The organism is Bradyrhizobium sp., assembly GCF_036735945.1.
Taxonomy (GTDB): domain Bacteria; phylum Pseudomonadota; class Alphaproteobacteria; order Rhizobiales; family Xanthobacteraceae; genus Bradyrhizobium.
Map to the genome: position 1 here is coordinate 1 of NZ_DAINNI010000037.1, position 41189 is coordinate 41189.

The following is a 41189-nucleotide window of genomic DNA, read 5'->3' on the forward strand; positions in this document are numbered from 1 at the left end:
AAGAACTGGAAGGTGCCGACGCGGATATGGCTCGACGCGACGCGGGTGAGGACGGCGCCCGGCAGCATGGTCTCGCGCTGAACGCGCTCGCCTGACGTCACCGCGGCGAGCGAGCGGGTGGTCGGGATACCAAGCGCGAACATCGCCTCGCTGACGATGTATTCGCGCAGCACCGGCCCGAGGGCGGCACGGCCGTCGCCGCGGCGCGAGAACGGGGTCGGGCCGCTTCCCTTGAGCTGGATGTCGCGGCGGACGCCGTCCGTGTCGATGACCTCGCCAAGCAGGATGGCCCGGCCGTCGCCGAGCTGCGGCACGAACTGGCCGAACTGGTGGCCGGCATAGGCCATGGCGATCGGATCGGCGCCTTCAGGGAGCCGCTTGCCGGCGAGGATTTCCGCGCCCTCCGGGCTTTCCAGCAGGTCGGGATCAAGCCCGAGATGGACGGCGAGCGCCCGGTTCAGCTTGATCAGCCGGGGGCTGGCGACGGGCGTCGGCGCCACGCGGGCGAAAAAGCTCGCCGGCAGGGCCGAATAGGTGTTCTGGAACGGGAAATGGACGGTCATGGACTCAAGATAGGCCCGCCCCCGGAATAGGCAAACGGTTCGGCCACGGGACGCGGAAATCTCGCTTCCGGGGCACAAAACAGGCCCCGCCATTGGTTGCCGCCCCGTTCCGTGTCGGGTAAACCCTCCCGCAATTCGGGCGGGCTCTGGCCCCCGATTCTGTCCTCCGATATCTGGTTTTAAAGAATATGCATCGCTACCGGTCACATACATGCGGCGCGCTCCGTGCGAGCGACATCGGGCAGACCGCCCGCCTTTCCGGCTGGTGCCATCGCATCCGCGACCATGGCGGCGTGCTGTTCATCGATCTGCGCGACCATTACGGCATCACCCAATGTGTGGCCGACCCGGACTCGCCGGCGTTCAAGGAAGTTGAAAAGTTCCGCTCGGAATGGGTGGTGCGGATCGACGGCAAGGTGCGCCGGCGCCCCGAGGGCACCGACAATCCGGAACTGCCGACCGGTGCGGTCGAAGTTTACGTCAACGAGATCGAGGTGCTGGGACCGGCCGGCGAACTGCCGCTGCCGGTATTCGGCGAGCAGGAATATCCCGAGGACATCCGCCTCAAGTACCGCTTCCTCGACTTGCGCCGCGAGAAGCTGCATCAGAACATCATGACTCGCGGCGCGATCGTGGATTCGATGCGCAAGCGGATGAAGGAGCAGGGCTTCTTCGAGTTCCAAACCCCCATCCTGACGGCGTCGTCGCCGGAGGGCGCGCGGGACTTCCTGGTGCCGTCACGCATCCATCCCGGCAAGTTCTACGCGCTGCCGCAGGCGCCGCAGCAGTACAAGCAGCTCCTGATGATGTCGGGATTCGACCGCTACTTCCAGATCGCGCCGTGCTTCCGAGACGAGGACCCGCGTGCCGACCGCCTGCCGGGCGAGTTCTACCAGCTCGACGTCGAAATGAGCTTTGTCGAGCAGGACGACGTGTTCGCGGCGATGGAGCCGGTCGTGACCGGCGTGTTCGAGGAATTTGCCAAGGGCAAGCCGGTCACAAAAGGCTGGCGGCGGATTCCGTTTGCGGAAGCCTTGAAGAAGTACGGCAGCGACAAGCCCGACCTGCGCAACCCGATCGAGATGCAGGACGTCTCCGAACACTTCCGCGGCTCCGGCTTCAAGGTGTTCGCGCGGATGCTGGAAGATCCGAAGAACCAGGTCTGGGCGATCCCGGGCAAGGGCGGTGGCTCCCGCGCGTTCTGCGACCGCATGAACTCCTGGGCGCAGGGCGAAGGCCAGCCCGGCCTCGGCTACATCATGTGGCGCGAGGGCGGCGAGGGCGCGGGTCCGCTCGCCAACAACATCGGTGCTGACAGGACCGCGGCGATCCGCGGCCAGCTCGGCATGAAGGAAGGCGACGCCGCCTTCTTCGTTGCCGGCGACCCCGACAAGTTCTGGAAGTTCTCAGGTCTCGCGCGCGCGAAAGTCGGCGAGGAGTTGAACCTGGTCGACAAGGACCGGTTCGAGCTCGCCTGGATCGTCGATTTCCCGATGTACGAGTATGACGAGACCGAGAAGAAGATCGACTTCTCGCATAACCCGTTCTCGATGCCGCAGGGCGGCCTCGAAGCGCTGCAGACCAAGGACCCGCTGACCATCAAGGCGTTCCAGTACGACATCGTCTGCAACGGCTACGAGATCGCGTCAGGCGGCATTCGCAACCACAAGCCGGAAGCGATGGTGAAGGCGTTCGAGATCGCGGGCTATGGCGAGCAGGACGTCGTCGAGCGTTTCGGCGGCATGTATCGCGCGTTCCAGTACGGCGCCCCGCCGCATGGCGGCATGGCGGCCGGCGTCGACCGCATCGTGATGCTGCTCTGCGGCACCACGAATTTGCGCGAGATCTCGCTGTTCCCGATGAACCAGCAGGCGGTGGATCTTTTGATGGGTGCGCCGTCGGAGGTTGCGATCAAGCAGTTGCGCGAACTTCACATCCGGCTCAACCTGCCGGAAAAGGGGTAACTCATAGCCTCGTCGAAGCCTCGATCCGGAATTGTGCGAGAGCGGCCAGCGGATCGGTCTTCAACATCTGAAAGAGCTGCATCGCCGATACCTTGCCGCGCGGCGTGAGCGTGATGGCGAGCGTTTGCCCGGGGCTCTCGACGAAGCGTGCGAGCGTCTGCACGGCGGCTACGGCGTCGGGATTGGTGGCGGCCACGTCCTCGCTACTCGCCGTGATGCTGTCGACGATCGCCTTGCGCGCTGCTTCCCGGCTGACATTCCGGGAGCGGGCGTATTGCAGAACCCCGAGATCGACGCTGCCTATATCTCGCACCGAAAGATAGATCGCGCCCGCCTCGATCTGCGCCGCCGCGCCGATGGCCTGGGCGACGCTGGCTGAAAAAATCTGCCTTGGCACGTTGTCGAGCGCGATCCGCGCGGACGCCTGAAACAGGCTGCCGACATTCAATTTTGGCGCGTCGACGACGAAGCTGCGCGTCGCATCGGTCCATTCCGCGCCGATATCGCCATCCGCCGAAAGCGGATCGATGCCCGCGGCCACAAGCTGCCGCATGGATGGATCGGCAGCGTCGACCGGCGTCGTCATCTTCGCGGTCACGCGTACCTTGCTCGGGATCGACCCGACGAAGTTGCCCCAGTTCACATCGAAATTGTGGAGATCGACGAACTTGCCGGTGTTCTTGAACGGCGCCGTGACGCCCTTGACCTCGACGCCCTGGATCAGGGGAAACAGCATTGCGATCAATTCGGGCGCAGGCGGCTGCGCCGGATTGGTGAACTGGGCCGACACCCGCATGAAGTTGGCGATATCGAGCGATTTGAGCGCGAAGCGTTCGAGCTTGAAGGGGCCTCTTGGCGTATTCGCGTCGATCCCTTCGACAGCAAACTCGCCGACCTTGCCGTCGTCCAGATTGAACCTGATCGCGGCGAGCTTGAACGGGCCTTGCGGTGTGTCGGCCGAAAGCCCGCGCCACTCCGCGGTTCCAATCCGCATGCCCTCGTAGATCGAGGCTGCCTTTTCGACCAGTTCGCGCGCCTGTGCCGGCGAAGGCTGGCCGGTTCCGGCCGCCTGCAGCGTCGCCAATAGCGCCGGAAGCTGCAGCCCCGACGGGCGCAGCGCGACGTCGTCGATCGTCATCGCGTCGATGCGCATGCGAATGCCTTGCGCTGACGTGACGGTGTAGGGGCCGGCGGTTGTCTTGCCGTAGGCCCGGATATAGCGGTCGTCGTTGCTCTTTTGCGGATCCAGGATGGTCGCGATCGCGCCGGTGTCGAGATCGCGCGAGGCGAGATTGGCGATCTCGCCGGTCATCTTGTCGGGTTTGCCGGCGTGTTGCGTGTTGACCGTGAAGTTGGCCCGCTCGACCTGCATGGTGGCGATCTTGCCGCCCTTGATGTCCTGTATTGTGGCGCCCGAATAGGCGAACTCTCCCGACACGGCGGGACCGAAATTCATCGTCCCTGTAATGGTCGGGGCGGAGATCGAGGTCGCCGTCACAGCGGCGAACTGCTGCAACAGGGAGCGATAGGCGTCGATGGGGGACGCCGAGGCCGGCGGGTATTGCAGGCTCGCCGGGCCGGCATAATCCTTTGTCACCAGCCGCGGGATCTTGAAGGCCAGTTTGCCGTCCGCCTGACCCGCAACGCTGCCGTCGATCTCAAGGTCCGATGCTTCGATGGTATCGGCGGAGAAGCGGCCGGCATCCGGCTGGCCCAGTCCGGAAACGACGACGCTCGCGATCTTGACGCGGATCGGCGGCTGCGTTGCCGATTCAGTGGCGACATCGTCGAGCCGGATCGTACGGCTCTTCGCTTCGAAGGAAACCTTGCCGTGGCTGGCCTTGCCGCCGGCCGCCCTGATCTGCTCGAACGCCGCGTCGACCTCACGTGCGACCCGGTGCTGCGTATAGAGCTCGAAGCCGAAGTAGCCGCCCACCGCGATCACGACCGCGGCGACCAGGCCCAGCAGTATTCTTACCATTGGTTGTGCTCCGGGCGCCGACATCGCAGGAGGCAAAATTGCCATATGCCGGTCAAGGGACGGGGGTAGGGAGGAAATTATGCTACCGTCTTTGCTGCTTTGCGTCGATGCCTGTTGATCAGAAGGTTGGCGGTTGTTGCATCGAAGCCGTTGCCCGTGCTTCACATCCGGCTCAATCTGCCGCAAGACTAACGGTTCAAATGAAGACCGGCCCCGGCACGCAATCGGGGTCGTAGAAGCCCGTGGGGGGAGTGCATGTCGTCCTATTCTGAAGATCTACGCTCCGCGGCGCTTGCGTATCACCGCCTGCCGCGCCCGGGAAAACTCGAGATCCAGGCGACCAAGCCGCTGGCCAACCAGCGCGACCTCGCGTTGGCCTATTCGCCGGGCGTCGCGGCGGCCTGCACCGAAATCGCCAACAATCCGGCCGAAGCGGCGTCGCTGACGTCGCGGGCCAACCTCGTCGCCGTCGTCTCCAACGGTACCGCGGTGCTGGGGCTCGGCAATATCGGCCCGCTGGCCTCCAAGCCGGTCATGGAAGGCAAGGCGGTGCTGTTCAAGAAATTCGCCGGGATCGACGTGTTCGACATCGAAATCGCCGCCGACACCATCGAGCGCGTGGTCGAGACGGTGGCTGCCCTGGAGCCGACTTTCGGCGGCATCAACCTCGAGGACATCAAGGGGCCGGAATGCTTCGAGATTGAGGCGCAGCTCAAGGAGCGGATGAAGATCCCGGTGTTCCACGACGACCAGCATGGCACGGCCATCATCGTCGGCGCCGCGATCACCAATGCGCTGCTGCTCAACGGCAAGAAGCTGCCCGACGTCAAGATCGTCTGCTCCGGCGCAGGAGCCGCCGCGATCGCGTGCCTGAACCTGCTGGTCTCGCTCGGCGCGCAGCGCAAGAACATCTGGGTCTGCGACATCGACGGCGTCGTGCATGAGGGCCGCAACACGCTGATGGACCGCTGGAAGGCGGTCTATGCCCAGAAGACCAATGCCCGCGTGCTGGCTGACGTGATCGGCGGCGCCGATATCTTCCTGGGGCTGTCCGCGCCCAACGTGCTGAAGCCCGAGATGGTCCAGTCGATGGCCGACAAGCCGCTGGTGATGGCGCTGGCCAATCCGAACCCGGAAATCATGCCGGACGAGGCGCGCAAGGCGCGTCCCGACGCGATGATCTGCACCGGACGTTCCGACTTCCCGAACCAGGTCAACAACGTCCTGTGCTTCCCGTTCATCTTTCGCGGCGCCCTCGATGTCGGCGCCACCGGGATCAACGAGGAGATGAAACATGCCGCGGTCGATGCGATCGCCCAGCTCGCGCGCGACCCGCCGTCGGACGCGGTGGCGCAGGGTTTTGACAGCGGCGAGACGCAAGGCTTCGGCCCCGGTTCGCTGATCCCGAGCCCGTTCGACCCGCGGCTCATCCTGCGTATCGCGCCGGCGGTGGCGAAGGCCGCGATGGAGTCAGGCGTGGCAACGCGCCCGATCAGGAATTTCGAGGAATATACCGCGCTGCTCGAGCGCTTCGCGTTCCGATCCGGCCTGACCATGAAGCCGGTATTCGCCAAGGCCAAGGCCCAGCCGGTGCGCGTGATCTACGCCGAGGGTGAGGACCAGCGGGTGCTGCGCGCGACGCAGGTCGTGCTGGAAGAGAAGCTGGCGCGGCCGATCCTGGTTGGCCGTCCCTCGGTGGTCGAAGCCCGGATCAAGCGGTTCGGCCTCTCGATCAAGGCCGGGCAGGATTTCGACCTCGTCAATCCCGAGGACGATCCGCGCTACCGCTCCTATGTGCAGACCTATATCGACGTGGCGGGCCGGCGCGGCGTCACGCCCGAAGCCGCGCGCACGGTGGTTCGCACCAACAACACCGTGATCGCCGCCCTTGCGGTGGTCCGCGGCGAGGCTGACGCGATGCTCTGCGGCGTCGAAGGCCGCTACATGAGCCATCTGCGCCATGTCCGCGAGATCATCGGCTTCCTGCCGGGGGTGAGCGATTTCGCGGCGCTGGCGATGATGATCACCAGCAAGGGTTCCTATTTCATCGCCGACACTCAGGTGCGGCCGAACCCGAGCGCCGAGGAGCTCGCGGAAGTGGCCTCGCTCGCGGCCAACCATGTGCAGCGCTTCAACATGAAGCCGCGCGTCGCGTTCGTGTCACATTCCGACTTCGGCAGCTACGATACCGACTCCTCGCGCAAGATGCGCCGCGCCACCGCGCTGTTGAAGGAAAAGCATCCGGAGATCGAGGCCGACGGCGAGATGCAGGGCGATACCGCGCTCTCGGCCGCGGCGCGAAAACTCGTGCTGCCGCATTCGAAGCTGGAAGGCGACGCCAACATCCTGATCATGCCTAACCTCGACACCGCCAACGTCGCCTACCAGATGATCAAGACGCTGGCGGACGCGCTGCCGGTGGGGCCGATCCTGATCGGGCCGTCCCGCCCGGCGCATATCCTTACCCCGGGCGTCACCGCGCGCGGCGTCCTCAACATGACGGCGGTCGCCGCCGTCGAAGCCCAGGAGCGTGCCGGCCGGCAACAGCCGACCCTGTTCGGGTAGATCCCGAACCCGGGCCGGTATCCGGCCTTTGTTCTGACGTGTTTCCTCATGGACCAATACGTAACACGTGCGGCACACGCATGGTTCGAATGCGCCGTGATCAACAAAGCGCCTTGGTTCTGCTTCTATCGGAAGGTCTGGTTGCGACGCGCGCAGGCTCCTGCGTGGACCGTTTCGATTTGAGCGTTTGAAAAGCGGAGGCGGAACGCCCATAATCGTCTCGCGCCGCCTGCTAGTTTTGCATGCCATCCAGTGAGGCCGATCCCATGCCAGCGTTAGTTACCTTCGGGCGAGTCCTGTTCGCCGTGCTCTTCATGTACACGGGAGCGACCAAGCTGTTCGCGATACAGCCGACGGCGGACTTCATCGCGTCGAAGGTGACCATCCCCGCAATGCTCGCGCCCTATACCTCGCAGATCGAAACCATGGCGGGCATGCCGATGCCGCAGATATTGGCGATCGCCGTCGGCGGCTTTGAAATCCTTGCGGGCCTGATGATCGCGGTCAATATCGGCGCGCGCTTCTTTGCGATCCTTTTGATCTTCTTCGTGATCGGCGCAACGTTCTATTTCCATGATTTCTGGAATCAGCCGGCGCCCGAGAACGCCAGGGTGCTGATCGAGGCCCTGAAGAACCTCTCGATCATCGGCGCGCTGTTCATGATCGCAGGCTACGGCAGGGGACCGCGGCCGAATGAGGCGGCCTACGGAGACATCTGAGTAGCTTGACGCGTCAGGCGTTGCGCCGCCACGGCGTGACGCTGACCTCATGGGCCTTATCGAGCATCTGCGGCTCGCCGGCGCGCAAGCCGTGTGCGGCGAGGATGTCCTGCGGCGAACGCAAGGGCACGCCGGGGAAGCAGGGCTCGCCGCCGGGTACGCGGACATGCGGCGCCAGCGACAGCCAGAACGTGTCGTAGCGGTCCATGAACATGCCGAACACGCCGGGCCCGCCGATCACGGCGACGGTGCCGGCCGCGACGCCGGCATGTTCGCAGGCGGCTTCGAACGAGGCGCCTGCCGGATTCCACAAAATGGCTTTCGGATTGCATGGATCGGACGCGAGCGCGGCGATCTTTCGCGTCAGGATGACGCGCTTGCGGCGCGGCGAGTTCGGCTGGTCCTCGTAGGAATTACGGCCGTGCAGGATCAGATCGGCGCGGTCGAGGGCGGCGGTGAAGAACGCCTTGTCGCCCTCGAACTTCAAGTCGTCCGGCATCACGTTGCGCGCATCGGCCAGCATGCCGTCCGCGGAGACGATGACATAACCTTCGATACGCAGCGCCGGCACGGTAGGTGTCGCGGAGGCGTTATTCCGAGATCGTCTGGACGACGCTGGAGACCGGGCGCGAACTCACGGTCGGCAGCTTCAGATCCTTGACGACTTCCTCGTCATATTGCGCGATGGTCTGGACCGGCGCCTTGGCGCGCATCGCGACCACCTTGTAGCCGCCGGCCTTCAGCTTCTTCAGGAGCTCGGGCAGGGCTTCGGCGGTGTGCCTCTGGAAGTCATGCATCAAGATGATGCCCTTGCCGTTCTTCTCGACCTTGCGCATCACGGTGTCGATGATGGTCTGGGCCTTGCTGGCCTTGAAGTCGAAGGAGTCGAGATCGCAGGAGAAGATCGCGATGTTGCGGGTGCCGAGATAGGTCACCATCTCGGGCGGGTGCTGCAGCGCCGGGAAGCGGAAGAACGGCGCCGGTGCCTTGCCGAGCGCCCACTTCACCGCGCTGAATCCCTTTTCGATTTCCTCCTTGCGCTGATCTTCATTCAGCTTCTTGTTGACGAGGGCTGCATGCGACCAGGTGTGCGATCCGATGGTATGGCCGGCCGCCATCACCTGCCGGAGGATTTCGGGATGGTAGGTGGCGTGCTTGCCGATCGGAAAGAAGATGCCGGTGGTGCATTCTTCCGCGAGCGTCTTCAGGACGGACGGCGTGTTCACCGGCCACGGGCCGTCGTCGAAGGTCAGCACGACCTCCTTGTCACGCAGGAAGTCGAGCTCCTTGAAATGCTCGAAGCCGAAGCCGGGACCGCCCGTGGTGTCGATCTCGACGGTACGTCCGATACCGAGCGCGTTCGGATTGTTGCAGGGCGGACGGGTCGAGACGGGGGCCGGTGGCGGGGCGGGGACGGGGGCTGGCGCTGCCGCGGCCTGCGGCTGCGCGGTGGCGCCCTTGGTGGGTAGCGCCTGCGACCACGCCGCGCTCGATGCCAACAGCGAAACCGCGCCTGCAAAGATCATCCCTGCCGCTACACGCATCTTGTTTTCCTTAAGTTGAATCCCGCACCCGGTCGCGCCACCGCCATCTTCCGGCCTGCCACCATTCCCCGAAGCAGATAATAGCCTAGCCGCGGCAGGCGCGCCAACGCAACGGCTGCGGTTACGCCCAATCGTAATGTTGCCGTAAGGGGTTAATTCAGGACGCCGCCAGCGCCCGCGCGATGGCGGTTTTCACCCGTGTATCCACGGGTTCGACGGATTCCGGGAAGACTTCGGCGATCTGGCCGTCGCGGCCGATCAGGTATTTGTGGAAGTTCCAGCGCGGAACATCCTTTGGCCGCGCCTCCGCCGCCCATCTGTAGAACGGATGCGCGTTCGGACCCCTGACGACGGCCTTCGCGGCGATCGGGAAGGTGACGTGGTGATTCTCTGTGGTCGCGGTGATCTCGCTTACGCCGCCCGGTTCCTGGCCGCCGAAATCGTTGGAGGGGACGCCGACGATCATCAGGCCGCGGCCGCTGAACTCGGTCCACAATTCCTGCAGTCCGCCATATTGCGGCGTGAACCCGCATAGCGAGGCGGTATTGACGATCATGATCGGGCGGCCGGCAAATTCGGAAAGCCTGATGTCGCCGCCGGCCAGCGCCGGAAACGAAAACGCATAGGCCGTGATCCGGCTCATGCCGGCCTGCGCCAGCGATTGCCGGCTTGAACTGACGGCTGCGACCGCGGCCAGCGCCGTCGATATCAGGCTCCTGCGGTCGATCATGAAAGCCTCGCGCCCTGCTGTTCTCCAGCGCGAAGCATAGCGCAAGCTGCGTGCCGCCGCCCCTCAACAAGCCGTTATGGCGCCTGCCGCAGCGGGACGATGAAGTCGGTGCCTTCGCCGGTCTCGCCGCCCTGGCTGACGCCGAGGTCGGAGACGATGATCGAGCCGCCGGTGGACAGCACCTCGGCGATGCGTGCCATCGCTTCGGGCGCGACGCCGATGCGATCCAGCGCCTCGGCTGGACTGTTCGACGCCGGCCTGGCTTCGGCAGCGTCCATCTTGCGGCGGCCTGCCGTGCGGCCGTTCTCCGCGGCTCGGGCGGCGGTGCGCGCCGTGACCGGCAACGACACCACCGACCAGCGCAGCATATTGGGATCGGTCTTGTCGGTTTCGGCGGTGAAGACGTGGGTGCCGAGCGGCCGGTCGCTCGGCGCGATCGTGACAGGCACCTCGAACTGCGGCCTGAAGCTCTCGCGAACGTACAACTTGGAGTCCTTGCGGCTCACGAACACCGCGATCTGACCGGCGCGCCTCGGTTCGGCCTTGGCAGCCTTTTCGGCGCCGGGCACGCGCGCGGTGTCCTTCTTCACATCAGCCGGCGGGGTGGCTACGGCGTTGACGGGCTCGGCAGGCTTTTCCGCAGGCTTCGAATCCGTGGCCTCGGTTTCCGACGGCTTGGCCTCGTCGACATTGGTCGGCTCTGGAGCGGCGATCGCGGCGGTGGGCGTCTCGCCGTTCAATCCTTCGGCCTTTGTGTCCGACGTCGCTTCGGCCTTTGCATCGCCGGCATCGGTCGACTTGACCTCGGCAGAAGGCGCCGCGTCGGACATGGTCACGGCGTCCTTTTGCAGCGCGCTGCTGGCATCGGCGGTGTGGGTCCGTTCACGCAGCGGGGTGTGTCCGACGCTCGGCCGAAGATCGAGGCCGGCATCGGCCTTCACCGGGCCGGCATTGGCGGGCATTGCTGCACCCGCATCCGCGCCCTTGTCGCCTTTCACCGCAGGCGCGTCATTTGCCGGATCGTCGGCAAGGAGAGGCTGCGGCGCGACCTTTTGCGCCATCAGCAACGGATGCGAGAAACTGGCTGGCGTGATCTGGCCGGGCGTGATGATGACCCGCGCGCCCATCCGGGTCCAGTTCCACATCTTCACCGCAAACGCCGTCGGCATGCGGATGCAGCCGTGCGACGCCGGATAGCCAGGCAGAACGCCGGCATGCAGCGCGATCCCCGACCAGGTGATGCGCTGCATGTAAGGCATCGGCGCGCCGCTATAGATATTGGAGCGGTGCATCTTGTTTTTCTGGATGACGCTGAACACGCCCATCGGGGTCGAATGCCCCTTCATGCCCGTCGATACCGGGCTTTCGGCGAACAGTCCGTTGGCGTCGTAGACGCGGACTTTCTGCTGCTCGATCGAGACCGCGATGATCAGCGGCCCGCGAGGTTTGGCACTGGTTTCCTTGATGGCCTTCTCGGCCTTGGCGGAGGAACGGCGCGCTTTCGGCTTGCGCGGCTGGAGCGGCTGTGACGGCCGGTAATAGCTGGGATCGGAATCCTGCCAGTAGAACATGGCGGCGGCGTCCGCCTGGGCGGCGGCGGCAACCGAGCCGGCTGCCGTCAACATCGCAATCTGCCAAAACCGTCGCTTCGAAATGGTCGCGCCCGCACCCAACGCACTAAAAAGCCGACACCCGTTCACGCGCATTGTCCTCAAATCCGGATACTCGAATCCACCGTCCTGCCAACTCGTTTGTTGTCGCAAGGGGGAAAAGCGTTCACCAGCGTAGGCCTTATAATATCAGCGCTTTTCGTCCCAAACGTAGCAAAAAAGCCTCACATTTCGTTAAACCGCCACGGCCGGACGGCCCTCGGCTATCTCACGGTCACGTCAGCACGACGGCCTTCCCGTGTGACATTCCGGCACTACATAGGCGGCGTGCCCTTCATCGGAGATATCAATGACATCCAAGGCCATCGTTAAGTGTGACAAGAAGTGGAGAATGTTGGCCTTGGTGGTGCTGGCGTTGACGGCGTGGCAAGCCGGCCCGGCACAGGCCGCGGATGAGCCCGACCTGATTTTTCGCCGCTCCACGGTCTTCAAATGGCTGAGCCCCAACGACAAGCTCGCGACCTACGCGGTCGACGATCCCGAGATCGAGGGTGTGGCCTGTCACTTCACGGTTCCGGAGAAGGGCGGCTTCAAGGGCTGGCTCGGCGTTGCCGAGGAAGTCTCCGACATTTCGCTGGCCTGCCGCCAGATCGGCCCGATCAAGTTCAAGCACAAGCTGGAGCAGGGCGACGACATGTTCCGCCAGCGCCGCTCGCTGTTCTTCAAGAAGATGCAGATCGTCCGCGGCTGCGACGCCAAGCGCAACGTGCTGGTCTACATGGTCTATTCGGACAGGCTGATCGAGGGCTCGCCCAAGAACTCGACGTCCTCGGTGCCGATCATGCCCTGGGGGGCAGCCGACTCCGCGATTCAGAAATGCGGTGAATTCATCCAGTAGGCCCGATGCCATCACAGATAAGGGATCGGGTCCGGGGGACGAGGGCACCAGGCTCACCTTTTGCCCCGATTGGGATTTTGGCTGGCCTCCGGGCCGCGACCGTCCTTGTGGTCGCGGCAGCCGACCAGATGCACGAATTGCTGCGGCGCCGAGACATTGCCGCGAAATTCGCCGCCTTGCTGCGACATCGCGCCGCTCACGCTTGCGGGCTGCGCCGGGCGTCTTCCTTGATGCCCGGTCTTCATGAAAGGATCGATCCGCGGTTCGGAGCGGTCACTTGCAGACAACTCTTCGACCGCCGGCTGGCCTGCTTTGCGGGTCGCCGTTGCACTGCCAACATCGATGTTGCCATGACCCACGACGGCTGTCCCTTGTTGATGAAGGGGTTGAACGCACGAGCGCGCGCAAAGTTGCGCAGGCGTTTGAAAGAGTCGCTGGCGCGTGGCCTCGGTTCAGCCTGACCGACCGCAACGCGGGGCCGTTCTGGTCCGTTGGACGAGGGTGAGCCGGCTCGGACCGGCAGCCCCTGGTTTCAGGGCAAGGATTTGAAGCGCCGGAGCCGAGCCTGAATTCATTGAGTTTTTTCCGGGATTGTTTCGTCCGGCGGGTGCCGACGAAACAATTCTCCTGGCGACGAAACCATTTTCCGCTTTTGGCGCAGATACCCGGAAACAGCCGATGGTTATCAGAGGACAACGAGACGGCAGGCGATGCCGACCCGATAACCGGAGACATCCATATGCGGACCTGCAGCTTCATCCTCGCCTTCGCCTTCGTCATGGCTGGGCCCTCGATGGCTGGTTCTGCGGAAAAGGGCCTGCCCGGGGTCGGTACTTTCGCCTATCATGGTTCGCCGGTTGCGATGGCGGCGCGTCAGCCGATGGTGTTGGCCGCCAAGTAACAGTGACGTCGCGGATGCTTTGCATGCTGGTACGTATCTGTTCTGCCGTAATCCTCTCGTGCCTGCTTTTCAGCGGCGCGGCGCAGGCTCAGGCGCAGTTTCAGGCGCCGCAGACCACCTTCCGCTCCCTGTTCAAGGTCCCCGATCCGCGCGGCGAGTTCGTTAGGCTATGCGCGCCACATATGGTCGGCCGCTGGGCGCATCCCGAAAGCGTGTGCAGTTGCCTGCACGACTACGCCGCCGCGACCGTCGAAGACGCCGACCTGCGCGAGGCGCTTTTGCGCGGCATCAGCGAGACCGGCGTGCCGACGATCGAGACCGCCTGGGTGCCGGCGTCCAAGCGGGCCGAGATCGGCCCGACCTTCACCAAGATCGCCAAGTCGACGCTGCAGTGCATGTTCGAACCGGCGACGAACGAGTAACGCCGGCGATAGCCGGCCGAATTCCCGCAGGCTCGACACGGCGGCAACGGCCATTGTAAGCAATGCCCGGTCGACGATCTCTCGTGAGCCAGCCGATGCCGCCGGGACGTTTCCTGCTCTCATGCGCGATGCTCGTTGTGCAGGGCCTGCCGGCCGCCGCTGCGCCCGACGAGGACCTGCTGGGCAAGGCGGCCGGCTATCCCATCGGCACGCGCGCCAACTGGTACTACGATGAGAGCGTCCGCGTCGGCTCGTTCAGCCATGTCGACCAGCTTCTTCCGCATTACACATTGGCGAAATCGACTGCGCCGCTGCGGCTTCCCGTTCACGCCGCGCAAGGCGACGCCCTATTTCGGCTATGGCTACCAGTTCTGGCTGTTCCCGGGCGAGAAGCGGCGGTTCGCGCTGCTCGGCGTCTACGGACAGTCGATCTTCGTCGATCCCGAACTGAAGCTGGTGATGGTGATTACCGCCGCGGCGAAGAACGCCAGCGTCGGCAAGGAGCCGTTCGCGCGCGAGCGCGATGCGTTGTGGCGCGGCGTCGTCGGCAAATACGGAAGCTGGTCGGGAAGGTCCCGCTGGCGAAACCCCTGGCACAAAGGAGTAGTCATGCGATCTCTGCTCATCGGCCTGATCGGCCTGGTCTCGCTGGCCGTATCTCCGGCGCTCGCCGCCGACGCGGCGACGCAGGAAGCCAACAAGAAGGTGGTGCTCGAATTCTACGATGCGGCGCTCAACCGGAAGGATTTCGACGCCGCCGCCAAATATTTCGGACCGCATTACATCCAGCACAATCCGACCGCGCCCGACGGCATCGAGGGCTTCAAGGGTTTCCTCGGCTTCCTGCGCGAAAAGTTTCCGGACTCCCGAAGCGAGATCAAGCGGGCCTTCGCCGATGGCGACTACGTGATCCTCCATGTCCACAGCGTGCGCGAAAAGGGCACGCGCGGCCGCGCCATCGTCGACATCTTCAGGCTGGAGAATGGCAAGATCGTCGAGCACTGGGACGTGGTGCAGGATATCCCGGAGAAGGCCGCCAACACCAACGGCATGTTCTAGGGCAAGAACTCGCCGCTAGCGCTTCTTTGTTCCCAGCCGCGGGATGCATTTGCGGGTGCGGACGATTCCGTTCGTCGTCATCTGGGAGCCCTGAACTTCCTTGATCTGGCCCGCCGGGCACGATCCGTCATCGACCATCACGCGCTGGCCGAGCCTGAGGTCGACGATGTCCTGCTCGCGCGAGAACGTTTGCGCCAGTGCCGAAGTTGAACAGAGGAACACGCCGGCGATCAAGGTGCCGGCGAGGACGTAGGAGAAGATGTGTTGGCCGGGCATCCGGATTTCCGCTACGAAATTGATGTGGGAGGCGACCTTAGTGACGCGCCCGCGATTCTGGTAGGGCGCCGGCTGTAGCAGTCAACTCGCCACTGTCAGCCGTTTGACCCTGGTTCCACGCGTATTCGGCTTGCGACTGGCCTGCAAGGCGGCGAGCGATGACTTCGCCAGCCGCTCGGCCGATGCGATCAGCTGCGGCAGCGGATGGCCGGCAAAGCCGAGAACGAAGCCCGGCAGCGGGCGCGCGCGATAAAAGGTTTCCGCGAGTAGCCAGCCGCCGACGCCGGCCTCGGCCTTCGCCTGCGCGGCAACGCGCGGATCAGTGGCTGGATCGAACCGCGCGACCAGATGCAGGCCCTGCGAAGGGACCGGCACCGACAGTTCTCCATTCGACGCCGTCGACAGCGTCGATGCCAGCCCGTCGCGCGCTTCGCGGTACAGCCCGCGCACCCGCCGCAGGTTGGCCGCGAACGCGCCGGAGTTCAGCATGTCGGCAACAGCGCCTTCGTGCAGCGTGCCGGGAAAGCGATCGAGCGCGGCGCGCGCGGCCGTCACCGGTCCGACCAGCCGCTCGGGCAGCGCGCAATAGCCGATGCGCAGGCCGGGAAACAGCGTCTTGGCAAAGGTGCCGACGTAGATGACGCGCGAGAGGTGATCGATGCCGGCGAGCGACAGCAGCGGCGCGCCGTCATAGCGGAACTCGCTGTCGTAATCGTCCTCGATCACGAAGGCGCCTGCCTCACGCGCCCAGTCGAGCAGTTCGAGCCGGCGCGGCATGGACATCTGCACGCCGAGCGGAAACTGATGCGACGGCGTCACATAGGCCGCGCCGGCGGAGGGCGCGAGCGCGCGGCCGCGCGCCACGATCATGCCGGAGCCGTCGACTGGCACGGAGACAGGGCGCAGCCGGCAATGCTCGATAGCCCTGCGCGCCGCGGGGTAGCCTGGGTCCTCGCACCAGATCTGGTCGTTCGCCTTCAGGATCGCGCCGAGCACGATCCGCAGGGCATGCTGCGTTCCCGACGTCAGCATGATCTGGTCGGGATCACAGCGCAGCCCGCGCGCCGACAGCAGATGATCGGTAATCGCCACGCGGAGTTCGCGGCTGCCCCTGGGGTCGCCGTAGTGAAGGTGCTCGGTGCCGAACGCGCGCAGGCGCCGGCCGGCGAATGCCCTGAAGCGCTGCAGCGCCCGCTCGTCGATGTGGGTGTAGCCGAGCGCGAGCAGGCCTTGCTGGGGTGGTTCGACCGCGATCCTGGTCTTGGTTCTGTCGCTGGCGCGGGCCGGGATGCGGGCCGCAACGAAGGTGCCGGAGCCGACGGTCGCGACCGCAAATCCGTCCGCGATCAGCCGTTCATAGGCCGAGGTGACGGCGTTGCGGCGAAGGCCGGTCTGCTTCGCCAGCGTGCGCGAGGGCGGCAGCGGCTCGCCGGGCTTGGCGATCCCGCCGGTGATGGCGTGGCACAGCGCCTGATAGAGCCGGTGCTGCGAGGAGGCGGCCTGTGTCACGTGCGGGCCTGAGAGGTCGAGCGCCAGTTCAGGCTTGCGGCGGGCCGGCGGATTGGTCGGAATTTTTCGCATGGAATTGGCACTATCGCAGACCAAATTGGCCGGTACAACCGTATCGACCGACCAACAATCCCGACGGAGCTGTCGTGACCGAAGCCGAGACCAGCACTTCGTATCCAGTGTCGCCACGCAATCAGGTAAAGCGCCTGCATGAGCGCGGTCGCTACGACCACGCGACGATCCACGGCCTGCTGGACGCCTCGATGTTGTGCCACGTCTCCTATGTGATCGACGGCCAGCCCTATTGCACGCCGACCTTCTTCTGGCGGGAAGGAACCAAGTTGTACTGGCATGGCTCCAGCGCCAGTCGCATGTTGCGCAGCCAGTCCGCCGGCCAGCGGGTCTGTCTCACCGTCGCGCAGATCGACAGCCTGGTGCTGGCCCGATGCGGCTTCAACCATTCGGCGGATTACCGCGCCGTGATGGCGTTCGGGACAGCCTATCTCATCACCGATCCCGCCGAGAAAGAGCAGGCGCTGGTTGCCATGGTCGACCGCTTCTTTCCCGATCGCACCGCGACCTTAAGGCAAAGCACGGTGCAGGAGATCAAGGCGACGGCGGTCATCGCCATGGAGATCGAGGAGGCCTCGGCCAAGATCAGGTCAAAGGGTGTCGGTGACGACGAAGAGGACTACGAGTTACCGATCTACGCCGAGCGCATTCCGGTGCGCACGGTGCTGGGACGGCCGGAACCCTGTCCGCGCCTTCTGGATGGTGTCGAGCGGCCAGCCTCGCTGGGCGGTTACTCGGAGGGACGCCTGCTCGAAGATGCATTGCGGGATGCGCATTTTACGCATTACGCCGGCGGCTGAGATCGGGCTAGGGTACGCACTCCCAAGTCTGTCTTGATTGGAGCTGCCGCATGACGACCGATACGCAACAGAGAATCCTTGACGCCATCGACGCCGGCTTCGACGCGCAGCTGGCGACAACAAGGGATTTTGTTGCGATACCGTCCACCCGCGGCGCCGAAGGGCCGTGCCAGGACATGATCGGCGACCTCCTGCGCCAGCGCGGCTACGAGGTCGACGACTGGCATATCGACGTCGAGGATCTGAAGGACCTGCGCGGCTTTGGCCCGATCGAGCATGATTTCTCCAGGGCGCGCACCGTGGTCGGCACTTACCGTCCTTCGAACAATTCAGGTAAATCGCTGATCCTGCAGGGCCACTGCGACGTCGTTCCGGCAGGCCCGCTCGAGATGTGGGAGACGCCGCCGTTTTCGGCTGTCATCAAGGACGGCCGGATGTACGGCCGCGGCGCCTGCGACATGAAGTCCGGCACCATTGCCGCGCTCTATGCGCTGGACGCGATCAAGGCCGCCGGGTTGAAGCCGACGGCGCGCATTCACTTCCAGTCCGTGATCGAGGAGGAGAGCACCGGCGTCGGCGCGCTCTCGACCCTGCAGCGCGGCTATCGCGCGGATGCCTGCTTCATCCCGGAGCCGACGGGCGAGACCATGGTGCGCTCGCAGGTCGGCGTGATCTGGTTTCGGTTGAAGGTGCGCGGCTTCCCCGTGCACGTGTTCGAAGCCGGTGCCGGCGCCAACGCCATCATGGCGGCCTATCATCTGATTCACGCGCTGCAGAAGCTCGAGGCCGACTGGAACGAGCGCGCCAAGGCTGACAAGCACTTCAAGGTGGTCAGCCATCCGCTCAATTTCAATCCCGGCATCATCAAGGGTGGCGACTGGGCCTCCAGCGTGCCGGCCTGGTGCGACGTCGATTGCCGCATCGCCATCCTGCCGGGCTGGTCGATCGCCGAATGCCAGAAAGAGATCCTGGCCTGCGTCTCGGCGGCCGCGCGGGACCACCGCTTCCTCTCCAACAACCCGCCGCAGGTCGAATGGTCGGGCTTCCTGTCGGAAGGCTATGAACTCGTGAACTCGGCCGAACCGGAAGCCGCCTTCGCGAAGGCGTTCGGCGCCGTCTATGGCGGCGTGGTGCCGGACCGCGCCTTCACCGCGCTGACCGACACGCGCTTCTACGGGCTGAACTACAACATCCCGAGCCTGTGCTTCGGCGCGACGGGCGCCGCGATGCACGGCTTCAACGAATATGTCGAACTGGACTCGCTGCGGAAATCGACCAAGGCGACGGCGCTGTTCATCGCGGAATGGTGCGGTGTGGAGAAGGGGTGAGTGTTGAAGACGATATTTCACCGTCATTGCGAGCGAAGCGAAGCAATCCATCTCTCCGCCTGCTGAGGCATGGATTGCTTCGCTTCGCTCGCAATGACGGCGGAGAGTTCACAGCTGGTCAGCCCACAACGCCTTCACAATCGCATCGAGCCCGTCCGTCAGCGCGGCCGGACCGGGCTGCAGGATGATCGTCGACTTGATCTCGACGATGCGGTTGTCGCGCACCGCCGGGATGTCGCCCCAGCCGGGGCGCTGCCGGATGCGGTCCGGCACCACCTTCTTGCCGCACCAGGAGGCGAGGATCACGTCGGGTGCGGCGTCACGCACCGCGTCAGGCGAAATGATGCGGTCTTTCGCTGCCTGCTGCAGCCGCAGTTTCGGCAGCGCGTCCTCTCCGCCGGCGATCTCGATCAATTCTGATACCCAGCCGATGCCTGAGATCAGCGGATCGTCCCATTCCTTGAAATAGACCTTTGGTTTCGGCGACGGACGCGATGTGGCTGAGATGCGCGCAAGGCGCTCCTCAAAATTCCGCGCGAGTAGGTCGGCGCTCTCCGCGGCACCGACGATCGCGCCGAGGGTGCGGATCATCGCGAGAATGCCCGCGATGTCACGCTGGTTGAAGACGTGGACGGCAACGCCGGCGCGTACCAGATCGGCGACGATGGCGGCCTGCAGGTCGGAGAACGCCAGTACCAGGTCGGGCTCGAGCGCGAGTATTTTTGGAATGTCCGCGGAGATGAAGGCGGCAACGCGCGGCTTTTCGCGGCGGACGCCGGGCGGCCGCACCGCATAGCCGGAGACGCCGACAATGCGGTCCTGCTCGCCGAGCAGATAGAGCGTCTCCACGGTCTCTTCGGTCAGGCAGACGATACGGCGAGGCGGGAACTGGCGCATGGCGACCATATGCCGAATTGCGAAGCGCATGTCACGGCAGCCATTACCTCGGAGGTCATTGCCTGATTTACCGGCAGCATCCATGCTAACAGGAGAAGCAGGAACCGCCGGAGGACGAATGACGCCGCTCGAGAAGATACAGTCGATGAAGATGCCGTTCGCGGAGTTGAAAGGCGTGACCTTCACCGAGGCCGGGCTGGATCGGGTGGTGGCGACGATGGTGGTGCGGCCCGACCTCTGCACCTTGCGGAACACGATTCACGGCGGCGCGGTGATGGCGTTCGCGGATTCGGTCGGCGCGGCGGCAACGGTGATCAACCTGCCCCAGGACGCCAAGGGCACCACCACGATCGAGAGCAAGACCAATTTCATCGGCGGCGCCAGGGAGGGCTCGACCGTGATCGCGACCGCCACCCCGGTGCATCGGGGCCGCCGTACCCAGGTCTGGCAGACCCGGCTGGAGACCGAGGACGGCAAGCTCGTGGCTGTCGTCACGCAGACCCAGATGGTGCTGTGAACGGGCGTCACTGCCTAAAATTTGGTTAACGGTGGATGAACTTTACGTGAGGCATTTCAGGGGCTTGCAATTTATATTGCGGCGCACAATATGGGTGCTCTAGGGATTCGAACGCCTCCTCGAAGGGCCTATCTGAGAGGAGTTCTGACTATGTACCTCACCGTTATTGCGGCCGCATTGGCCGATTCCAGCGTGCGTACGCTGAGCCAGCAGGAAGAATTGCCGCTGTTGCGCGATCACCTGCTGCGGCTCGACCGCACCAGCAGGCGCGACCGGTTCCATGGCTTCATGGATGACAGTTTCATCGAGCGCTATGCCGAGAAGTGCGCCAATGACGGCACCGTCATCATCGCGTTCATTGAAAATGGCGTGGTGAGGGGCGCGGCCGAACTGCATCCGCCGGACCGATCACCGGATTCGCTGCCCGAGATCGCCTTCAGCGTCGAGTCATCCGTGCGTCGTCGGGGCGTCGGCAGCATCCTGTTCCGCAAGCTGATCAAGGAAGCGCGCGCCAGGGGCTACAAGAGCCTGCGGATCACCACCGGCGCAGAGAACGAGGCGATGCGGGCGCTGGCCAGCAAGTTCGGCGCACAGCTTGTATTCAGCCACGGCGAATCCACCGGCACCATCGACGTGACCAGATACGATCAGGCCGAGTTCGCTACCTCGTGGGTCGAGAACGGCGTCAATGCGGTCCGCGCGGTCGTGGCTTTCAACCGCGCGTACTGGCGAATGCTGCTTCGGATGGCCGGCGGCGCACCGACCGAGTGGGGCGCTTCATAGCGCCGTTGCGCCGTGGACGACGCAAAATTGCCCAAGGTCCCGTCAACGGGCCTTGGGCTTTTTCATGAGCAGGTGAGGTCAGCCCGCGGCGGCTGGTCAGGTGCCGGTGCGCTTGTCGTTGCCAAAGCGGCGGACCACCTTGCGCTCGACCACGACGGCGCGCTGCGCGCCCTGTTCGCCCGCGATGACGCGGGTCGCCGATCGCGCCAGGGCGCGGCCGGTCTTCTTCACTTCAGCCAGCACTTCCTCGTAGGGAAGGCCCATCAGTGCGGCGGCGAACTCTGCCTGCTGCTTCTGGTCGTCGGTAACCCCCACTGCAGCGAAGATTGCCTCTTCCAGCGTCGGCGGATCCCGCCGGACGCGCCGTGTGCCGTATTTCGTGTTCCAGTCTTCGCTCATAGGGGCCTCGCATTGAATCGCCGAGATACCTAGGTGTCCGAATGTTGCATTGCAATATGAATTTCGCGTGGCAATACAGCCATGCATCTACAATTTCTCCAGGCCGGTAGCACCGTACGGTTGTTCCTCGCGCCTATCAGCGGGAATCAGCGGTCGCCGTCAGATCGAGCGATTGCTGCGGCCATCGTTTCAATGCGGCACGCCCGGCATCGTTCAGCACGTAAATGCCGCGCTCGGCGCGGTCGAACCAGCCATAGACGTTGTGCAGCAGGATCTTGCCGGCGTCGGGGATGTCGATGCGCAAGTCCCGGACGCGCCGGGGCCCACCCGACAGCGCGGAGGCGCAGGCCAGTGCCTGCTGACGGTAGGCCGTCATGATCGGCGCGCGCGTCGATCCGCCCGGCACGGGATCACCCTTGCGCTTGCGATGTTCCGCGATCAGCCGCGAGCGCTTCCTGGGATTGCGTCGCGGCGCCGATGTCGGCGGTTTGACGATCACCTCGACATCGCCGGTGTTGGTGACGGCGAGCATGCCGAAGCCGAGGCGGCGGCAGAGATTGCGGTATCGCGCGTCGCTCTCGCGGCCCTTGCCACGGGCGGACAGTCTGGCCGCAAGCCAGACCTCGTCGGCGGCAGCGGCGCGATCGACCGCCTGCAGGATCAGTTCGAGATTGAAGGCAAGCTTGAGCTCGCCGATCACGACGACCGGCGGGTCATCGCCGCTCAGCGCCACCAGATCGCAGCCGCCGACCTCGCCCTTGACCGTGAAGCCGAGCTTTTCCAGGAAGTGTTTGACGGGAAGATAAAGCTCGGTTTCCAAAATTTGCTCCGGCGGCGCAGGGGCCGCGACTCAGTGTATTGATGCTAGCCGAATTCCCGTAAAGCGTTTGATCGCCCGGCGCAGGGGCGGCTATCCTGCGCGCCGGGGACAAGGCCAGAGGCAATGGAGGGAACCTGTGAATCCGGTATTCGCGGGTCAAATCGCGTTGCCGGATCAGAAGTGGACAGGGCGTGCTGCAAGGATTGTATAAATTCAGTTTTGTGAGCGGGCGGGGAACCGGGTGCGGCGTGATGTTCGCCACCGGGAGCGGTCGGCTCTATGGCGGCGATTCCGGCTCGTCGTTTGCCGGCGGTTTCAACTCGGCTGACGGCGTCATCGCGGTCGAGCTCACGATGTCCCGTCACAACCACGATCCGAAATACGTTCCGATGTTTGACGTCGATCCCGTCGACCTGCGTTTCACCGGCGTGCCGCGCGGCGAGGAAATCCATTTCGAGGGTGAGAGCGCCGCGTTGCCGGGCGTCCGCTTCAACACCATCCTGACCCGGATCAATGATTCCGACGCGCCGCCGCCCGGCGAGGTCGGCGCTGACGGCATCAGCAACGGGCTCTATTCCATCCACATCCGCATGCTTGACGGGATCGATGCCGGCAACACCGGCGTCATGATGCTCCAGGACGGCTCCATCAGGGGCGGCGACGCCTTCTTCGACTATATCGGGGCGTATTCGTCGGCGAACGGCCGATGGAAGGGCGAAATCGTCAACCGCGAGCACACGCCGAGCCGGGGCGAGCGGCCGGTATTCGGCGGCCATGAGGTCGGCATCGGCTTTTCCGGCACCTACGACGGCGACGGCGCGGAAGGCGAAGCCACTGCGCTCGTCGGCAAGCGCAGCATCCGCTTCAAGGCGGTGCTGCGCAAGCTGGTGGAGGTGGCAGATTAGCTTATTAGCCGGTCGTAGTCAGCGTGAGAGCCGATCCAGAACCAAACATAGGCATCATCGAGTTCAACAGCCAAGGCACGATACCGGAGTCCGACACGTGCAGACCAGTATGGGGCCGACTCTCTTGAATTGAAGGGAGGGATGGCGCGGATCGCTCTCGAGCAACACGAACTCAGCCAGCTTTTGAATCGTGGATGGTCGTCCTCGATACGCGGCCCAAAATCGTGGTGATGCCGAGTGCTTCACAGATCTCGGGATCTTCCTGGGCGATACGCTGCGATCGCTTCCTCTGCGAATGCATCAAGTTTGCCGGCATGCGCATCACGTTCAATGGCCGCGTCAAATTGATCGGCGACGAACGCTTCGAACCAGGTACGAAATCGGGCCAACTCCTGGGGAGGCAATTGCTCGACCGCCTTTTCAAGGTCTTCGGCTGTAGTCATTCCCTTGATATAACGCCCGTCGGCACTAGCAAAAGACCATGAGTTGGGGGAGGAAGGTGTCCTAAACCCTCCCGGTCACCGGCAGCAGTGCGCCGGTGACGGCGCTCGCCGCGTCGCTGGCGAGGAACAGGATCACATCGGCCAACTCCTTCGGCATCACCCATTTGGCGAAATCGGCTTTCGGCATGTCGGCGCGATTGGCCGCGGTGTCGATGATCGACGGCAGCACGGCATTGACCGTGACCTTGCCCTTGAGTTCGGCGGCCAGCGCCTCGGTGAGGCGGTGCACGCCGGACTTGGAGGCGGCATAGGCGCCCATGCCGGAATTTGCCTGCAGCGCGCCCATCGCGCCGACATTGACGATGCGTCCCGCACCCGATGCCACGAGATGCGGGATTGCCGCGCGCGAGGCGTTGAGGGCGGTCGTGACGTTGAGCGCGTACATCCGTTGCCACGTCCTGGGATCGCCGTCTGCCACCGTCTCATAGGCGAAGCCGCCGGCAATATTGATCAGCGCGTCGATCTTGCCGAAATGCGATGCGGCGGCGTTGATCGCCCTGCTGGCCTGGACCGCATCGGTGAGGTCGACGCCGCCGAGTTCGAACAGGTCGGCCGTGGCCGGAGCCTGCGTCGGCGCGTGATCGACGCTCGCAATCCGGGCGCCTCGGGCCAGCGCTTCATCGACGACGACGCTGCCAAGCGCGCCCAATGCACCCGTCACGACAACCACTTTACCGTCCATGATGGGTCTCCATACACATGCAAAATACAGGCGACACTAACGCTGGGAGCTTTTCATTTGCAATGCCGCGAATTTCGGCGTCTTAATACGCGTGTGCGATGAACTATTCTCGTGGAGGATGTTCGCATGCCCCCTGAGCCGAGGCCCTGCAGCACGCATGCTGATCGCTTCAATTTCACGCAGCCGCTCCGCAACCTGAAGGCAAGTCTCGCGAAGCCCGGAAAGATCAAGATCGTGGCCATTGGCTCTTCGTCGACGGCGGGCGAAGGCGGCGTCGTGCCATACCCGGAAAGATTGGCGAAATTGCTCGGGGATTATTTCCACGACCGGGTGATCGAAATGCTGAACCGTGGCGTCGGCGGTCAGGAAGCGACAACCGAATTGCCGCGCCTCCAGCGCGACGTTGTCGAGGAGCGACCTGCGCTGGTCATCTGGCAGGTTGGTACCAACGCCGTCTTCCGCAACGACGAGTTCGATTTCGACGACGTGATCAATGCCATCGAGAAGGGGGTGCGTGTGCTGAAGGGCGCCAGCGATGTCGTGATCATGGATTCGCAATATGCTCCCGCCGTGGTGGACGGGGGGAAGCTGACATTATCCGAGGATCTTGTGGGCAGGATTGCGCTTGCAGCCGAAGGCGACCGTGTCAACGTCTTTCACCGCTTTGACCTGATGCGGCGCTGGGTTGATCACGATCTTGTTCCGATCGATGACCTGGTCCGCGAGGGCGATGAGAAGAGGCTCCACATGAGCGACTGGGCGACAGGTTGCGTCACCAGGGCCTTGTTCGAGTCGATTACAGCACGCCTGGAGGCGGACGGCACCGCCTAGGGAGCTACGGGGCGTGCGAATTCGATAAAATTTGCCCGAGTTTTGTAAGCCGATTGCAGACTCGGTTCGATACAAGGGCGAATACCAACAAAAGGCAGGGGAATTCGTCATGGGTTTGCCGGATCATGGTTTACCGCTTGTTCAGCTTAAGGAGCAGCGGCGCGACCTGGTCGTAGCGCTGCAGAACCGCAGCGGTCCGGTCTCGAGCTGGGAATTGATGCAGATCGCCGCGCTTCAGCAGGCGATCTCGGCGTTTGAGGACGTCATCACCGACCTCGATGCCGAAATGGAAATGGAAGCAGCGGCCTGAGCCGCCAGGCGCTGGCTGTCGGGCCGGCCAATGCCGGCTTTACGTCTGGCGTCCGGCGGATAGGATGGCCGCATGCGCCGCGCCCTTGCACTGCCAGTCCTCCTCCTCGCGCTGTATGCGCCGCAGGTGGGTGACGCGTCTGCGCAGGCTTGCATTCCCGATCAGCATGGCGCTCTCGTCTGTGGCGAGGGCAAGGCCGCGATGCGGGTGCTTGCCGACACCGTCTCACCGTCGAAGGCTTACGCGTTCGCCTGGCGCAGCGGGCAGGGCTTGACGGTATCAAATCCGCCGCCGGACGGCGTCGAAAATCTCCTGATCCGCATCAGCGACGGTACGGTGCTTGCCAGGCTTGGCGGCACGTATTGGGCAACCGGCGAAGCACGCGCCAACCGCTACGATCTCGCCGCGGCCTGGTCGCCGGACAACCGGTCCGTCGTCGAGGTCGCGAACAGCCGCTGGGACAGCGATTCCTTTGCCTATTATCGGATCGATGACGCAACGGCGGCGAAGCTCGATCTGCGCGCGCTGGTCAAGCCGGTCCTGACAGCCAGGCTGCCGCCGCGCAACCGCAAGGGCAATTCATTTCGCGTGCGCACCGATCTGCCGCTGACGCTCGACGCGCGCGGCCGCCTTGGCTTCACCGCGATGCTCTATGTGCCAAAGGGCGAGACCACCAACGACTACAAGGTACAGGTCAACATCAGGACCAGAGGCGGCAAGCCCTCTGCTGATGTCGTGTCGATCCGGCGCGTGAAGGCGGACTAGCGCTGCAGATAGCGCGCTTCGAGATCGGCGCGCTCGGCCTTGCCGATGCCGAGGCCGTCGCGGATGTAGCTTTCGAGATCGCCGTAGTCCGCATCGATCGCCTCGAAGGCGGCGGCAAGGAACGATGCCTGGACCGCGCCGAGCACCTGCCTGATCTCATCGGGCAGGTCGGTGCTGTGATTGGGATCCCTGCGGTAGAAGCGGTTGGTCAGGAGATAGTCTTCCGAGATGACGTCCCCGGATACGCCGAGCGTATGCAGGATCAGCGCGCAGGCAAACCCGGTGCGGTCCTTGCCCGCGGTGCAATGGATCACCAGCGGCGCGCGATCTTCGAGGAGATGCGCAAACAGCGTGCGGAAGTGCCGTGTGTTCTTCTGCACGTAGCTGCGGTAGGAATCGCGCATCACTTCGACGGCATGGTCGGTCGACAGCGGTGTGCCGTCGGCCGTGATCGCACGCAGTGCCGCGACGACCGTGGGTTCGACAGGAAGCGAATGAACCGATATTTCGGGCATCGCGCATCGCGCGGCGACGCGTTCCTCGGTGCCGCGGAAGTCGAAGGCGCTGCGGACGCCGAGGTCGCGCAGCACGGCGGCATCGTCCTCGGTCAGATGGCCGAGATGGTTGGAGCGAAAAATCTGCCGCCAGCGCACCGTCCGGCCGTCGCCGGTCGGATAGCCGCCGAGGTCGCGGAAATTGCTGGCACCGGAAAGATTGAGATGACGGGCAGGGGCAGGGGTCACTGACATCGGCTGGTTCGAACGATCTCGTATGACGGGGCAATGGAGGGCATGTCGTCTGCTCCCGTCTCGTCTATACTGAACTCCGCAGGGGGAGAAACATGAATTGTCCTGGAAATACGATTTTTGCGAAAACGATTCTTGGCGCCGCGCTGTGCGCTGTGATCGCGACCATCCCGACGACAGCATCCGCGCAGTCCAGTTTCCGGAACTATAGCTGCGCCGACGGATCGCAATTCATGGTCGGTTTCTTCCAGTACGACAAGCGCGCCCATCTGCAACTGGACGGCAAGGCGCTGACGCTGCCCAAGCGCGTAGCGCTGACGGGATCTCGCTATCAGGCCAAGGGCGTGACCTTGCGGATCAACAGGGCAGGCGTCGTGACGCTCAAGAACGTCAGGCGCAAGACCACGACCTGCCAGCAGACATGAAAAAGGGCCGAAACACTATCGTTTCGGCCCTTTTCAGTTCACCGGCGCCTTCACTCGGGCGCGTCCTCGCCAGACACCTCCCGGGCATCAGTGGTCCCGCTCGTTGGTCGCGTCCTGAATGGCGGCGGCGTGGTACCAACTGTCGAAGCAGTCCGCCAGGTTGACCGCCTGGGCGGCCAACTCGGCCGGCTTGGTCTCGCCGTAGCGACGCCCGCCGAGCGCCGCACGGCCCCCGGTCGGGAATTGATAGATCTTGGCAGTCCCCGCACTCGTATTCATCATGTCTGTCTCTCCTTCCGTCGAGGCGTGCCTCCATGGTGCGCCCGACTCGTTCTCCAGTGGTTACGTAAGTCGATATTGTCGGTGCTCCCCGCGCGTGCAAGTGACCAAGATATCGGCAGGTTTTGTCTATTTGGCAGGCAGTTTGGACATTGCTTCCTGCGAGGCAGCCGTAATCTGACCAACGCGCGAGCCGGTGGGATGGTTGCTCGGCAAGGCCAGCATTCCGGGCGCGGGTGCCAAAGCGCTGCCGCTCCTTTGAGCGGTCGGCAGGGCGCAAAGGGAAATGCCGGAGAAATGGGCTGGATTCGGCCGGTCAGCGCGCCGCCGATCCGCCTGATTTGCAGGCCTGCCGCGCTCCTATGTCGCAGCTTTTATTTTCGGCCGTGGGACGCTCGCCCTGTGGACAGACCCTACCGCAGTGCAGCGATTGGCACGTTAAATGCTTACCAGGAAGCGGCCTGACGTGGCCGGGTACACGTATGCGGAGCTTCCAGGGGGCTGGGCGTCAAAATCCAGAGTTCAGGGTTCGGCTCCGCACTTCCAGTAAGCAACTTCAAGAGAGGCTCAATGACCAAGTACAAGCTCGAGTATATCTGGCTTGACGGATATACGCCGACACCGAATCTGCGCGGCAAAACGCAGATCAAGGAATTCGACAAGTTCCCGACGCTGGAACAGCTTCCGCTGTGGGGTTTTGACGGTTCGTCCACCCAGCAGGCTGAAGGCCACAGCTCCGATTGCGTGCTGAAGCCGGTTGCGGTCTATCCGGATGCTGCCCGTGAGAACGGCGCGCTGGTGATGTGTGAAGTCATGATGCCCGATGGCAAGACCCCGCACGCCTCGAACAAGCGCGCGACCGTCCTCGACGACGAAGGCGCCTGGTTCGGCTTCGAGCAGGAATATTTCTTCTACAAGGACGGTCGTCCGCTTGGCTTCCCGACCGACGGCTATCCGGCGCCGCAGGGCCCGTACTATACCGGCGTCGGTTACTCGAACGTCGGTAGCGTAGCGCGCAAGATCGTGGAAGAGCATCTCAACCTTTGCCTCGCCGCCGGCATCAACCACGAAGGCATCAACGCCGAAGTGGCGAAGGGCCAGTGGGAATTCCAGATCTTCGGCAAGGGCTCCAGGACCGCCGCCGACCAGATGTGGATCGCCCGCTATCTGATGCTGCGCCTCACCGAGAGCTACGGCATCGACATCGAATTCCACTGCAAGCCGCTCGGCGACACCGACTGGAACGGCTCCGGCATGCACGCCAACTTCTCGACCAGGTTCATGCGCGAAGTCGGCGGCAGGGACTATTTCGAGAAGCTGATGGCCGCCTTCGACAGGAATCTGATGGACCACATTGCCGTCTACGGGCCCGACAACGACAAGCGCCTGACCGGCAAGCACGAGACCGCTCCGTGGAACAAGTTCAGCTACGGCGTGGCGGACCGCGGCGCGTCGATCCGCGTGCCGCACTCGTTCGTCAAGAACGATTACAAGGGCTATCTGGAAGACCGCCGTCCGAACTCCCAGGGCGACCCATACCAGATCGCGTCCCAGATCCTGAAGACGATCGCGGAAGTCTCGACCGGCGCCAAGGCGGCAGCCTGATCGGACACACATCGATCCGGGTGCCCCCGGGTCGCAAGGCTGATCCGCCAGGGCGGCGCCCTGGCGGATCATTTCGTTTTGATGAAGTTGATTCAAATACGCGGGTTCAAAGCCGTTTCCCTGCGTGATGAAGCGCGCTAGACAGCGACGTGGGTTTTGCCGGGGACACGGCATTGTTCGAGGGATTCTACAAGGTCAGGTTCCAGCTTGGCGCCGCGGTCGGCCGCAGCGTCATGTACGCGCGCGACGGCAAGATGCTGGGCGGGAATTCGGCGTTCGCCCATATCGGCACCTACGAAAAGCGTGATGACGGCGTCGATATCGTGATCCAGACCGTCCGCCATAACCCGGACCCGGCCTATCGCGCGATGGCCGGCACCGACGATGCCACCCTGCTGGCCAAGGGCCGCGCCGACGGCAAGCTCTATCGCTTCGAAGGGGGCCTGAAGGAATTGCCTGGCGTGCCCTTCCACTCGGTGATGACGCCGATCGAGCAGGATGCCGTGCCGATCGCTGGTCGCCGCGGCGAGGGCGGGGTCGTCAACGGCCTCTATTCCATTCACGTTCGCCTGCTCGACGGCGTCGATGGCGGCCTCACCGGCGTGATGCTGCTCAATGACGGGCGCATCCTCGGCGGCGACGCCTCGTTCTACTATGTCGGAAGCTACACCTCGGAAAGCGGCCGCTGGAAAGGCCAGATCCTCAACCAGGAGCACACGCCCGCTATGGGTGAGAACCCGATCTTTGGCGGCCATGAAGTCGGCATCGGCTTTTCCGGCAGCTGCGAGGAGGAAGGCGCGCTGCTCGAGGCGACGGCGCTGGCCGGCAAGCGCAGCCTGCGCATGACCGCGGTGTTGAAACTGATGCGCCGGGTGTAGGGGCCGATGGCTGAATCCATTCGCGTCCTCTCGACCCTGGCACTGAAGGGCGCCATCCGGCAACTGGCTGACAAGTACCAGGCCGCCGGTGGCGGGCCGATCGATGCCGATTTCGCACCGACATTGGCGCTGTTGCAAAGGCTGCGGGCGGGCGAGGCCGCCGACGTCGTCATCCTGACCCGCGAGGGGCTGGACGAGATCGTGCGCGAGGGGCGGGCGGCGGCGGAAAGCTGCGTCGACTTGGCGCGCTCCTTTGTCGGCGTCGCCGTGAAGGCGGGAGCCGCGCATCCCGATATCGCGACCGAGGCCGATTTACGCGCGGCACTGCTGGCCGCCCGCGCGGTGGCTTATTCGCGGCTCGGCGCCAGCGGCATCCTGTTTGCGCAATTGATCGAGCGGCTCGGCATCGCCGCCGAGATCAACGCCCGCGCCGTCATCATCCCGCAGGGGTTTACGGCCGAGCGCCTCGTCGCCGGCGAGGCCGACCTCGCCATCCAGCAGATCAGCGAGTTGAAGCAGGTCGACGGCATCGAGGTCGTCGGACCGATTCCCCGCGAGTTGCAGACGCCGGCGGTGTTTTCCGCCGGCCGCATGACGGCGTCGCGGAAGCCGGGGGAGGCGGATCGGCTGCTGCTCTATCTGGCTTCGGCCGAGGTCGCGCCGGCGTTGCGCGAGAGCGGGCTCGAGCCCTGAACTGAAGCGCGTTTACTCCCTGATCAAGACCACGCCGGCGATCAGCAGCGCCGCGCCCGCCAGTCGCGCCGCGCCGATCGGATGCGGCGCCAGTCCGAACGCGCCGAAATGATCGAGCGTCACTGCGACGAGCACCTGGCCGGCGACGACCAGCGCAAACAGTGTTGCCGCCCCGAGCGAGGGCAGCAGCAGGATCACGAGCAGGATGAAGACGCCGCCGAACACGCCGCCCGACCATGCGTACCACGGCACGCCGGCGATTGTTTTCCAGGAAGGAATGCGCTCGCCGAGCACGATCACCGTCGCGATCATGGTGATGAGGCCGACCGCGTAGCTGACCAGCCCCGCCCATGCCGGCGAATTGAGCGCCGTGCGCAGATTGCCGTTGAGCACCTGCTGGGTCGCGACACTGACGCCGGCGCCCAGCGCGAGGAGATAGAGGACGAGATGTCGCACGAGCACCCCCGTTGATTCCGGCCGGCAAGCGCGTCCGGCACTGCAAGGCCAGAGAACGCGAATAGCCGCGCCCGAACAAGAGGGTGGGGGCCGCTTGGTGCAACGGAGCCCGTCGGTTGGCGCGCCGCCGCGGAAAAGCATGAGCGCGGCGTGCCATATCTCAAGCGGCATTGACCCTGCGCCATAAACGCGGCTGGCCCCGGCCGTTCGAGGATGCTAAGCCGCCGCGAAACGAACAGATGGCGCAGGACATTTTCGGTTGCTAAACGGGCTCTACAAGGTTGAGTACGGGGTGAACGATGCGTTCGGCCGCAGCATCATGTGCATGCATGACGGCAGGCTGCTCGGCGGCAATTCCGCCTTTGCCCATCTCGGCACCTATCGGGAGCGCGACGGGGAGATTTTCGGCGAGGTCATCACCCAGCGCCACAATGACGATCCCCATTACAAGCCGCTGATGGACACCGACATCGCCGCGATCAGCGTGCGCGGCAGGCTGCAGGGCAACAGGATCAGGTTCGAGGGCAACGCCGCGCCGCGGCCGGGCGCCCTGTTCTGGGCCGAGCTGACTCGGCTCGACGAGGAGGGGCTGCCGCCGGTCGGCACCGTTGGACCAGGCGGCATCGTCAATGGGCTCTATTCGATCCAGCTTCGCGCGCTCGACGGGGTCAAGGCCGGTCTTTCCGGCGTCATGCTGCTGCTGGACGGCCGCATCCTCGGCGGCGACGCGTTCTTCTATTATCTCGGCGCCTATGCCTCCGCCGACGGCCGCTGGAAGGGCGAGATCCTCAACCAGGAGCACGCGCCGGCGAAGGGCGAAAACCCTGTTTTCGGCGGCCATGATGAGGTGGGCATCGGCTTTGCCGGCACCTGCGATGAAGCGGGCGCCGAGCTCGAAGCCATCGCCTTGGCCGGAAAGCGCAGCCTGCGGCTCGCCGCGACGCTGAAGCTGCTGCGGCCGGTCTAGGGCTTTGTTCTTCGCGCGTAAAACCAGGCGGTGAGCGCGATGGGCGCGCCGAGCGCGACCCAGGAGAAATAGCGGCCGGGTCCCTCGTACAGCAGCGCGCTCAGAAGTCCGGCGGTCGACAGCACGCCGATCAGCAAGGGACCGCCATAGACGGTCCACCAATTGCCGCCGGATCGCGATTTGCGCGCCTTTGTCATCACGACGGCAGCAACGAAGGCTGCCCGGCGATCGCGTGGCTGCGGTGCTTGCGGCGCTTTGCAAGCCACAGATAGAGCCCGCTGCCGATCACGACGATGGTCATGATGTCGAGCAGCGCCCAGATGATCTTCAGCGGCATGCCGCCATAGTCACCGAAGTGCAGCGGTTGCGAGACCAGCAGCGCCTTCAGATAGATCGGAAGGTCGCGCGCGTCGGAGACTTCTCCGGTTTCGCCGTCGAGCAGCACCGGTTTGAGCAGCCGCGAGGTCAGCGGCGTGTCGCCGCGCATGAACACCGCGAAATGATGCGAACTCGTGAACGGCGTGCCGGGGAAGGCAACGAAGGAGACGTTCATGTCAGGCGCGATCCTGCGCGCATTCTCCAGCGTGCGGTCGAGCGACGCGAGATGCACCGGCGGTGGCTTGCCGGCATAGGGCTTGACCATGTCGGCGAGTTCGTTCGCCTTCCACTGGTTCAGCATCACTTCGGCGAGCGTATTGATGACGCCGGTAGCGCCGACCACCAGCGCCCAGGCGATCGTCACGGCGCCCAGAAGGTTGTGCCAGTCGAACCAGGCGACACGACGCGACTTGTCGCGAAGCGTGCCGAAGCGCAGCCGCCGCGTGAACGGCCAGTACAGCACCACGCCGGAGACGATAGCGACCAGGAACAGAAAGCCCATGGCGCCGAGGAACAGCTTGCCGGGCTGTCCTGCAAACATGTCGACATGGAGCTTGAGGAAGATCAGCATCGGGCCGCCGCCGACCGGGCCGAGCGGCTTGGCGGTGTTGGCATCGTATGCCCTGAGCGTTGTTTTGTCTGGATCGCCGTCGACCTTGTCGTTGGTGAAGGTGACGATGTTATTCGGCTCGTCCTTGTCCCACAGGATATATTGCAGGACGCGGCCGGGATCGTCGGCCAGCGCGGTGCGGGCGATCTCGTCGATGCTCCGCTTCACGGCATCAGGCTGGGCGATCTCCGGTTTCGGATCGTAGCCGAGCAACTCGTCGATCTCGTGATGGAAGATCAGCGGCAGGCCGGTGATGCACAGCATGAGCAGGAACAGCGTCGATATCAGGCTGCTCCAGGTGTGAACCACCGACCAGACGCGAACGGTTCGGGCTTTCAGCGCCGCCTCCCTCGTGTCAGCGCTACCATTTGTAGGCGAGGCTCGCCGTCACGCGGCGCCGATCGCCGTAGAAGCAGGCGGTCGGCGACGAACAGTTCGCGACATAAATCGTGTCGGCGACGTTGATGACGTTGAGTGCCGCGCGCCAGTTCTTCCATTCGTAATGGATGGCGGCGTCGCCAAGCACGACCGACGGCACCGGCAACGTGTTGAGGTTGTCGGCAAAGGAGCCGCCGATATAGCGCACGCCGCCGCCGAGACCGAAGCCGGTCAGCGGGCCGCTCTGGAAGGTGTAGTCGACCCAGCCGGAGACGAGTGTCTGGGGCGTATTGGTCGGTGACTTGCCGATCAAAGCCGGATTCAGGTCCTTGCTGACAAAAAGGTCATAGGTGGTGAACGCGCCGACCAGTTTGAGTCCGGGGAGCGGATTGGCGACCGCCTCGAGCTCGAAGCCGCGCGACGTGACTTCGCCGGTCTGGGTCGGCAGCAACACGTTGTTCGGATCGGTCGTCAGGGCATTCTGCCGCTTCAAATCGAACCACGCGAAGCCAAAGTGGCCATTGAAGCCGTTTGGTTGAAACTTGAAGCCGACTTCGGTTTGCTGGCCGGTCTCCGGCAACAGGAGCTGGCCGGAATTGAGGCCGATGACTGGATTGTAGCTGGTGGCGTAGGAGACATAGGGCGCGAGGCCGGAGTCGAAATTGTAGATCAAGCCGGCGCGTCCGCTGAACTTGCTGTCTTCGCGGTTTTGACTTGGTCCGATGTGGTTGTCGTTGTCGGTCGCAACCCAGTCGTTGCGGCCGCTCAGCACGAGCGTAAAGCGGTCGAGCTTGATCTGATCCTGGGCATAGAAGCCGAGTTGCTTCTGCGTCAGCGTCGCATCCTGATAGGGGGCGCCATTGAAGCGCGCGGTCGGTGTATAGACCGGGTTCAAGAGGTTGAGGGGCGTAGCGCCGCCAAAGCCTTGCCAATCGCCAATCTGATAGTGCTTGAGGTCGAGCCCAAAGAGCGCCGTGTGCCGGAGAATGCCGGTGTTGAAGCGGTATTCGAGTTGGCTGTCGAGATTGCCCTGATTGGCAACCCCGTGGGTTAGGAAGTTGCCGCGAGCCAGCAACGCCGTGGCGGGATCACCATTGACATAGCCAAGACCGAACAGTGTCGAGAGCGTCACGTCGACATGGCCGAAGCGGGCATTCTGCCGGAACGTCACATCGTCAGAGAGGTTCCGCTCGAACTGGTAGCCGATCATCTCCTGTTCGCGCTTGAATGTGTCGGCGCTGGGATCGCTGGCAAACAGGCGGGTCGGAATCCGGCCGAACGGTGCATCAACCACGGTGCCGATATAGGGAAGGAAGTTGAGGCTTCGTGTCTCGAATTTCGAGGCCGAGGCGAGCACGGTGAAGGTCGTGTCGGCATCGGGCTTCCAGGTCAGCGATGGCGCGATGAAGTAGTTGTTGTCGGGCGTGAAGTCGACCTGGGTGCCACCGTTCTGGACCTGACCGACCACGCGATAGAACAACTGCCCGTTTCCGGGCGCGGTTGCGACCGGGCCGCCGAAATCAAATCCCAGATAGGCGTTGCCGAAATTATTCACGCCGGTCTCGAGATAGCGGATCGGCTCCGCAGGCGGCGTCTTGCTGACGGCATTGACGATGCCGCTTGGGCTGGAGCCGCCGTACAGCACGGCGGACGGGCCGCGCAGCACCTCGACGCGGGCGAGGTTGAACGGCTGCAGCTTCCAGCTCGCATAGGACGTATAGAATAGCTGCAGGCCGTCGAGGAACAGGCCTACGTCGTCCGACTTGAAGCCGCGGATCAGGAACCAGTCGTTGCGGTTATCGGCGCCGAAGGTCCCCGCGAGCACGCCAGGCGTGTAGCGCATGATCTCGTCGAATTTCTTGGGCTTCTGGTCGCGAATCTGTTCTTCGCCGATGACCGAGAGCGACTGCGGCGTCTCCATGATCGGCGTATTGGTCTTGGTACCCGCCATCGAGCGGTTCGCAACGTAGCCCTGAACTGCGCCACGTGGATTTTCAACGACGACGCCGACCGTGCGCTGCGGCGGCGGCCTCGTCGGCTGCGCCGTCTGCGCTGCGCGCCGTGTCTGCTGGCGCGGCGGCGTCGCGGCGCGCCGGCGCGCCTCGGGTGCTGCGACGACGACGGGAGGCAGCGACTCCGCGCCCGATCGCGAGGAGCTTGACTGCGCGAATGATGCCTGCGGCAGCAACGCCAATGCGGATACGGTCGCCAACGCGGCGACGCCTGACAAATTACGAGAGTTCAAGGTTCCACCCCAACCTGCGAGCACACTTCATTGCGCCTCTGAAGCCGGCGCAGCGCAGCGACGCATACGCGAGGGTAGGTCGATTCCTCTAATGGAAAGGTTCTTAGAGTTGGTCTTAGAAATTTTCAAAAATTAGTCGCGAGAGTTGTCGATCCGACATCGACACTTCAAAGCTGCGGTATGGTGTCTACAGCCGCCGACGTGGCGACGTGCAGCGCTTTCTTTGGCGCCGTCCCGGCGGATGCCTGCCGGCATCTTCGTGGGGGAGGTCGAAGCGGTGTGCGCTCCTGACGCGTGGTCCTGTTAGCAGCCCTGGAGGGGGGTATTTTGGGCGGTGTTGCCGCATGCCCCGCTGGCCTTCCGGGATTGGGAACAACGACCAAGCCGGCCCGGCCGGTTCGCCGAACTTGAAGGTTCGGCTGCGATGTCCTAAGCAGCGGCCGCAGCGATTTTCCCCTTCAGATAGCCAATGATCCGCCTCGATAACGTCAGCAAGCAAGTCGGCCACCAGATCCTCTTCATCGAAGCTTCCGCCGCCCTCCAGAGGGGGGAGAAGATCGGCCTTGTCGGCCCGAACGGGGCGGGCAAGACCACGCTTTTCCGGATGATTTCGGGGCAGGAAATACCCGATGAGGGCCAGGTCGCGGTCGATCGCGGCATTACCATCGGTTATTTCAGCCAGGATGTCGGCGAGATGTCCGGCCGCAGCGCGGTCGCCGAGGTGATGGACGGGGCCGGGCCTGTCAGCTTGGTCGCGAACGAATTGAGGGAGCTCGAGGCCGCGATGGCCGATCCCGAGCGCGCCGACGAGATGGAAGACATCATCGCGCGCTATGGCGAGGTCCAGCACCGCTTCGAGGAACTCGACGGCTATGCGCTCGACGGCCGCGCGCGCGAGGCGCTGGCGGGCCTGGGCTTCAGCCAGGAGATGATGGAAGGCGATGTCGGCGCGCTCTCCGGCGGCTGGAAGATGCGGGTCGCCTTGGCGCGCATTCTCCTGATGCGTCCCGACGTCATGCTGCTGGACGAGCCGAGCAACCATCTCGATCTGGAAAGCCTGATCTGGCTCGAGCAGTTCCTCAAGGGCTACGAAGGCGCGCTGCTGATGACCTCGCACGACCGCGAGTTCATCAACCGCATCATCAACAAGGTCGTCGAAATCGACGGCGGAATGCTGTCGACCTATTCCGGCAATTACGAATTCTACGAGCAGCAGCGCGCGCTGAACGAGAAGCAGCAGCAGGCGCAATTCGAGCGTCAGCAGGCGATGCTGGCCAAGGAAATCAAGTTCATCGAGCGCTTCAAGGCGCGCGCGTCGCATGCCGCGCAGGTGCAGAGCCGGGTGAAGAAGCTCGACAAGATCGAGCGCGTCGAGCCGCCGAAGCGGCGGCAGACGGTGGCGTTCGAGTTCCTGCCGGCGCCGCGTTCGGGCGAGGACGTCGTCAGCCTGAAGAACGTCCACAAGGGCTATGGCAGCCGTCCGATCTATCAGGGCCTCGACTTCATGATCCGCCGCAAGGAGCGGTGGTGCGTGATGGGCGTCAACGGCGCCGGCAAGTCGACGCTGCTGAAACTGGTGGCCGGCTCGACCGAGCCCGACGACGGCACGGTGGCGGTCGGCGGCAGCGTCAAGATGGGCTATTTCGCCCAGCACGCGATGGACCTGCTCGACGGCGATCTCACCGTGTTCAAGTGGCTGGAGGAATCCTTCCCGCAGGCGGGCCAGGGTTCGCTGCGCGCGCTGGCGGGCTGCTTCGGTTTCTCCGGCGACGATGTCGAGAAGAAATGCCGCGTGCTCTCGGGCGGCGAGAAGGCGCGCCTCGTGATGGCGCAGATGCTCTACGACCCGCCGAACTTCCTGGTGCTGGACGAGCCCACCAACCATCTCGACCTCGCGACCAAGGAGATGCTGATCAATGCGCTCTCCGAATTCGAGGGCACCATGCTGTTCGTTTCCCACGACCGGCACTTTCTCGCCGCGCTCTCCAACCGCGTGCTGGAGCTGACGCCCGACGGTATCCACCAATATGGCGGCGGCTACACGGAGTACGTCGCTCGCACCGGGCAGGAAGCGCCGGGACTGCGGAGCTAGTCTCGCAGTCCGAATGAGTCGTAGCCCGGATGGAGCGCAGCGCAATCCGGGACATTCCCCAGCGGGTCAAACCGTTCCCGGATTTCGCTCCGCTCCATCCGGGCTACGGACGTGCGGCAACCAGTACGGGACTTCTCCCGACGCATGGCGCTACGCAGGGCGTCGGCTTGTCGGCGCTGAATCCGCCCGCTACGCTGCTCACAAAAATAGGGAGCGCAGCAGGGATGAAGCAGCTCAGGATTGGTGACATCACGATCGACGCGGTGATCGAGCGTGAGGGGCCGTGGCGGCGGCCGCAGGATTTCTTCCCGGCCTATGACGAGTCGGTATTCAGGCATCACCTGGCCGGCATGGAGCCGGAGGTGTTCGACAGCGCGCTCGGCATGATGGTGATCACCTACCAGACCTTCGTGGTCCGCACGCCGCGCTATACCATCCTGGTCGATACCTGCACCGGCGAGGACAAGGGCCATCCGCCGCCGTTCGACTTTCCCGGCAAGGAACGCTGGCGCAACGAGTTGTTCGCGCTCGGCATCTCCTACGAGCAGGTCGACTACGTGTTCTGCACCCATCTGCACATCGACCATACCGGCTGGAATACCACGCTGCGGGACGGCCACTGGGTGCCAACCTTTCCCAATGCGAAGTACATATTTCACAAGCGGGAATATGCTGCGTGGGAGGCGGAGAACGCCAGGGGCGCCAACCCGCCCGGCACCGTCTTTCGCGACAACTGCTTGCCGATCGTCGAGGCCGGGCAGGCGGTGCTGGTCGACGACGATTACGCGCTCGATGATACCGTGACCCTGACGCCGACGCCGGGGCATTCGCCCTGCCACTGCTGCGTCAATATCTTTTCAAGGGGCAAGCGCGCGGTGGTGGCCGGCGATCTCATGCATCACGCGATCCAGTGCCGCGAGCCGGAATGGTCGGCCAAGCCCGACTGGGACCCGAAACAGTCGGCGGTCTCGCGGCGGAAATTCTTTGCCTCCGTCGCCGGCACCGACACGCTGATCCTGCCGGTCCATTTCCCGACACCGACCGTCGGCCTGATCACGGCGGATGGCGACCGCTTCGATTATCGTTTTTGGAGGGACTGACCGACGATGGAATTGCAACGGAAGGATTTCGAGACGCTGGTTCAGACCCGCAAGAGCGTCCGCGGATTTACCAGGCAGCCGGTTTCGCGTGCGGTGATCGAGGAGATCATCGATGTCGCCAAGCGCGCGCCGTCGTCGATGAACACCCAGCCCTGGCACATTCATGTCCTGACCGGCGAGCCGCTAGAGGAGGTGCGTCGCCGCAACATGGAGGAGATGATCGGCGGCGCCAAGCCGAAGCGCGACATCATTAGCTACGGCGAATACCAGGGCGTGCACCGGGGCCGCCAAGTCGACATCGCCAAGAAGCTGTTCGCGGTGATGGGCATTGCCCGCGACGACAAGCCGATGCGGCAGGACTGGGTGCTGCGCGGCTTCCGGCAATTCGACGCGCCGGTCTCGCTGGTCCTGACCTATGACCGTATCCTCGATCCCGGCGCCGTCTGCCACTTCGATCTTGGCGCGCTCTGCCATGGCCTCGTGCTCGCGGCCTGGGACCGTGGGCTCGGCAGCGTCATCAACGGGCAGGGCATCACGCGCTCCGACATCGTGCGCGAGGTTGCCAATATCCCGGAGGACGAGGTGATCATGACCTGCGTCGCCATGGGCTATCCCGACGACAGCTTTCCCGCCAATGCGGTACGGTCGGACCGTGAAGCCAACAGCGACTTCGTCCGCTATGTCGGGTTTGCCGACTAGGCGCGAGAACACCAATGATGCAGGCGAGGACGTGCTATGAGTGACGAAGAACAAACGGCGATGATCCGCGAGACCGTGGCGAAGTTCGTGGACCGCGAGCTGATTCCGCTGGAGCCGCACTACCTCAAGTCCAAACTGCCCGGCTCCGGTCACCCCCGATTGACCGATGCGCAGCGCCAGCGCCTGCGTGACGTATCGAAGGAGTTGGGGCTATGGGGGCTGGACGCCCCTGAGGACCTCGGCGGTCACGACCTGCCGACGCGCACGATGGCCGCTGTCCACGAAGAACTCGGCCGCACCTGCGTACCCTTTGTGCTGCCGCCGGACTCGCCGAACCTGCGCATGCTGCAGGCGGTCGGCACCGCGGCGCAGAAGGCAAAGTATCTTCAGCCCTATATCGAGGGACGGATGAGCTCGGCGATCGCGATCTCCGAGCCCGGCGCCGGCGGCGATCCCGCAGGCATGAAGACCCGCGCGGTCCTTGAGGGCGAGCAGTGGGTGATCAACGGCCGCAAGATCTGGATCACCAACGCCAGCACCGCTGATTTCATCATCGTCATGGCCCGCGTCGGCAGCGACCAGCGCCAGGGCGGCATCACTTCCTTTATCGTCGAGAAGGGCACGCCGGGCTTCATCATCGAGCGCGAGATTCCGATGCTGGGTGGCGAATCGACCTACGAGATCGTGTTCGAGGATTGTCGTATCCCCAAGGATTCGGTGCTGGGCGAAGTCGGCAAGGGTTACGCGCCGATGCAGCTCAGGTTGCGCACGCGGCGGCTGGAGATGGGATCGACCTGCATCGGCATTGCCAGGCGAGCGCTCGACATGTTGTGCGAGCACGCGAGGCAGCGCGAGACGTTCGGCGTGAAGCTTGCCGACCGCCAGGCGATCCAGTGGTGGATCGCCGACATCTCGACGCGCATGCATGCCTGCCGGCTGATGGTGCGCGATGCCGCCGAACGGACCGATCGCGGCGAGGACATCCGCCAGGAAGCCTCGATGATCAAGGTGTTCGCGACCGAGATGGCCTATGAGGCCTGCGACCACGCCATGCAGACGCTCGGCGCGCTCGGCATGACGCTGGAACTGCCGCTTAACGCCCTCTCGCAGAAGGCGCGGCTGATGCGGATGTATGAGGGACCGAGCGAGGTCCACCGCCAGGCAATCGCGCGCCGCGTGCTCGGGCTGCGCGGATAGACCAGCCGGCGCGGATCTGGAATGAGCGCTCGCTAGCCCGACTTCGCGGATTCGCGCCCGAAAACGCGAATTTTGAGATTTTTTGTTC

General features: G+C 64.2%; 45 protein-coding genes. 24 read left to right on the plus strand and 21 right to left on the minus strand.

The features are described 5' to 3' along the window. The coding region (locus V7E26_RS14710) for a protein adenylyltransferase SelO family protein (protein ID WP_324417174.1) at positions 1–563 on the minus strand (563 nt) is incomplete at its 3' end. A gap of 188 nt (positions 564–751) precedes the next feature. Between V7E26_RS14710 and aspS the strand changes: the two genes are divergently transcribed. Further along, positions 752–2527 carry an aspartate--tRNA ligase gene (gene aspS / locus V7E26_RS14715; RefSeq protein WP_324417176.1) on the plus strand — a complete coding sequence of 592 codons (1776 nt, stop codon included), beginning with the start codon at positions 752–754 and terminating at the stop codon, positions 2525–2527. Between the two features lies 1 nt (position 2528). On the opposite strand, the gene V7E26_RS14720 is transcribed toward aspS, so the two are convergent. Then, complete coding sequence (locus V7E26_RS14720; protein WP_324417178.1) at positions 2529–4508, minus strand: hypothetical protein; 1980 nt, start codon at positions 4506–4508, stop codon at positions 2529–2531. A gap of 255 nt (positions 4509–4763) precedes the next feature. Here V7E26_RS14720 and V7E26_RS14725 point away from each other — a divergent pair, with 255 nt between their 5' ends. After that, positions 4764–7073 (plus strand): NADP-dependent malic enzyme, encoded by a 2310-nt coding sequence (locus tag V7E26_RS14725; RefSeq protein WP_324417180.1) that lies wholly within the window; start codon positions 4764–4766, stop codon positions 7071–7073. Positions 7074–7339: 266 nt separating this feature from the next. Beyond that, positions 7340–7792, plus strand: coding sequence for a DoxX family protein (locus V7E26_RS14730; protein WP_324417182.1), 453 nt, complete (start codon positions 7340–7342; stop codon positions 7790–7792). Between the two features lie 13 nt (positions 7793–7805). Here the strand turns inward: V7E26_RS14730 and V7E26_RS14735 are convergent, their stop codons facing one another. The 4 genes from V7E26_RS14735 to V7E26_RS14750 form a co-directional block, all read right to left on the minus strand. Then, positions 7806–8315: a dihydrofolate reductase gene (locus V7E26_RS14735; protein ID WP_324417255.1), complete on the minus strand. Its 510-nt coding sequence runs from the start codon at positions 8313–8315 to the stop codon at positions 7806–7808. A 67-nt stretch (positions 8316–8382) separates the two neighbouring features. Continuing rightward, on the minus strand, positions 8383–9336 hold the full coding sequence (locus V7E26_RS14740; RefSeq protein ID WP_324417184.1) for a polysaccharide deacetylase family protein: 954 nt from the start codon (positions 9334–9336) through the stop codon (positions 8383–8385). A 157-nt stretch (positions 9337–9493) separates the two neighbouring features. Further along, positions 9494–10066 carry a glutathione peroxidase gene (locus V7E26_RS14745; RefSeq protein ID WP_324417186.1) on the minus strand — a complete coding sequence of 191 codons (573 nt, stop codon included), beginning with the start codon at positions 10064–10066 and terminating at the stop codon, positions 9494–9496. Positions 10067–10140: 74 nt separating this feature from the next. Further along, positions 10141–11691, minus strand: a complete 1551-nt coding sequence (locus V7E26_RS14750) for a L,D-transpeptidase (RefSeq protein ID WP_324417188.1) — start codon at positions 11689–11691, stop codon at positions 10141–10143. Positions 11692–12067: 376 nt separating this feature from the next. On the opposite strand from V7E26_RS14750, the gene V7E26_RS14755 reads away from it, so the two are divergent. After that, the gene (locus V7E26_RS14755) at positions 12068–12574 is read left to right on the plus strand and encodes a CreA family protein (protein ID WP_324417190.1); all 507 of its coding nucleotides are present in this window, start codon (positions 12068–12070) and stop codon (positions 12572–12574) included. Between the two features lie 53 nt (positions 12575–12627). On the opposite strand, the gene V7E26_RS14760 is transcribed toward V7E26_RS14755, so the two are convergent. Next, entirely contained in the window at positions 12628–12933 is a 306-nt protein-coding gene (locus V7E26_RS14760; RefSeq protein ID WP_324417192.1) for a hypothetical protein, read from the minus strand. A 248-nt stretch (positions 12934–13181) separates the two neighbouring features. Between V7E26_RS14760 and V7E26_RS14765 the strand changes: the two genes are divergently transcribed. The 3 genes from V7E26_RS14765 (at position 13182) to V7E26_RS14775 (ending at position 14956) form a co-directional block, all read left to right on the plus strand. Beyond that, on the plus strand, positions 13182–13475 hold the full coding sequence (locus tag V7E26_RS14765) for a hypothetical protein (RefSeq protein WP_324417194.1): 294 nt from the start codon (positions 13182–13184) through the stop codon (positions 13473–13475). Between the two features lie 23 nt (positions 13476–13498). Then, on the plus strand, positions 13499–13897 hold the full coding sequence (locus V7E26_RS14770) for a hypothetical protein (RefSeq protein ID WP_324417196.1): 399 nt from the start codon (positions 13499–13501) through the stop codon (positions 13895–13897). Between the two features lie 609 nt (positions 13898–14506). Beyond that, entirely contained in the window at positions 14507–14956 is a 450-nt protein-coding gene (locus V7E26_RS14775) for a nuclear transport factor 2 family protein (RefSeq protein ID WP_324417257.1), read from the plus strand. A gap of 15 nt (positions 14957–14971) precedes the next feature. Here the strand turns inward: V7E26_RS14775 and V7E26_RS14780 are convergent, their stop codons facing one another. Next, on the minus strand, positions 14972–15232 hold the full coding sequence (locus V7E26_RS14780) for a DUF6719 family protein (RefSeq protein ID WP_324417199.1): 261 nt from the start codon (positions 15230–15232) through the stop codon (positions 14972–14974). A gap of 81 nt (positions 15233–15313) precedes the next feature. Next, a complete protein-coding gene (pdxR, locus tag V7E26_RS14785; RefSeq protein WP_324417201.1) occupies positions 15314–16813 on the minus strand; it encodes a MocR-like pyridoxine biosynthesis transcription factor PdxR in 1500 nt (499 codons plus the stop codon). 74 nt (positions 16814–16887) lie between these two features. On the opposite strand from pdxR, the gene V7E26_RS14790 reads away from it, so the two are divergent. Further along, complete coding sequence (locus V7E26_RS14790) at positions 16888–17613, plus strand: pyridoxamine 5'-phosphate oxidase family protein (RefSeq protein ID WP_324417203.1); 726 nt, start codon at positions 16888–16890, stop codon at positions 17611–17613. Between the two features lie 50 nt (positions 17614–17663). Next, the gene (locus tag V7E26_RS14795) at positions 17664–18941 is read left to right on the plus strand and encodes an ArgE/DapE family deacylase (RefSeq protein ID WP_324417205.1); all 1278 of its coding nucleotides are present in this window, start codon (positions 17664–17666) and stop codon (positions 18939–18941) included. Between the two features lie 108 nt (positions 18942–19049). Here the strand turns inward: V7E26_RS14795 and V7E26_RS14800 are convergent, their stop codons facing one another. Then, on the minus strand, positions 19050–19838 hold the full coding sequence (locus V7E26_RS14800; protein ID WP_324417207.1) for a cobalamin-binding protein: 789 nt from the start codon (positions 19836–19838) through the stop codon (positions 19050–19052). 118 nt (positions 19839–19956) lie between these two features. Here V7E26_RS14800 and V7E26_RS14805 point away from each other — a divergent pair, with 118 nt between their 5' ends. Together V7E26_RS14805 and V7E26_RS14810 are read left to right on the plus strand one after the other, a co-directional pair. Then, positions 19957–20355: a PaaI family thioesterase gene (locus tag V7E26_RS14805; protein WP_324417210.1), complete on the plus strand. Its 399-nt coding sequence runs from the start codon at positions 19957–19959 to the stop codon at positions 20353–20355. A gap of 150 nt (positions 20356–20505) precedes the next feature. Beyond that, positions 20506–21138, plus strand: coding sequence for a GNAT family N-acetyltransferase (locus tag V7E26_RS14810; RefSeq protein WP_324417211.1), 633 nt, complete (start codon positions 20506–20508; stop codon positions 21136–21138). A gap of 96 nt (positions 21139–21234) precedes the next feature. Here the strand turns inward: V7E26_RS14810 and V7E26_RS14815 are convergent, their stop codons facing one another. Together V7E26_RS14815 and V7E26_RS14820 are read right to left on the minus strand one after the other, a co-directional pair. Further along, positions 21235–21537 (minus strand): hypothetical protein, encoded by a 303-nt coding sequence (locus V7E26_RS14815; RefSeq protein WP_324417213.1) that lies wholly within the window; start codon positions 21535–21537, stop codon positions 21235–21237. A 136-nt stretch (positions 21538–21673) separates the two neighbouring features. Continuing rightward, positions 21674–22357 (minus strand): DUF2161 domain-containing phosphodiesterase, encoded by a 684-nt coding sequence (locus tag V7E26_RS14820; protein WP_324417215.1) that lies wholly within the window; start codon positions 22355–22357, stop codon positions 21674–21676. A 251-nt stretch (positions 22358–22608) separates the two neighbouring features. Between V7E26_RS14820 and V7E26_RS14825 the strand changes: the two genes are divergently transcribed. After that, a complete protein-coding gene (locus V7E26_RS14825) occupies positions 22609–23262 on the plus strand; it encodes a GrlR family regulatory protein (protein WP_324417217.1) in 654 nt (217 codons plus the stop codon). Here V7E26_RS14825 and V7E26_RS30030 read toward each other — a convergent pair. The 3 genes from V7E26_RS30030 to fabG all read right to left on the minus strand — a co-directional run bounded on the left by V7E26_RS30030 (position 23259) and on the right by fabG (position 24447). Next, complete coding sequence (locus tag V7E26_RS30030; protein ID WP_442893403.1) at positions 23259–23336, minus strand: hypothetical protein; 78 nt, start codon at positions 23334–23336, stop codon at positions 23259–23261. The genes V7E26_RS14825 and V7E26_RS30030 overlap by 4 nt on opposite strands. 168 nt (positions 23337–23504) lie before the next feature. Continuing rightward, positions 23505–23705: a hypothetical protein gene (locus V7E26_RS14835; RefSeq protein WP_324417219.1), complete on the minus strand. Its 201-nt coding sequence runs from the start codon at positions 23703–23705 to the stop codon at positions 23505–23507. 61 nt (positions 23706–23766) lie between these two features. After that, on the minus strand, positions 23767–24447 hold the full coding sequence (gene fabG / locus V7E26_RS14840; RefSeq protein ID WP_324417221.1) for a 3-oxoacyl-ACP reductase FabG: 681 nt from the start codon (positions 24445–24447) through the stop codon (positions 23767–23769). 126 nt (positions 24448–24573) lie between these two features. On the opposite strand from fabG, the gene V7E26_RS14845 reads away from it, so the two are divergent. The 3 genes from V7E26_RS14845 (at position 24574) to V7E26_RS14855 (ending at position 26353) form a co-directional block, all read left to right on the plus strand. Beyond that, positions 24574–25278: an SGNH/GDSL hydrolase family protein gene (locus V7E26_RS14845; RefSeq protein ID WP_324417223.1), complete on the plus strand. Its 705-nt coding sequence runs from the start codon at positions 24574–24576 to the stop codon at positions 25276–25278. Positions 25279–25387: 109 nt separating this feature from the next. Next, positions 25388–25588 (plus strand): hypothetical protein, encoded by a 201-nt coding sequence (locus V7E26_RS14850; protein ID WP_324417225.1) that lies wholly within the window; start codon positions 25388–25390, stop codon positions 25586–25588. 72 nt (positions 25589–25660) lie between these two features. Continuing rightward, positions 25661–26353, plus strand: a complete 693-nt coding sequence (locus V7E26_RS14855) for a hypothetical protein (protein WP_324417226.1) — start codon at positions 25661–25663, stop codon at positions 26351–26353. Here the strand turns inward: V7E26_RS14855 and V7E26_RS14860 are convergent. Further along, entirely contained in the window at positions 26350–27096 is a 747-nt protein-coding gene (locus V7E26_RS14860) for a tyrosine-protein phosphatase (protein WP_324417259.1), read from the minus strand. The two genes, V7E26_RS14855 and V7E26_RS14860, sit on opposite strands and share 4 nt — an antisense overlap. Before the next feature lie 98 nt (positions 27097–27194). On the opposite strand from V7E26_RS14860, the gene V7E26_RS14865 reads away from it, so the two are divergent. Continuing rightward, on the plus strand, positions 27195–27524 hold the full coding sequence (locus tag V7E26_RS14865; RefSeq protein ID WP_324417229.1) for an MliC family protein: 330 nt from the start codon (positions 27195–27197) through the stop codon (positions 27522–27524). 87 nt (positions 27525–27611) lie between these two features. Here V7E26_RS14865 and V7E26_RS14870 read toward each other — a convergent pair whose 3' ends face one another. After that, the gene (locus tag V7E26_RS14870) at positions 27612–27806 is read right to left on the minus strand and encodes a DUF2735 domain-containing protein (protein WP_324417231.1); all 195 of its coding nucleotides are present in this window, start codon (positions 27804–27806) and stop codon (positions 27612–27614) included. A 567-nt stretch (positions 27807–28373) separates the two neighbouring features. Here V7E26_RS14870 and V7E26_RS14875 point away from each other — a divergent pair. The 3 genes from V7E26_RS14875 to V7E26_RS14885 all read left to right on the plus strand — a co-directional run bounded on the left by V7E26_RS14875 (position 28374) and on the right by V7E26_RS14885 (position 30979). Then, complete coding sequence (locus tag V7E26_RS14875; protein ID WP_324417233.1) at positions 28374–29408, plus strand: glutamine synthetase beta-grasp domain-containing protein; 1035 nt, start codon at positions 28374–28376, stop codon at positions 29406–29408. 173 nt (positions 29409–29581) lie between these two features. Beyond that, complete coding sequence (locus V7E26_RS14880) at positions 29582–30286, plus strand: GrlR family regulatory protein (RefSeq protein WP_324417262.1); 705 nt, start codon at positions 29582–29584, stop codon at positions 30284–30286. Positions 30287–30292: 6 nt separating this feature from the next. Further along, positions 30293–30979 carry a substrate-binding domain-containing protein gene (locus V7E26_RS14885; protein ID WP_324417235.1) on the plus strand — a complete coding sequence of 229 codons (687 nt, stop codon included), beginning with the start codon at positions 30293–30295 and terminating at the stop codon, positions 30977–30979. 12 nt (positions 30980–30991) lie between these two features. On the opposite strand, the gene V7E26_RS14890 is transcribed toward V7E26_RS14885, so the two are convergent. Next, positions 30992–31435, minus strand: coding sequence for a DMT family transporter (locus V7E26_RS14890; protein WP_324417237.1), 444 nt, complete (start codon positions 31433–31435; stop codon positions 30992–30994). A gap of 259 nt (positions 31436–31694) precedes the next feature. Between V7E26_RS14890 and V7E26_RS14895 the strand changes: the two genes are divergently transcribed. Next, positions 31695–32402, plus strand: a complete 708-nt coding sequence (locus V7E26_RS14895) for a GrlR family regulatory protein (RefSeq protein ID WP_324417239.1) — start codon at positions 31695–31697, stop codon at positions 32400–32402. Here the strand turns inward: V7E26_RS14895 and V7E26_RS14900 are convergent. From V7E26_RS14900 to V7E26_RS14910, 3 genes are read right to left on the minus strand one after another with little or no spacing between them, the layout of a single operon-like run. Next, complete coding sequence (locus V7E26_RS14900) at positions 32399–32599, minus strand: hypothetical protein (RefSeq protein WP_324417241.1); 201 nt, start codon at positions 32597–32599, stop codon at positions 32399–32401. The genes V7E26_RS14895 and V7E26_RS14900 overlap by 4 nt on opposite strands. Then, a complete protein-coding gene (locus V7E26_RS14905) occupies positions 32599–33699 on the minus strand; it encodes a PepSY-associated TM helix domain-containing protein (protein WP_324417243.1) in 1101 nt (366 codons plus the stop codon). The genes V7E26_RS14900 and V7E26_RS14905 overlap by 1 nt, the downstream gene beginning before the upstream one ends. Positions 33700–33751: 52 nt before the next feature. Continuing rightward, entirely contained in the window at positions 33752–36013 is a 2262-nt protein-coding gene (locus tag V7E26_RS14910; protein WP_442893402.1) for a TonB-dependent siderophore receptor, read from the minus strand. A gap of 469 nt (positions 36014–36482) precedes the next feature. On the opposite strand from V7E26_RS14910, the gene V7E26_RS14915 reads away from it, so the two are divergent. The 4 genes from V7E26_RS14915 (at position 36483) to V7E26_RS14930 (ending at position 41101) form a co-directional block, all read left to right on the plus strand. After that, positions 36483–38105: an ABC-F family ATP-binding cassette domain-containing protein gene (locus V7E26_RS14915; protein WP_324417245.1), complete on the plus strand. Its 1623-nt coding sequence runs from the start codon at positions 36483–36485 to the stop codon at positions 38103–38105. A 224-nt stretch (positions 38106–38329) separates the two neighbouring features. Then, positions 38330–39205: an MBL fold metallo-hydrolase gene (locus V7E26_RS14920; RefSeq protein WP_324417247.1), complete on the plus strand. Its 876-nt coding sequence runs from the start codon at positions 38330–38332 to the stop codon at positions 39203–39205. 6 nt (positions 39206–39211) lie between these two features. Further along, entirely contained in the window at positions 39212–39904 is a 693-nt protein-coding gene (locus V7E26_RS14925) for a nitroreductase (RefSeq protein WP_324417251.1), read from the plus strand. 36 nt (positions 39905–39940) lie between these two features. After that, entirely contained in the window at positions 39941–41101 is a 1161-nt protein-coding gene (locus V7E26_RS14930; protein ID WP_324417253.1) for an acyl-CoA dehydrogenase family protein, read from the plus strand. Positions 41102–41189 lie beyond the last annotated feature (88 nt).

What these genes read in the sequence shown, in the direction of transcription:
- V7E26_RS14795 (WP_324417205.1), top strand. Translation starts at nt 17,664, where the DNA reads ATGACGACCGATACGCAACAGAGAATCCTTGACGCCATCGACGCCGGC.
- V7E26_RS14900 (WP_324417241.1), bottom strand. Translation starts at nt 32,599, where the DNA reads ATGACAAAGGCGCGCAAATCGCGATCCGGCGGCAATTGGTGGACCGTC.
- V7E26_RS14925 (WP_324417251.1), top strand. Translation starts at nt 39,212, where the DNA reads ATGGAATTGCAACGGAAGGATTTCGAGACGCTGGTTCAGACCCGCAAG.
- V7E26_RS14825 (WP_324417217.1), top strand. Translation starts at nt 22,609, where the DNA reads ATGTTCGCCACCGGGAGCGGTCGGCTCTATGGCGGCGATTCCGGCTCG.
- V7E26_RS14780 (WP_324417199.1), bottom strand. Translation starts at nt 15,232, where the DNA reads ATGCCCGGCCAACACATCTTCTCCTACGTCCTCGCCGGCACCTTGATC.
- V7E26_RS14740 (WP_324417184.1), bottom strand. Translation starts at nt 9,336, where the DNA reads ATGCGTGTAGCGGCAGGGATGATCTTTGCAGGCGCGGTTTCGCTGTTG.
- V7E26_RS14815 (WP_324417213.1), bottom strand. Translation starts at nt 21,537, where the DNA reads ATGAGCGAAGACTGGAACACGAAATACGGCACACGGCGCGTCCGGCGG.
- V7E26_RS14850 (WP_324417225.1), top strand. Translation starts at nt 25,388, where the DNA reads ATGGGTTTGCCGGATCATGGTTTACCGCTTGTTCAGCTTAAGGAGCAG.
- V7E26_RS14865 (WP_324417229.1), top strand. Translation starts at nt 27,195, where the DNA reads ATGAATTGTCCTGGAAATACGATTTTTGCGAAAACGATTCTTGGCGCC.
- V7E26_RS14725 (WP_324417180.1), top strand. Translation starts at nt 4,764, where the DNA reads ATGTCGTCCTATTCTGAAGATCTACGCTCCGCGGCGCTTGCGTATCAC.
- pdxR (WP_324417201.1), bottom strand. Translation starts at nt 16,813, where the DNA reads ATGCGAAAAATTCCGACCAATCCGCCGGCCCGCCGCAAGCCTGAACTG.
- V7E26_RS14885 (WP_324417235.1), top strand. Translation starts at nt 30,293, where the DNA reads ATGGCTGAATCCATTCGCGTCCTCTCGACCCTGGCACTGAAGGGCGCC.
- V7E26_RS14750 (WP_324417188.1), bottom strand. Translation starts at nt 11,691, where the DNA reads ATGTTGACGGCAGCCGGCTCGGTTGCCGCCGCCGCCCAGGCGGACGCC.
- V7E26_RS14735 (WP_324417255.1), bottom strand. Translation starts at nt 8,315, where the DNA reads ATGCTGGCCGATGCGCGCAACGTGATGCCGGACGACTTGAAGTTCGAG.
- V7E26_RS14915 (WP_324417245.1), top strand. Translation starts at nt 36,483, where the DNA reads ATGATCCGCCTCGATAACGTCAGCAAGCAAGTCGGCCACCAGATCCTC.
- fabG (WP_324417221.1), bottom strand. Translation starts at nt 24,447, where the DNA reads ATGGACGGTAAAGTGGTTGTCGTGACGGGTGCATTGGGCGCGCTTGGC.
- V7E26_RS14805 (WP_324417210.1), top strand. Translation starts at nt 19,957, where the DNA reads ATGACGCCGCTCGAGAAGATACAGTCGATGAAGATGCCGTTCGCGGAG.
- aspS (WP_324417176.1), top strand. Translation starts at nt 752, where the DNA reads ATGCATCGCTACCGGTCACATACATGCGGCGCGCTCCGTGCGAGCGAC.
- V7E26_RS14835 (WP_324417219.1), bottom strand. Translation starts at nt 23,705, where the DNA reads ATGACTACAGCCGAAGACCTTGAAAAGGCGGTCGAGCAATTGCCTCCC.
- V7E26_RS14920 (WP_324417247.1), top strand. Translation starts at nt 38,330, where the DNA reads ATGAAGCAGCTCAGGATTGGTGACATCACGATCGACGCGGTGATCGAG.
- V7E26_RS14800 (WP_324417207.1), bottom strand. Translation starts at nt 19,838, where the DNA reads ATGCGCCAGTTCCCGCCTCGCCGTATCGTCTGCCTGACCGAAGAGACC.
- V7E26_RS14875 (WP_324417233.1), top strand. Translation starts at nt 28,374, where the DNA reads ATGACCAAGTACAAGCTCGAGTATATCTGGCTTGACGGATATACGCCG.
- V7E26_RS14930 (WP_324417253.1), top strand. Translation starts at nt 39,941, where the DNA reads ATGAGTGACGAAGAACAAACGGCGATGATCCGCGAGACCGTGGCGAAG.
- V7E26_RS14720 (WP_324417178.1), bottom strand. Translation starts at nt 4,508, where the DNA reads ATGGTAAGAATACTGCTGGGCCTGGTCGCCGCGGTCGTGATCGCGGTG.
- V7E26_RS14770 (WP_324417196.1), top strand. Translation starts at nt 13,499, where the DNA reads ATGCTGGTACGTATCTGTTCTGCCGTAATCCTCTCGTGCCTGCTTTTC.
- V7E26_RS14730 (WP_324417182.1), top strand. Translation starts at nt 7,340, where the DNA reads ATGCCAGCGTTAGTTACCTTCGGGCGAGTCCTGTTCGCCGTGCTCTTC.
- V7E26_RS14845 (WP_324417223.1), top strand. Translation starts at nt 24,574, where the DNA reads ATGCCCCCTGAGCCGAGGCCCTGCAGCACGCATGCTGATCGCTTCAAT.
- V7E26_RS14855 (WP_324417226.1), top strand. Translation starts at nt 25,661, where the DNA reads ATGCGCCGCGCCCTTGCACTGCCAGTCCTCCTCCTCGCGCTGTATGCG.
- V7E26_RS14755 (WP_324417190.1), top strand. Translation starts at nt 12,068, where the DNA reads ATGTTGGCCTTGGTGGTGCTGGCGTTGACGGCGTGGCAAGCCGGCCCG.
- V7E26_RS14775 (WP_324417257.1), top strand. Translation starts at nt 14,507, where the DNA reads ATGCGATCTCTGCTCATCGGCCTGATCGGCCTGGTCTCGCTGGCCGTA.
- V7E26_RS14870 (WP_324417231.1), bottom strand. Translation starts at nt 27,806, where the DNA reads ATGATGAATACGAGTGCGGGGACTGCCAAGATCTATCAATTCCCGACC.
- V7E26_RS14810 (WP_324417211.1), top strand. Translation starts at nt 20,506, where the DNA reads ATGTACCTCACCGTTATTGCGGCCGCATTGGCCGATTCCAGCGTGCGT.
- V7E26_RS14745 (WP_324417186.1), bottom strand. Translation starts at nt 10,066, where the DNA reads ATGATCGACCGCAGGAGCCTGATATCGACGGCGCTGGCCGCGGTCGCA.